Source organism: Corynebacterium drakensteinense (genome assembly GCF_041224285.1).
In the GTDB taxonomy this organism is placed as follows: domain Bacteria; phylum Actinomycetota; class Actinomycetes; order Mycobacteriales; family Mycobacteriaceae; genus Corynebacterium.
The window spans coordinates 57,672-115,342 of the sequence record NZ_JAXOFP010000005.1; the positions used below are offsets into that span (position 1 = coordinate 57,672).

Genomic DNA, 57,671 nt, shown 5'->3' on the forward strand with positions numbered 1-57,671 from the left:
CACTGATCGACAACCACATCCACCAAGGCAACGAACTGGGCATCGACCCTCGCCGGGTGAGCTGGCAGCGCTGCGAAGACGTCAACGACCGTTCTCTGCGCTCTGTGGTAACCGGGCTGGGCGGGCCAGGCAGCGGGGCACCGCGCGAAGCCGGGTTCACCATCACCGCAGCCTCAGAGATCATGGCGATCGTCGGCTTGTCGACGGATTTGGCTGACTTACGCAAGCGTCTCGGCGACATCACCGTTGGCTATAACTACGACAAACAGCCGGTGACCGCTCGTGAGCTTAATGCCGACGGCGCACTGACGGTACTTCTCAAAGATGCCCTGCAACCGAACCTGGTGCAGACACTCGGCGGTGTACCAGCGCTTGTGCACACTGGGCCATTCGGCAACATTGCGCATGGCTGCAACAGCGTGTTAGCGACCAAGGTTGCCTTAAACCAGGCCGATATTGTGCTGACGGAAGCCGGTTTCGGCTCTGATCTGGGCGCAGAAAAATTCTTTGATATCAAGGCCCGTCACGCTGAACTCAACGTTGATGCTGCGGTTGTGGTTGCTACCATTCGTTCGCTGAAGTTCAACGGTGGTCTCGCCAAAGAGGAGCTAGAAACTCCGAACGTCGAGGCATTGCGCGAAGGGATTGCAAACCTGGAACAGCACGTCAACAACGTGCGGCAATTCGGAGTGCGTCCGGTCGTTGCATTGAACATCTTCGGCTCGGACAGTGCAGAAGAAATCGCGTTCATGCACGAATGGGCAGAAAACTTCGACGTGGATTTGGCCGAATCGACGGTCTTCGCACACGGTGGCGCCGGCGCAGAGGATCTCGCCAACAAAGTGCTGGCAAATCTCAACGGCCAGAGCACGACTTTGTACGACCCAGCAGACGGTGTGGAAGCCTCAATTGAGGCGATTGCGAAGAACGTCTACGGCGCGGCAAACGTGGAATACTCTGTCAACGCCCGTAAAGATCTCACCTATCTGCGTGAGTGCGGCTGGGATCAGCTGCCGGTATGTATCTCGAAGACGCAGTATTCATTCAGCGATGATCCATCGCAGCTCGGTGCGCCGAAAGGGCACACCCTGCACGTGCGTAAACTGCTTCCACGCACCGGCGCAGGGTTCATCCTCGCACTGACCGGAGAGGTTATGACGATGCCGGGTCTGCCGAAGCGTCCGGCTGCTGAGCGCATCGATATCTCTGCCGACGGAGTCATCAGCGGATTGTCCTAGTCCTCGGTACCTGGCGCTCCCGCATGCGCGCCAGGTTGTGAGCCCCAACTAGTCCAGCGGCAGACTACGAAGTCTGGTCTGCCGCTGATCCTGGCCAGCCAGGGTATGGGGGAGGCGTTCCACCAAATTCGGGGCAGAGTTTTTGGTGCGGGCACCACCCGCACAATTTCGATGTTTTCGTGCGGAAATGGCCGCTGCGGCCATCGCGTTCGATTTTTGCCCACAACTCACCGAGATCCCGCTCGAAAAATTCGAGTTCTTCTTTCGACGGTGCCAGCACCATATCGTCGATGACTTTGATATACATGAGCCGCAATTGGTTGGGGATGACCTGCTGCAATCTCCAATAGACCAGGGCATAAAACAGCATCTGGAACCTGGCATTGTGCGAAAACCGGGGGATGGGCTTTTTGCCGGTCTTGTAGTCGACCACGCGGACTTCGCCAGTGGGTGCTTTATCCACCCGGTCAATGAATCCGCGCACCGGAACGCCATTGGGCAAGACGGTATCGACGTACATTTCGACGGATTCCGCGTCAAAGCCCTGGGGGTTTTCCATGTGGAAATAGCCTTTGACCAAGCTGCGACATTGCACTAAAAAGTCGTAGGTTTCGGCCTCGGGAACTAACTCGGCCAGCTCCTCGTCGGCCGCCCGCATTTTTTCCCAATTCGGTTTCAGCATCTTCACTGCAGCTGGGTAGGTTCGCTGTGCGGCGGGCAACTTATGCATTTCTTCGAGCACGGCGTGCACGAGAGTACCTTTGACCTGCGCAAGCGTTTTTGGTTCTGGCAAGCGATCAATAGCCCGGAGTCGATAAAGCAGCGGGCATTGTTGGTAATCGCCAGCTCGCGACGGTGATAAAGCGAGCGGTTTTGGGCGTCGCGAAGCTTTCTTGTGCGCGGTGGTGTTGCCGGTAGTGCTCATAATGCTATCCAGCTTAAACGGTGCTTCGCGGTTGGCACTAAGCTGGGGGAGACGAAAGCATATGCCAACCGAGACCCGAAGGTATGAATTGCGATGAATGAAATCAATAGATTTATGGAGTTTTTGGATTCTGCACCAAGTTCTTTCCATGCAGCGCATGCGGTCGCAGAGCAGTTGGTCGAGGCTGGATTTACTCGGCATGATGAGGCACAGCCGTGGGATGCAAGCCCCGGCGGTCATGTGATCGTTCGCGATGGTGCGGTGATGGCCTGGTTTGTTCCCGAGGATGCCAACGAGAAATCTGGTTTCCGCATCATCGGTTCGCATACGGACTCACCAGGTTTTAGCCTGAAGCCGCAGCCAGATAGCACTCAACACGGTTGGCACCAATTGGGAGTTGAAATTTACGGTGGCCCGATCATTCCGTCGTGGTTTGACCGCGAACTCACTTTGGCAGGCCAAGTGATTCTGACTGATGGTTCGGAAAGGCTGGTCAATACTGGCCCGATTCTGCGAATTCCGCACTTGGCTATTCACTTGGATAGCTCGAAGGAGTTCAGCATCGACAAGCAAAAACATGTGCACCCGATCATGGGGCTTGCCGAGGCCACAAGCGAAGCGATCACTGAACAGGTGTCGTCGGGAAGCATCGCGGATTTGATCGCGGGGCAGTTGGGGATCGACGAAGCGGATATTGCTTCCTGGAACCTGATTACCGCGCCTGCACAACCAGCGGGATTGTTCGGCGCGAATGCAGATTTTCTTGCCTCGTCGCGCATGGACAATCTTTCGAGTGTTTTCGCTAGTCTCACTGCGTTGTTGCGCGCGGTCGAGGCCGGCGATTCTGGTTCCGATATCGCTGTATTAGCGGCTTTTGACCACGAAGAAGTCGGATCGGCGTCGACGACGGGCGCGCAGGGCCCGATTTTGTCGGAAGTGTTGGAACGCACGGCTACTGCGATGGGGGTTGACCGCGAAGGTTATTTGCAGATGCTGCGCCGCTCGTCGTGTGTGTCGGCGGATGCCGCGCATTCAATTCACCCGAACTATGCCGAAAAACATGATCCACACAATCCGCCCATCATCGGCGGTGGGCCGGTAACCAAGATCAACTCGAAGCAACGCTATGCCTCGAATGCGCGCACGATCGCTTTGTGGGAAAACGCCTGCCGCGCTGCCATGGTGCCGATCCAGAATTACGTCAGCAAGAATTCTGTGCCCTGCGGCTCCACGATCGGGCCGGCAACGGCGACGGCTTTGGGCATCGATACCGTTGACGTCGGTGTGCCGATGCTGTCGATGCACTCTGCACGGGAAATGATTGGCGTCTCCGACCAATTATGGCTCTCGCAGGCGCTGGAGGCTTACCTCATTCATTAATTTCGCGGTTACTATCATCACCTATCGCTCGAGCTTCGCGCCAACCACAAGAAAGGCTGCTTAATGGCATATTCTGGTCCCTTCAAATACGGAGACCGTGTCCAACTCACCGACGCAAAGCGTCGGCACTTCACCTTGTACCTCAAAGAGGGCAATAAGTTTCACTCCCACCAAGGCATCGTGGAGCACGACGACATCGTCGGCATGGATGAAGGCTCAGTGATTACCTCGACCATGGGCGGGCAGTTCTTGATGTTTCGCCACTTGATGGTTGATCACGTGCTGTCGATGCCTCGCGGAGCGCAAGTGATTTATCCGAAGGACGCGGCGCAGATCCTCATTGAAGGTGATATTTTCCGTGGAGCGCGGGTGCTCGAAGCTGGTGCTGGTTCAGGTGCGCTATCCATGGCTTTGCTGCGTGCGGTCGGGCCAGAGGGACACGTGTACTCGTATGAACTTCGTGAAGACCATATCGGCTATGCCATCGACAACGTCAAAGAATATTTTTCTGAACAACCAGAGTGGTGGAGTCCGCGCTTAGGCGATTTCCAACAGCTCACCCCAGACGATGTTGATGGCCCGGTCGACCGTGTGGTGCTGGACATGCTCGAGCCCTGGGAAATGCTGAGCACAGTTAAAAACGTGTTGGTGCCAGGTGGCGTATTCATCACCTACGTTGCCACCGTCCCACAATTGATGAAGGTGATGGAAGGCATCCGCGAACAACAGTGCTTTACCGAGCCGCGCGCCTGGGAGTCGCTGGTGCGCGACTGGAAGGTGGAAGGCTTAGCGACGCGTCCGGAGCACCGCATGAACGCGCACACGGCCTTTTTGATCATGACTCGCAGGCTTGCCGACGGCGTCGTGCCGCCACGTCCGAAGCGCAAGGCGCGTCGCTAGCATGCCCGAATCACTAGCCTGGCCTAACGTAGCTATTCCTTGCCTAGTTTGTTAGGCTGTACGAAGAGAAATCGCAAGGTCACCCGCCTTTCGGTAACAAGGCTTTTCTTGTTCGGCACCGGCAACCCGGTGCTTGCATAGAAGCCTGCACCGCCCCGCACGAGCCACAACCACACAAGCAGAAGGGAGGTTCGGTAAATCCTATGACACAAACGACTCCGAACCCACAGCTACAGCTTCGGCGTGATGTGCGTGAACTACGCAAACGCAATGAACAACTAGCGACTCTGCTCAAAACTTCGCGGGATAAGCTGGCGCAGTTGACCTCCGAGCTCAATGCGCTGCAAGAGCCAGTATCGACCTACGGCGTGTTCCTCGGCTACGCTCCGAATAGCCGCGGAGAAGCCGACGTGTTTACCTCGACTCGTCGCTTGCGGGTGAGTGTTTCCCCACTTATCGACCATGAAATTCCTACTGGCGCGCAGGTGCGCATGGGCGATGGCAGCGTCATCGTGGAAGACTGCGGTTTCGCCACTGATGGCGTGTTGATGCGCGTCAGCGAGTTCGTGGAGGATTCCGCCGAAGGCGATGCGCGCGTGTTGGCCTCCACCCCGCAGGGCGATACGCACGTCGTGCACTTGGCTGCTCCGCTGGTCGGGCACGTGCGCGCCGGCGATAGCGTGCTGGCGGATGTGAAATCCGGATTTGCCTTTGAGCGCATCGCGCAAGCTGAGGTTACGCAATTAGCGCTGGAAGAAATCCCCGATGTCACTTACGACGATATTGGCGGGCTGGATGCGCAGATTGAGCAAGTGCGCGATGCGGTCGAAATGCCTTTTGACCACCCAGAACTGTACCGGGATTACCAGTTGCACCCGCCGAAGGGTGTTCTCTTGTACGGCCCGCCGGGCTGCGGTAAAACACTGATCGCCAAGGCTGTCGCGCACGCTCTGGCATCTCGGGTCGGCGATGGCTCCGCGTCGTACTTTCTGAATGTGAAGGGCCCGGAGCTGCTCAACAAATACGTCGGCGAGACCGAACGCGTGATTCGCTTGATCTTTGAGCGTGCCCGCGAACTCGCCTCTGATGGCGCTCCGGTGATCATTTTCTTTGACGAAATGGAATCGATCTTCCGCACGCGCGGCACCGGTGTGTCCTCGGATATCGAAACCACCGCGGTGCCGCAGCTGTTGACAGAAATTGACGGCGTGGAAGGTTTGGACAACGTCATCGTGGTGGGTGCCACCAACCGCGAAGAACTGATCGACCCGGCTTTGTTGCGCCCGGGCCGGCTCGACATCAAGATTCGCATCTCTCGCCCGAGCAAGCAGGAAGCTCCGGATATCGTCAGCCGCTACCTGCACGAAGGCGTGCCGCATGCAGATCCGCTCGATGTGCTTATCGACGGCGCGGTCGACGCCTTGTTTGCCCCGCGGCCGTTCGTGGAACTCACGTTGCGCGATGGCAGCACCGCCGTACTGCACTATGGTGACTTCGTCTCGGGCGCGCTCATCGCGAATGTGGTTGACCGCGCGAAAAAGCTCGCCATCAAAGACTATATTGCTTCCGGATCAACCGGGAAGCACGGTATTACCTTGCGCCATATTCAATCTGCAGTGCGCACCGAGCAAGATGAGAGCGAAGATCTTCCGAATACCGCGAACCCCGAAGAATGGAATCGCATCGTGAAACTTTCCCACTCTGTGGTCTCTGCGCGGAGCTTGGTTTAAGGACAGGATTACACGCACATGAGCAGTACGCAGCAGCAATTTCACCGCTTTATGGGCACAGAAACCGAATTTGGTATCGCGACCCCCACGCAGCCGAAATTAAGCCCGATCATTACCTCGACTCATGCGGTAGTAAGCTACGCCCTGCGTAATATCGGTGCTCGTTCGCGATGGGATTTCGCTGCCGAACATCCCACCCGAGATACACGCGGGGGAGACCGCCAGCGTTACCGCAGCACCCCGATGGTCGATCCAGAAGCGCTGGGTGTCGCCAACGCGGTCACCCATAACGGCGCACGTTTTTACGTCGATCATGCGCACCCAGAATATTCTTCTCCAGAATGTGCCGATGCATGGCAAGCGATGGTCTATGACCAAGCAGGCGACCGAATTGCGCTACAAGCCATTAAAGATGTTGCTGCTTTTTCTGAACGCGGGGAATCTGCGTTAAGCAAGCACCAACCATGCCCACCGCTGAAGATTTATAAGAATAACGTGGATGGCAAAGGCGCATCCTATGGTTCGCACGAAAACTATTTGTATCCGCGCAGCACCGATTTTGCTGCTATCGCCGATGGTCTGATCCCGTTTTTCGTCACTCGCATCATCATGATCGGTGCCGGTCGCGTCGGACGCGGCCAGCACGGCGAGCACCCGGGATTCCAAATCTCGCAACGGGCCGACTATATCGAGCAAGAGATTTCACTAGAGACCACGCTCAACCGGGGCTTGATTAATACCCGCGATGAGCCCCACACGGATGCACAGAGCTACGGTCGCTTGCACGTCATTACTGGCGACGCGAATATGTCGCAGACATCCACGTTGTTGAAGCTGGGTACCGCGGCCCTAGTGTTGGACGCTATTGATACCGGTGTGCGTTTTGATGATCTGCGCCCGGTAGATCCCGTCGCCGAAATCTCTGCTGTCAGTCACGATTTGAGCCTGCAGCACCAGATCGAGCTTGTCGACGGATCACGCGCCACGGCAATCGAGATTCAGCGCGAATATCTCAAGCGCACCCGAGAGGTGTGTGAGGATCCGACGAGCACGCAGGCACGAGTTTTTGAGCTGTGGGCACACGTGTTGGACTTGCTAGCAGAAGATCCGCTGTCGAGCGCGCATCTTTTGGACTGGACCGCAAAATATGCTCTGATCAAGGGCTATCTCGATCGGGGTGTGGATGTCACAGACCCCAAGATTGCGCTGATTGATCTGCAGTACACCGACATCGATCCTACGAAATCCCTGTACCACGCTCTCGTGCGCAAAGGGCGCATGCAAACCTTAGCGAGTGAAGACGAGATCTCTCTGGCGGTCGCGCATCCACCAGAGCAATCCCGAGCCTGGACTCGCGGTCGCATGGTTGAACGTTTCGCAGATGACCTGGTTGCTGCGAACTGGCAAGAACTGCATTTTGTGGATTCTTCCAGCCCGAAAGGCGAGATCTTTCTCGATCTGACTGCCGTGGATGGATTCACCAAAAAGCAAGCGGAAGAGATCATTGCTAGCTCGGATACCGCAGCGCAAGCCGTTCGCAGACTCACTGCTAGCTAGGTCCCCGCGGCAGCACAAGGTACAACGCAAGGTACACAGCGCAACAATTTCTGCATAACGACATCAAAAAACGACTTAACCACGAAGAACAACCACGAAGAACAACCACGAAGAATAGGTGAGTGATCAGCATGGCACAGAATTCACAGCATAATACCAGTGCCCAGGCATCGCAGCAGAGCGGCAACGGTGGCGATGCTAACGACGAGCTCGATGAGTTCGGTAGCGGGCAAGCGCAAATTTCGACTTCCGGCACCGATGATCTGCTGGACGAGATCGATGGACTGCTCGAATCGAACGCAGAAGAATTTGTTCGTTCCTACGTACAAAAGGGCGGCCAGTGAGTAACGTCTTCACCCGCCGCATCATGGGCGTGGAAACCGAATATGGCATTACCGCGACTGCAGCCAACGGCAACCACACACTAGGCGCCGCCGAAGTCGCACGGTATCTATTCGAGCCCATCGTCGAAGAATACGGCAGCTCAAATATTTTTAGTGCGAATGGTTCGCGCCTTTATCTCGACATGGGGGCGCACCCGGAAATCGCCACTGCTGAATGCGACAGCATCACCCAACTACTGAATTACGAACGCGCAGGTGATCGCATTCTCGACGATTTGGCACAGCAAGCCGAGAAAAAACTCGAGCGAGATGGCGTCGGCAAGCACGTCTATTTATTCAAAAACAACCTCGATTCCCACGGCAACTCATACGGGTGCCACGAGAATTATTTGATTTCTCGGTCGATGGTATTGCGCGCGATTGGCCGTGCGCTCGAGCCGCTTATGGTTACCCGCCAGCTCGTGTGCGGTGCAGGGTTGATTGAACGCAAAACGCCTGAGCATCCTGCACAATTCGTGCTCTCGCAACGAGCAGATCAAGTGTGGGAGGGCGTGTCTTCGGCAACAACGCGCGCACGGCCGATGATTAATTCCCGGGACGAAGCACATGCGGATTCCACTGTGTACCGCCGGCTGCACGTCATCGGTGGCGATACCAACCTCGCCGAGCCCACGTTTGCGTTGAAAGTCGGTTCGGCGCTTTTGGTGCTGGAAATGATCGAAGCAGGCATCGAACTTCCAGATTTCGAGTTGGAGGATCCGATTGCGCAGATCCGGCAAATTTCTCGTGACCTGTCTGGGAAAACCGAAATGCGGTTGAAAAACGGCGGCACGGTCACTGCTTTGGAAATTCAGCAAGCGCTGTGTCAGCAGGCCACCGACTGGCTCGAGGTTCGGGATAATTATCGCGAATCAGGCCAGCGCGCCTCAGGACAAACTGAGTCTGGGCAGGATACCGGAACCTCAACTACCGAAATGTACCGTGTGGTGGATCTTTGGCGCCGTGCGTTAGAGGCGATCGAGACGCAAGATTTTTCTCGTGTAAACCGCGAATTAGATTGGGTGATCAAAAAAGAATTGTTTGATCATTACCGCAGCCGTCTTGGCGACGATTGGGAGCACCCAAAGCTGTTGCAGGTTGATCTTGCGATGCATGATATTCGACGCGGCCGGGGAATTTTCCAGGTACTGCAAGACAAGGGCAGGGTAGAGCGGTGGACCACTGATGAATCGATTGCCCAAGCGATGAGCACTGCTCCAACGACTACGCGGGCGCACCAGCGGGGACAATTTTTGGCGCATGCACGAAATACCCGCACGCCTTTTGCGGTCGATTGGTCGCGGATGAAGATCACAGAACCAAAGAAAATGGAATATACTTTTAATGATCCATTCGCCACGGAAAGCCCGGAGCTCGAAGAATTGCTCTCGATAATGAAGCAGAGCAACAACGCAGAGTGATGCAGCTGGGTGCTGACACTCAGTACGGTGCCGGGCTATGCCGGGGCACACACGATCGCTAGCGATACGGAGTACCCACCATGTCAGCCGCAGCAGCACGGAATATAACCTCGCACGCCGCTGCCTCGCAATCGGCACCGCGTCAACCGGCCGCTCCTCGTTATGATGCTGCCGTCGAGCGGCTCACCAATCTCACTTTCGCCCTGCGTGGCGCTGCACAGTCTGCAGGTCGCCCAGACCGCAGCGCGGAGTGGATTCACGCCAACGTTGCCGGATATCACGACAACCCGCATAGCTTTCGGGTGCAATTGCAGCGTGATGTCGCCACTTTGGCGCGTGCCGGTGTGTATATCGAAAGCTTCGCAGGCGAGAATGGCACGAATTACCGCTTGAATCCGGAGACGTACCACCTTCCAGAAATCTCGTTTACCCCAGAAGAGGCAACCGTGCTGGGAATTGCGAGCGAGGTTGGCCCGAACAGTGGTCTCGGAGCTCTCAGCAACGCGGGCTGGATAAAACTTGCGGCATCTGGTGCGCACCGCGAGATCACCCCAGGGCCTGGGTTTGTAGCGGATAATGACATCACTCGCCTGGACCCAGAAATTCTCCGGGCGATTCTTACTGGTGTGGCGCATAAGCTGCGCATTTCTTTTAATTATCAACACCATTCCGGTGCCCAGGTGCAACGCCGCACCATGGATTTGTGGGGGATTGTTCCACACCGCAACCGACTCTACGTTGTCGGCTGGGATGTTGACCGGCAGGCAGAGCGCTCATTTCGCTCCACCCGTATCAGCGATATCCGCAGATCACGACAAGCAGCGACCCACACGCAACCGACTGGTTCATTGCGCGAAATCGTCGACAAGACTTTGGCAGCGCGTGATACAGCGTCGGCGAGGATACTTACCCGCCGTGGTGCCGCGCCGCCGTTGGAGCAGAACGGTCAAGTTCTTTCCGACGGCAACGAAAGTGGCGGCGCTGGCGACGAAATCGTAGTGGAAATCTCGGGCGTCGACAAGGACTGGCTGGTGCGCACGTGTGCCGCGTATGCCGCGGAAGCTGTGGTGGAATCTCCAGAATCGATTCGACACCGGGTGCAAGAATTGTTAGAGAAAGCGAGCGCAGTATGAGTGCTGATTCTCCGCAGAAACTCGCGGCGCTGGTGCAGTCATTGAACTTGGTTCCGTATTTCAAAGCCCACCCAGAGCGCAGCGTGTTTGAGGCCGCAAAAGACCTAAGCCTGAGCCCCGATGAGCTGGTCCGGGCATTGGGACGTTTGCACTGCAGCGGGATCAGCGCCGACACGCAAGATCTCATCGATCTCAGTTATGAACTGACCAAAGGTGTGGTCATTCACGATGACCAAGGGATGGATTCTTCGCTGCGCTTAACACCGACCGAGGCTGGGGCACTGTTACTGACCGTCGAAGTGCTCGAGACCATGCCCGGGCTGGTAGACCGGTCCGCGGTTGCCTCGGCCGCAGAAAAATTGCGCTCCATCATGGATGAGCGTTCCCAGGCGATTTACGACGCCATTGCCGACCATTCCTCTGCAACGCCAGACGACGAAGATGCGCAGTTGCGCATTAACGAGGCTTTGAGCGTGAAAAAGCGGGTGCGCTTCGACTACTGGTCTGCATCATCAAATGCCACCACCAGGCGTGTCGTTGATCCCGCGCGAATTTTTATCCGTGGTGACGCAGCCTATCTCACTGCCTTTGTCGAAGACTACGGCGAGCATCGAACCTTTCGTATCGACCGCATGCGCAGTGTCGAAGTCTTGAATGAGCGGGCTAAACCGCGTTCTGCGCAGCTCCGGTTTTCCAGCGACGATCCCTTCGGCTTTCGGGATAGCAGCTCCGCCGAGGTGGAGATCGCCCCGGATGCGTTGTGGATGCTCGATGAATACGACATGAGCAGAACTTCCGATGCAGCAGAGACCACTACGAGGTGGGTAAGCGCACGCATGCCGGTCGGCAGCGCGAATTGGTTTGCCCGGTTCGCACTCAGTCATGCGGATCATCTACGGGTGATCGGCCCTAGTGATCTTGTACAAGCCGTGCGTGAACAGGCCCAGGCGGGTCTTCAGCGTTATAGTATGGTGAAGACGAATAATTCTTAGAGACTCGCCCAGCTTACGTAACACGTCGTTACGATGGCTGTGACGTTGAGAAAGGCGCGATTCATGAGCATCAGCCCTACACAAATTCTTTTGATCCTGGTCATCATCTTGCTGCTGTTTGGCGCAAAGAAATTGCCAGATCTCGCACGATCTGTGGGTCGTTCTACGCGCATCCTGAAGTCTGAAATGCGTGAGATGGGTAACGACGAAAGCCAATTTCAAAACAACCAGAACAGCCAGAATAACCAGAACAGCTACGGCAGTTACAGCAGCCAGCAAGGCCAACAGGCCATTGGGCAGCAGAATACGCAGGCACAAAAGCAACAGCCAAACATGGACGCTGAAGATTTCTGGAACAAACCCGAAAATCAGCCACGGTCTCAAAACTAATTCTGCACCACCAATCTCGCATGAGCTCACACAGCAGTCGCGAATAGGCCACGTTGATGAATACACCTCACTCACAGCCGGCACACCCCGGCTCCACACGTCCGGACGGCACACCTCGCCCCGGGCGTTCTGGCCATGTCTCGCGTAGTGGCTCCAGTATCATGTCGCGGTTACGCCTAAAAGCGACGGGCTCGGCGCGAAAGAAAAAATCCCCCACGGGCGATATGCCTCTGGTAGAGCACCTGAAAGAACTGCGCCGACGAGTCATTATCTCGACGATCTCAGTCATTGTCGGGGCAATAGTGGGCTTTATCTGGTACCAGAACGCACCCGGTCCCATACCAGCACTCGGTGAGATCTTGCGCGGACCATACTGCGGAGTTGATCCGGAACTGCGAGCTGATTTCACTGCCAACGGCGAATGCCGCCTGCTGGCAACCAGCGCAATGGAAATGTTCATGTTGCGCTTAAAGATTGGCGCTCTCGCTGGCACAGTATTGGCCGCACCGGTGTGGTTGTACCAGATCTGGAAGTTCATCACTCCCGGGCTGCTGCACAACGAACGACGGTGGACGTTTAGCTTCGTTACCATCGCAGTTCTGCTGTTCTTAGCTGGTACCGTCCTTGCGTATTTCTCGCTGTCGCTCGGCTTGAATTACCTGCTGACGATCGGCTCGGATTTCCAAACCGCGGCACTGACAGGGCAGGAATATTTCAGCTTTGTCGTCGCCATCATGGTGATCTTCGGTGTGAGCTTCGAAATTCCGCTCGTGATCGTGATGCTCAACTTGATTGGGGTATTGCGCTACGAAGCCGTGCGCACCAAACGTCGCCACGCGATTGTGCTCATCTTCATTTTCTCGGCGCTCATCACTCCGGCACAAGACCCGTATTCGCTGACAATTCTTGCAGTTGCGATTTGTCTGTTGGTGGAGCTGTCCTTCCAGTTCTGCCGGATCAATGACAAACGACGCGCAAAAAATGAACCAGACTGGGCAGGTCTTGACGACGACGAAGCTGCGCCATTGGATTATCAGCCAGAGCCCACCGCGGTGCCAACCTCCGTCGGCCAGCACACCGCCTCGGCGCACACGCCCCGGGTATCACCCCCGTCGGTAGCGGAAAACCGGAAGCCCCAGGCCTCGGGCTTCGACGACATTTTGTAGCCTAGATAATTATGATCAGCACCCATTTAGAGACCTTTCGCAGCCAACTGACTTACGAACTCGATCCATTTCAAATCCAAGGGTGCACGGCCGTGGAAAACGGCCACGGGGTGTTGGTGTGCGCTCCGACTGGTGCCGGAAAAACGGTAGTCGGCGAATTCGCGGTTTCGCTTGCGCTGTCTCGTGGCACCAAATGTTTTTACACCACGCCAATCAAAGCCTTGAGCAACCAGAAATTCCATGACCTGGTTGCGGCTCATGGCGAAGACGCCGTGGGGCTGCTGACCGGCGACGTGTCTTTCCAACCTGATGCTGAGATTGTTGTCATGACCACCGAGGTGCTGCGCAACATGATTTATGCGCAATCACCGGCGCTGGATCGCCTCACCCACGTCGTGATGGACGAAATTCACTTTCTCGCCGATCAATCACGCGGTGCGGTGTGGGAAGAAGTCATCCTGAACCTGGAAGAACATGTCTCAATCATCGGTTTATCGGCGACAGTATCCAATTCGGAAGAATTCGGTCGCTGGTTATCCGCGGTGCGCGGTGATACCGAGGTCATTGTCTCGGAAGAGCGCCCGGTTCCACTAGAGCAATGGATGCTCATCGGGCAGAAGGTATTCCCGCTGTTTGCCCCCGGTAACGACACTGCCGCTAATGACACCGCTGAGAACAGACAAGTCAACGCCGAATTGCAGCGTCGCGTCGCGCGATTAGAAGCCGGAGATGTTGCTGATGGCCGGGCTGACTTCCGCCCGGGGCAAGGTTTTCGCTCGCGTTCTGGCTCCGGGGGCTCGCGTAGCGGGGCAGTGCGCCAGCAAGATCGCTACCGTCCGCTGGGGCGGCCAGAAGTCTTGCGACTTTTGCAGGGGCAGAACATGTTGCCTGCCATCATCTTTATTTTTTCTCGGGCCGGCTGTGATGGTGCGTTGCATCAATGCCTACGCTCGAAGATGGTGTTGACTGATCCGGATGAGCAGACCACCATTGCTGAAATCATCGATGCCGGTGTTGCTGGCATCCCGGAAGAAGACTTAGAGATTCTGCGGTTTTCGCAGTGGCGCAAGGCGCTGATCCGCGGTTTTGCTGCGCACCATGCCGGAATGCTGCCAGCGTTTCGCCATATCGTCGAAGAGCTGTTTGTTCGCGGGCTGGTGCGTGCGGTATTCGCCACCGAAACTCTCGCGCTCGGTATTAATATGCCTGCCCGCAGCGTGGTGTTGGAAAAACTTGTGAAGTTCAATGGCGAAGCCCACGTGGAACTCACCCCAGGCCAATATACGCAGTTGACCGGACGTGCTGGACGACGCGGCATCGACACCCTGGGCAATGCGGTGGTGCAATGGGCACCGGCGATGGATCCACAGCGCGTCGCAGGCCTCGCGTCGACGCGGACATACCCGCTCATTTCGACGTTCGAACCGGGCTACAACATGGCCATCAACTTGCTGAAAAATCTCGGCATGGATGATTCCTTGCGTCTGCTGGAGAAATCGTTTGCGCAGTACCAAGCTGATGGCTCAGTGGTCGAAGAAACCCGCGAGATTGAGCGCGCAACCCATCGCGTCGACAAGCTTCGCGAACAATTGAACGACGCCATCGCTGCATTCGCCCCGCCGATCACCGACGAACAAGATCCTGCACAACTGTTGTCTGAATACGTCGAACTGCGTAAACAGCTCAGTGCAGAAGAAAAATCCGTGAAATCGCAGGCGAAAAGTAACCGTGCCGACGAAACCCGTGCGGTGCTGGCGAAACTGCAAATTGGCGATGTCATCGCGTTGCCGAGCAAAAAGCGGCCGGTGCTAGCGGTGGTGAATACTCCCGCCAACCAAACTGCGGATCCGCGTCCGTGGATCACGACAGAGAAAGGTTGGTCGGCACGCATCGATGCCACTGGGTTTGAGAATCCACCAGCTCTAATCGGGCGAATGAAGCTGCCCGGCAAGGCATTGAAGAATCCGCGGCGCCATAGCCACGTCGTCGTCGACAAGTTTGCCAAAGAGAAATATCCGCGGCCACGCAAGATGAAGATGAAAGCGCGCGTGCGCGATACCGATCGCATCAAAACCCTCAGGTCCAAGATGAAAGAGCACCCAGCGCATGCCTGGCCAGCACTGGAGCGTGAACAGCTAACGCAACTGGCGCAAAAATACCTGCGCCGGAAAGGTGAGCTGGAGAAACTGCAGAACACCGTCGATAAGGCTACCGAGACTTTGGGCGATATGCTGCGCCGCATTGTGGATTTGTTGACCGAGTTGGACTACGTCGACATCATCGACGGCGAGCCTGTGGTCAGTGCGGAAGGCGAGAGGCTCGCGCAGGTGCACAATACCTCCGACTTGCTGGTGGCGCAGTGTTTGAAGCGCGGAATTTGGCAAGATCTAGACCCCGCTGAGCTTGCTGGCGTCGTCGCCATGTGCGCCTTCGAGAACCGACGAGCAACCGGCGGGCAACAGCTAGCAGGCATTAGCGATGCGATGACTTTGGCCATGGAGAACACGATGCGGCTGTGGCACGAACTCATCGCCGACGAACAGCGTCATAAATTGCCTACGACACGCGAGCCAGAACCAGGTTTCAGTATCGCAATCCACCAGTGGTGCGCGGGCGCGCCGTTGGGTTATTGTTTGGCGGCGGCTAATGAATCCGGAGCTGAGCTGACTCCTGGTGACTTCGTACGGTGGTGCCGGCAGGTGATTGATCTGCTACAGCAGGTCGCCAAGACGGGTTATAGCACGGACGTCAAGCGTATTGCTGGTCAGGCAATTGGCGCAATTAACCGCGGCGTGGTGGCTATTGGCAGCTAAAGACTTCTAGGTAGGGTAGTGGGCATGCCATTCGTGATCTTATTTTTCTATATGCTCGCCGAATTCCTGGCGTTTTGGGCGGTCGCTAGCCTGATTGGATTTGGGTGGGCGCTCGTCGCATTATTGGCCACGGTGTTCTTGGGCATTGTGATCACTCGCGTGGAGCTGCGTCGTATCGCAGCAAGCCAAGCCTCTTTGGTGCAGCGCTTGCAAAACCAGCGTGCCGGTGGGCTTGACGACGATGTATTCAACAGCGAAGATCTACAGAAAATGCATGCACAGCAAAACCGCAAGTCTGCCGGTGATATCGGTCTGACGTTGGCGGGCGCATTGTTGTTGAGCATTCCCGGATTCGTCACGGCCATCATCGGTCTGCTGTTAGTTTTTCCGCTGACACGGCCGATTATTCGCGGTTTCTTGTTGGGCCGCATGCTGCGCAGCATGGAAAAACTTGGGGTGCGTTTTTTCGAAGCCTCGTCCGCTGGACGGAAAACCGCCAGTTACGGCAGCTTTGGTTTTTCACCTGGTCAAGGCCCTACTGGACAGGGTAGTGCGGGCAGTCGGGGTTCTGTTATCGATAGTTCAGCCATCGATAATTCGGACATCGATAGGTCAGACACCGACAGCTCAGACAACAGCGATTCTGCTTTCGATAAAATCGATAAATTCGATGAAGAGGAGTTGCGCAAATGGGCGGAGTCGATGCGCCCCGAGGACTTCGCTTCCGAGAAGAATAATTCTGAGAAGAATAATTCCGACGAGCCAGATGCCAAGGATGACGATTCGCGCCACGATGGATCCCATTAATTGACTCAAAGTTTTGCACGTCAGCTGGGGCTTCGGCACAGATTGTGTCACCATGGTTCGGGCTTTTTACCGGTTAGATTTCAGTGATGCTTATTTTTTTAATCCGCCTGGTACTCGCGGTACTTTCCGGCGCCGCAGCATTTACCTCATATGAGCCTTTAGGCTGGTGGGCTGCCGGTATTCTAGCCGGTGGTTTATTGTATGCGGCCGTATTGCCGTGGCCCCGAGGACGCGCCCGCGCGAGGCCGACGAGCGTGCGCCCGACCATGGCGCAGGGTGCTGCCATCGGATTCGTGCACGGTATGTCTTGCTATCTGTTGTTATTGCCGTGGATCGGAGAATTCGTCGGCAACCCGCCGTATATAGCTTTGGCGATCGCGTGTTCTCTGTATGCGATTCTGACTGGTCTCGGCGGGGTGGCTCTGGCGCGCTCACGTTGGGGCTTCGTTGCCTTTCCACTGTGGTATCTCGCCATCGAATTTGCGCGGAGTTCCTTCCCGTTCGGTGGTTTTGGCTGGGTTCGTCTCGCGTGGGGGCAGATCGAAGGCCCGCTGGCTGGTCTCGCGCAATGGGGCGGGCCGGCATTGGTTACAGTCGCCGCGATGTATATTGGCGTCGGGTTGGCACAATTGCTCGCCAGCACACGCATTTTCCGCGGCAACGAACGCACCACGGCGACGAGCACCCACATGGTTTCCAGTCAGGCGCAGCGCAGCCTGCAGCGTGGTGTTAGCATCGCGATGATCATTATCCCGTTGCTCGGTGGTGCGGTCGCGACGTTGCAGCTCAACCGGCCAGGCAACACGTTTGATGAGATCACCGTTGCCGCGATTCAGGGCAATGTCCCACGCCTTGGCCTTGATTTTGCTGCGCAGCGCAGGGCAGTGCTGAATAATCACGTGCGAGAGACCAAGAAGCTTGCCGACGATGCCGCAGATATTGACGTCATCATCTGGCCAGAAAACTCTTCGGACGTGAATCCGTTTAGCGACCAAGAAGCCTATGACGCGATTGCTAGCGCGGTGGAAGCCGTCGATACGCCGATCGTGGTCGGCACAATCACGCACCGTGATGGGAACCCGTATAACACGATGCAGGTTTTCGCGCCTGATGCGACGGCGCCGCGTAGCAAGATGACCCCTGGCGAATTTCACGACAAAGTTTATTTACAGCCATTCGGCGAGACGCTACCGCTGCGCGGCTTGTTTGAAAAGCTTTCAGAATATGCTGAAATGGCGGGGAATTTCGTCCCCGGTGATGGCAACGGAGTGCTTGATGTGACAACGCACCGTGCGGCCACCACACGAGAACATGGCAACACAGATGCAACCGATGCAGCCGACGGCCACGTCGCAATTGGCGTCGCTACCTGCTATGAAGTGGCTTTCGACGAGGCTTTCCGTCGCTCCATCGACAATGGTGCGAGCATTCTCACCTCGCCGACGAATAACGCGACATTCGGTTTTACAGACATGACCTACCAACAATTGGCGATGTCGCGCATGCGCGCTATTGAGACCGACCGTACCGTGGTAGTTCCGGCGACCAGCGGTGTGTCCGCACTGGTAGATCCAGCGGGCAAGGTCTTGGCCGATACCGAAATTTTCGAAGCGAATCATCTCGTCGATACGCTGCCTTTGCGCTCAGGGATAACCCCGGCGGTTCGTTACGGGCAGATGCTTGAACTCGTGCTGGTTGTGGCAGGAGTATTATTGGGTAGTCTTGCTGTGTTCCGTCGTCGTGTGAAGGAGTAACCCACCATGACTGAGTCCGCCGCACCGTCTGCGAAGACTCTCGTTATCATTCCGACTTATAACGAGAAGGAAAATTTGCCACGCATTGTTGCTCGTCTGCGCAAGGCGGAGCCGCGCGTTGATGTTTTGGTCGTCGATGATAATTCCCCGGATGGCACCGGCGAGCTTGCCGACGATTTAGCAGCCGAAGATGCCGCGGTCAAAGTACTGCATCGCGCCGGCAAGGGCGGGCTGTGCGGTGCCTATGTCGCCGGTTTCCAGTGGGGTTTAGAGCGTGATTACCAAGTTCTGTGCGAGATGGACGCGGACGGTTCACATGCACCAGAACAGCTTCATTTGCTGCTCGATGCCATCGATGCTGGGGAAGATGCGGTGATCGGTTCGCGCTACGTACCGGGTGGGGAAGTCGTCAACTGGCCGAAAAACCGCGAGTGGCTCTCACGCGGCGGAAATCTCTATATATCGCTGGCTTTGGGAGCTGGGTTGTCGGATATGACAGCTGGCTACCGGGCTTATCGGCGCAGCGTGCTCGAAGCGCTGGATCTCGAAGATTTGTCGAATGCGGGCTATATTTTCCAGGTGGATCTGGCACGGCGTGCGATCAACGCTGGGTTTGTGATCGCCGAGGTTCCAATCACGTTCACCGAACGGGAATATGGCGAATCGAAGTTGGATGGATCCTTTGTGACGGATTCGCTTGCGGAGGTAACGCGGTGGGGAATTGCGCACCGGACGCAACAGGTACGCGATTTCGCCGCGAGCGCCGGAGAGCTCGGGAAACACGAGTTGCGGGATTCTTCGCTGGCGAAAGTGCCGTCGCGAGTGGCAGGTGCTGCGGGCATGGTATCTGCTGTGGTGCGTGATTTCGCCGCACAGATCAACAAGCAGCGTTCAACGGTTAAATAGCAAAAAGTGCCAGCTCCCGGTGAGTAATCGGTGGGAGACTGGCACTTCCCGCAGTTAATTCAGGCAGTGTTATTTGCCTTCTGCTTCCTGCTGTTCTTTTTGTTCCTTCAGCAATTTGGCTGCCGTACGGCGGCGCTTGCGCAGGTGCTCGATGCGCTCTTCGAGGAGTTTATCGAGTTCTTCGATGCTGCGACGTTCACACAGCATGTCCCAGTGGGTGCGTGGTGGCTTAACTGGCTTCGACTCGACGCCTTCGCCTTCCACGAGGGTTCCCCATTTGCCGTTTTTGCAGAGCCACTCTTCTGGGATTTCCGCATCGTCGGCGAATGGAACTTCGTAGACATCGCCGTCTTCGGTGCGATATTTCACCATTTGGCGTGGTGCCAGGTCATGGTCGCGATCAGTTTCGTAACTGACAGCACCCATGCGGCTGCCGCGCAACACGCGATCTGCCATAAGTGGGACACATCCTTAGTTTATTCCGGGGGCATTGACGAAGTTTCCGCCCCGAACAGGAGCAGAAAATTCGCCAGGATATCGATCTACCACTATAACGCACGAGAAGTAGATTTTGTTCCCAGAGACGATTTATTCGGTCTTTTCGTTCTTTTCGTCAATAGACTAAAATAACGAGGGTGTCTGCCTACCCATCAGCCAACCAAGAAACCCGCCCCAACCCATGCCAGTGGTGCGGTGCTGAGGTTGCCGTCCAGGGGCGCGGTCGGCCACGAAAATACTGCAGTACCTCATGCAAGCAACGAGCGTATGAGCAACGTCAAAATCTAGCGGGCACAGAAATCGCCCCCGATGCCGTAATATTAAGCAAAGCCAAAGCGGATATGCTGCACGATTCGTTGTTTCAGTTGCGGTGTGCGGCCGAAGATATCGCGTGGGCGGCAGCTGAAGAAGCGTCCACAGAAGAACTTGGGCAACTGTGTGCCGAGCTTATTGAATTAGCGCGTTCCATAGAGAAGTTGAGGTAATGATGAAGAAGGCTCCCATGAAACGTCGTAAATCAGTCATCGTGATTTTCGTCGTCCTCATTGTTATTTTGGCTCTAATCAGCCTGGTTCCGTTGCTGTACCGCGTGTTCACTGGGCCAGGTGTCAAGACTGAACCGCTGAGCGATTCGCGCGCACAAGCTGCATCAACGCCGCTGGATGGGCATTGGCATGTGGTAGAGGGTAAAAACCCGAATATCACCTCGGTGGGCTTTACCTTTTCGGAGATTTTGCCTGGTGACGAGCGTGTGACGTCTGGTTCGACAGGTTATGTCACCGGTGAAGCCGAAATTAGCGATTCCACGCTGGAGTTCGCCACGGTTGAGGTAGACATGAACGAATTGTCAACGGACCGCGATGTCCGTGACGTTAACATGAAAGACAAGCTGTTTGAGACCAGCAAGTTCCCGACGGCAACGTTTGCGCTCACAGAGCCGGTCGACGTCTCACAATTACCAGAAGATGGCACGGCCGGAGTCATTGATATTGCAGGCGAGCTGACGATCAAAGATCACAGGGAGCTTGTCGACGCGCAGTTCCAGGCATTGCGCGACGGCGAGATGTTGATCGTTTCTGGCGAGGTCGAGATCAACCGTGAAGACTTCGGTGTGCATTCGCCAGATTTGATCGCAGCCAAGATTGCAGAGACGGGCACGGTCGATATTCGTTTGAGCTTTGCCAAAAAGAACGGTTAAAGCGGCGAATTTGCGTCTAACCGGTGCCGTTATCACCCCTCCTTAATTGTCCGATAATTGACATTATGTCACTTTAAAGATTGTCCGTTCACTCCTCTGTCCTGATTAATATTTGCGCACCATTCCGGTCCGGGCCGCAAGTACGCCGGTATGCTGGTGGGTATGGCTGAACGAAAGATCGATGCAGTTTTCCTGACTGAAGCAACCAATTACGAGGATTATCTCGCCAAGGCCCAGCAACGCGGTTTTGATTTCGACTTGCAAAAATCTGGTGTAAAAGACGAGATGCTCCGTCGCGGTTGGTCGGTCGTGGCGCCCTATTTCTTGCGTCCCAATATCGCTCCGGATGGCCCCTTGCCGGCGATGCCGAAGATCGAGCGTGACGATGAAGGCAACATCGTCAAAGCAACAGCCAATCCCCAACTGGCGCAGTTTTTGTCGAAAGCATGGAACATTAACAGTCGAAAAGATTTGTTGACTTCTGCACAAAAAGCCTCGCAGCACACTCACGACAAGGCCTACGAAGCAGGACGAGCAACGCTGCAAGAGATTCGCCAGCTTCCACTCGAAAAACGCGCAAGTCAGACCAGCGTGTTGGTCAACGCATTATCGGCGGCTCTTCCAGAGGCACCTTTTGCGACCTTGGAATCCGAAGCCAACCGTTTAATGCGTCCGCTGCTTAATCCGGATGCTGACGTTTTGATTCCAGCCGACCTTCCGCGTAGCTTGGCTGGCTTCTATTTTGCCGCTGCGGTACGGCAACTCAACCTCGGCGCAGGTGCCGGCTTGATCAAGCCCAGTGAGGTACGTCCGATTATCGTCAAGTGTATTCTCGGCATTGCGCGAGCTTATGACACCTGGGACGAATATGTCGCGGCGCTGATTTACGGAGAAGCAATGCTGGCCAGCAAAATTGGTGAGCATTTCCGATTTATTTTTCATAACGCTGCGGCGCTGCTCACAGCACCTGGTTCGCCGTGGGTCGAACTGCCCTTGCACACCGAGACCTTCCCTCCTATCAAATCCAACAGCTACGAAGAGATCTTCTCGTCGATGCGCAAAAACGCCCAGGAACTTCCGGTCGCGGCAATGGGCACGCTTGACGACGAAACCCGGCTCGGCTGGTCGCTGCAAGCACCATATTTAGTGGGTAGCAAGATCCCGCTGGATGCACCAGCAAGCTATGACGAAGAACGCAGGAAAGAAATCTGGAAGCACCTGGAAAACCAACACCAGGTTTCCGATGCCGCAAGCTTACGCACTGCTATCGCACGTTACCTGGATGAACCGGATCACGAGGCTTATCGCCTGATCCGCGCTGATCTACAAGAAATCCGCGGCTGGGACCTGGAAAAACGCCAAACGCAGGCTTTGGAGAAGATCGCCAACAGCCTACGCGCAAAATACGCACCTGCTATCGACGAGCACGCGGATGCCCAGCTGGTCGACAAAGAAATCTCGGAAGCGGCACGCCAGCTCACACGATTATTGTCGCTGGAAGATATCGATTTGTTCCTGCCCACTACCCTTCCCAGCTCGCTGGCGGGTTGGCGCATTGCGCAAGGCGTGCGACTTGCTGCAATGGGCTTTGCCACCGAGCTCTTTAGCGAAGACGAGGCGAACGAATTCGCGCTTGTCGGTGCACAACGAGCGAAAAACAATCACACCGATTGGCGCGATTACGGTGACGGGTTCTTGGTCGGTCGCCTGTGCGAAAACGGCCAGGCAGATGGCCTCCAGCAGCGCATGATGGCTTCCACGGCAGGCGCGTTAGCCTCCAAGCAATCGCCATGGCACGACCTGGCGCTGCACTCTGGTCGCTAGACTGCTCGAGACTGCTCGCTATTTTAAGCCTGGACCGGCATGTGCTACCTCTTAGTTTTGCGCTAGCGCCGCCCGCGGCGGTGCCGGTGCGTTGCTGTAAATTGCACCGCGTCCAGCATGCCTAAATCCAGTAGGGTTTCGCGCAGTGCGAACTGAAACACCCAGAGTCGCCGGTAGACAGAATCAAAGCCACTGGCGGCAGCCTCGCGCAGATGCCCTTCGAAGAAACTACGCTGCAATTGCAGCGATTTGCGGTAATGCGAACCGAAATGGGTCTGTTTAATAATCCGCAAGCCCGATTTTTGATCAAACAACTTGTGGTGCGCGGTGACATCCTGATAATCCAGGCCGGGCCAGACATAAGCGCGTAATGCTAACAGCGCATTGCGTGCAGAGGCTGTCATTCCATCGGTAGCGACCAACGTCTGTAGTCCTAGCTTGCCACCAGGTGCCAGGAGTCGACCGACATGCCGCAAGAAATACACGCGGTCGCGCGGCGCCAAGTGCTCAAACGATTCCATGCACACGATTGCGTCGTAACGGCCCTGCCAATCGCTAGGTGTTGGCAGCGGGTTCGAAATATGCTGGGTGTGCACATTATCATCCACGCCCGCGAGTACGAGGTCATCGCGTATAGCGGCGAGATGCTCGGCGTCGCTGCTGAGCGCATCGACGACTGCACGACGCTTGCCAGCTACCTCGGCAAGAACTGCGCCGTTGGCCGGAAATTCCAGCACATGGCTTGACGCTATCACCCCGAGATCATCCAGTAGGTAGTGCGCCGCGCGAGCCTGCGCATCGGCAAAATCATCACGCTCGACATCTTGTGGCTCCGAAATCTCGGTGACATCAACAAAATGTTGTTTCGGTTCGTGGCTGCCATGTTGGGCCGGGACATAGCTGTTGACTGAATTACGCACGGTCGTCGCTACACCCGTCGAAAAGATGCCGGCAAAGCCGCTGGATTTTTCTGCTGAATACAACCGCACCAAATCCACCGGAATCTGGCCACCGTCGTAAGGCTCGACGGGAACTTTTTGTTTGCCGCGTGGCGCGTAGCCGGTGGCAAGCAACCGGGTCAAGACCTTCACCAATGATGCGGAATCCGGGGTGCGCCACTCTCCTGCCATGTACGACTCCACCAATCCCAGCCAGCCTGCTTGGGCGATGCGGTGAAAGAAAAACTCGTGGTCAATGATCAAATCCGGTTGTGCCTGCGGATCTAGTTCAAGGTCGGCATTGGCGCAGGCTTTAGCGAATTGCGCTTCGGCAAGCCGGGCACGCAACGGTAACAAAGCCCCGTTCGGCACGGTTGCAATCGACGGCCACGCCTGCGCATCAATGGAGGAAAGGTGGGCCAAATGTTGCTCGTGCACAAATTCTCCTTGCAAACACTCGGCGACAGGCGGGGCGAATAGTCCCAATGATTTTAGCAAAGGGTTGCTGGCAACTAGACTGTATAGGCGTATATTTAACTGTGTACTTATTCAAATACACTGCAACTACACTGCACAATTTCTACGAAGAGGTATCTATGTCTCAAGCTCACCGTCCTGCAGGTGATCGTCACCATGTCGTCGTCATCGGCTCTGGCTTTGGTGGCCTGAACACAGTCCAAGGTTTGGCTAGCTCTGATGTCGACATCACGCTGATCGACCGCACCAACAGCCACCTGTTCCAGCCAATGCTCTACCAGGTGGCAACCGGCCTGGTATCAGCCGGCGAAATCGCGCCGTCGACGCGTCAGTTACTGCGCAAGCAGAACAACGTTGACGTCGTACGCGGTGAAGTCACCGGTATCGATGTCGAAAAGCAGACCGTCACCGCATCCCAAGGCGATATCAGCAAAGATTTTGCCTATGACTCCTTGGTCATCGCTGCTGGTTCCAACCAGGGATACTTCGGCAACAACCACTTCGCACAGTACGCGCCAGGCATGAAGAACATCGACGATGCACTCGAGATCCGTTCTCGTCTACTGGGTGCATTCGAGCGCGCCGAGCTGACTGATGATCCAGAAGAGCGCGCCCGCCTGCTGACTTTCGTCATCATCGGTGCCGGCCCTACCGGCGTCGAGCTTGCTGGCCAGTTGGCTGAGCTTGCCAAGCGTGGTCTGAAGGATACCTTTAAGAACATCTCTCCAGAATCTGCGAAGATCATCCTGCTCGATGGTGCGCCACAGGTACTGCCTCCATTCGGCAAGAAGTTGGGCAAGAAGGCCCAGCGCACCCTGGAAAAGCAAGGCATCGAAGTACGCCTGAACGCTATGGTCTCGGATGTGGATGAAGACAAGGTCGTGTACAAGAACATGACTGATGATTCTGTCCACACCATCGAATCTCCAACCAAGATCTGGTCCGCCGGTGTGGAGGCTTCCCCGCTGGGCAAATTGGTTGCTGAGCAGGCTGACGTGGAATTCGACCGTGCTGGTCGCGTCAGCGTCAACGAAGACATGACTGTCGGCGATCTCGACAACGTCTACATCATCGGCGACATGATGTCGCTGAACCGTCTGCCTGGTGTTGCTCAGGTTGCGATCCAGAGCGGCAAGCACGTCGCCAAGCTTATCGACGCGAAGACGAGCGAGGATTCCGAGCAGAATCCGAAGGAAGCGTTCGACTACTTCGACAAGGGATCGATGGCGATCATCAACCGCGGAAACGCCGTGGTCAAGATGGAAAACAGCGAGATCACCGGCTTTGTTGGCTGGCTGATGTGGCTGGTTGTCCACGCGCAGTTCCTCACCGGTGTGCGCAACCGTTTGTTCACGGTTCTGAACTGGACCAGCAACGTGGTCTCCCGTAACCGCGGAAACCTGGAGATCACCGAGCAACAGCGCCACGGCCGTAACGCCCTGATGAAGCTGGGCAAAGCCACTACTGACGACGCGGAACAACCAGTTGAAGTCAAGGACTGCCGCCGCTTCCAAGGCTAAGCTCATACAGGAAAACTAGGGCTAGCATTTCCTTTAAAATTCGCTAACCTGGTGGGCATGAAGACGAATGCTCGTATCTTGTCCATCGCCGGCACCGACCCCTCAGGCGGTGCCGGCATTCAAGCTGATTTGAAATCAATTGCCGCCGCCGGTGGTTTCGGCATGTCCGTGGTCACCGCTCTGGTAGCACAAAACACCCAGGGTGTGCGCAGTATCCACACCCCACCGACGGATTTTCTCCGCGAGCAACTCGCCAGCGTCGCTGATGACGTCGAGCTCGATGCCATCAAGATCGGCATGCTGGGCGATAGCGAAACCGTCGATGTCGTATCTGCGTGGTTGTCGGAACAGAAAAAGACTCAGAAAACAGCGACGGTGGTCCTCGACCCGGTGATGGTTGCCAGCTCTGGAGACCGGTTGTTGCAGGCCGACGCCGAAGCCAAGGTGCGTGAGCTGTGCACGCACGTCGACGTGATCACACCAAATTTGAAAGAGCTCGCGGTCCTCGTCGAAGACGACGAAGCGACCGAATTTGCGGTTGCGGTAGACCAAGCGAAACGATTCGCCAAGGCCCATGATGTCACCGTGATCGTCAAAGGCGGCCATCTCGACGGAAGCGCAGCTGATAACGCGGTTGTCAGCCCGGACGGCGCGGTCCACCGGGTGCCAGCCACCAGGGTCGATACCAAAAACACGCATGGCACCGGATGCTCTCTGTCCTCGGCATTGGCGACGCGCCTCGGTGGCGGCGAGAGCCTGAACGACAGCCTGGAGTGGGCAACGAATTGGTTGCACGAAGCCATCGCGAATGCAGATGCACTTAACGTCGGCACCGGTCACGGCCCCGTGGATCACTTCCACCAGCTGCGTCGTTATGCGCGCAATGCTGATACCACGCCCTGGACTTTCCCCCTCAACGATGCAGCACCGACTCCAGCGATCGCCGCACAAGGACCACACACCGAAAAGTTGTGGGAGCAGACCGGAACGCTGTGGCGCGAGATCATGGAGCTGCCGTTTATCACGGCGTTGACCAGCGGCGAGCTCTCCGAAAAAGACTTCCTGTTTTATCTTGCACAAGACGCGCTATACCTCGAGTTGTATTCCCGCGCCTTGGCTCGCTTGTCGACGAATGCGCCGACAGCCGAAGAACAAATCTGGTGGGCGAAAGCCGCGCAGGAATGCTTGACTGTCGAAGCGGAATTGCACCGCTCCTTCAACGTTCCAGAGGTTGATCCCTCGCCTGTGACCACAGCGTATACCGATTTTCTGGTGGCACGTACCTTTACCGATGATTACGCCGTCGGGGTTGCCGCTGTGTTGCCGTGCTTCTGGCTGTATGCCGAAATTGGTGAGGCATTGGCCAAGCACATCAGCGCTGAGCACCCGTACCACTCGTGGTTGGAAACCTACGGCGACCCCGATTTCGCCGAAGATGCACGCAAGGCAATCCGCGTGGTGGAAAATGCTTTTGCGAATGCCAGTGACGCCACCCGAAAGCGCGCTAGCCGGGCATATCTCCAGGCGTGTGCGCATGAACGCGAGTTTTTCGATCAAGCCGCGCGGGTGCAGCGCTAGCAAGCGGCATGCCCGTGAGGGGCTGGCAAGAGCGCCACTGCGTAGGCGATTGCCTCTGTGCCCTGCTAATGCTTTACCCCTACCGGGCCTGCTGGCCCCGCTACCCTTGCTGTTCACGCAGTTCAGCGATCGTTGGCCCGACCACCATGGTGCGCAGCGTGGTGCGGGCGACGAGTACGTCGTTGTTATACATTTCCACGTTCCACAATTGCGTGCGCTTACCCGTCTGAATCGGACGCGCGATGGCTTCGATTCGTCCACTGCTGACACCACGAATGAAATCTGTGCTGTTATTCACCCCGACACAAGGGCGCTGCGCGCTAATCATGGAGGCAACGGAAGCCACGGACTCTGCGATCGAGCAAAACACCCCGCCGTTAACGCTTCCGGCGTACTGCAGGTGGGTTGAGTTCACCTCGAGATACGCACGTACCTCGCGTGGTTCCGCGTGCGAATAAACCACCCCGAGCAAACTATCCAAGCCCAGCTCAGCACTGTTGAGTTCGTCTAGTTCGTCTTGGTGCAATGCTCGTGAGGCGGCTGTTGTCACTGCGTCCAAATATCCCATGAGACAACTCTAGCGCACCACCCAGAATCCCGGTGTTAACTCGAACACACCCGCGTCAGCTCATGCAGATTTCCGGCCAGACGCCTGCCAGACGCAGGCCGGACTCCGGCTAGCGTCTGTGCACCGCGCTGCGCACAGCAGAATGTAGAATTAACTGCCATGAACAAGCAGCAATCTTCGCAGCAGCTAGCAGATATCGCCGTCGTCGGCGTCGGCGTGATGGGTTCGAACCTAGCCCGCAATTTTGCGCGCAACGGTTACCGCGTCGCGCTCTATGACCGCAAAGCAGACAACGTCAGCAACTTGATCGCTAATCACAGCGACGAAGGAGAATTCGTTGCCTGCCATGACCTAGATGAACTCGCTGCAAATTTGACGACACCGCGCCGGGCGTTGCTGATGGTTCCTGCGGGAACCACCACGGATACTGCGATTGATGATCTCGTCCAGGCCTTCGACGAAGGCGATATTCTTATCGACGGCGGCAACTCGCTATATACCGACACTGTGCGCCGTGAGCGCGCCGTCGCCACCACCGGCCGTTTGTTCGTTGGCGCCGGTATTTCCGGAGGCGAAGAAGGCGCGTTGCATGGGCCTTCGATCATGCCGGGTGGCCCGCAAGAATCCTGGGAATTCATCCGCCCGCTGTTGGAATCGATCGCCGCGCGTGTCGACGGCACCCCATGTGTGCGCTACATCGGCCCCAACGGTGCTGGTCACTTCGTGAAAATGGTGCACAACGGCATCGAATACGCCGATATGCAGTTAATCGGCGAGGCTTATCACCTGCTGCGTCACGGTGCCGGGCTGGAGCCGTCACGAATCGCAGAGATTTTCCGTGAATGGAACGACGGTGACCTTGATTCTTACCTGATTGGGATCACCGCGGACATCCTGGAGACCACCGATCCGCACACCGGTGCCCCGATGATCGACGTCATCCAGGACGCTGCCGGCCAAAAAGGTACTGGTCGTTGGACGGCGAAAGAGGCGCTGGATTTGGGCATTCCCGCCACCGCAATTGGTGAGGCAGTCTTTGCCCGCGCGCTGTCGTCGTCGAGCGAACTACGAGCCGAAGCAGTCGAGAACTTCCCCACCGGAAACTTGGCAGATTTCGCTGCGCTCGGCATCAGTGTCGAAGAATTCATTGAGCACGTCCGCCGTGCTTTGTATGCCTCCAAGTTAGTGGCATACGCCCAAGGATTCGACCTCATCGCGGCTGGCTCTGCGGAATACGAATGGAATATCAACCCGCGCGATCTCGCAGCGGTATGGCGGGGCGGCTGCATCATCCAAGCAGCGTTCTTGGATCGCATCGATAACGCTTATGAGCAGCTGCCAGAACTGCCGTCGTTGTTGCTGGATTCGTATTTCACCGGGGAATTGTCTGGATTGCTGGATTCCTGGCGCACTGTGGCAGCATCTGCAATCCGCTTGGGCCTGGCGGCTCCTGTATTCAGTTCTTCACTCTCCTACTACGATTCGCTGTGCTCGAAGCGCCTGCCGGCGGCGATGGTGCAAGCGCAACGCGATTATTTCGGTGCCCACACCTATCGCCGGGTCGATGCCGAAGGCAGCTTCCACTTGGATTGGACCGGAGACAAAACCGAGCAGCAACGCTAAGCGCCACTGCTCGTCCGTCGCCGCTGCAAATCGGACACTGCAACTAGAACGCTGCTAGCAACCAATCGCTAGCAGCGCAGCCAGCCAGGCGAGATTAAACCAGCCCCATCCACTTCCAGTAGGTAGCAGAAAACAGCAGCACCAGCAGGTATGCGACGATCGTGAGCGGAATACCCGTCTTCAGGAATTCCCCGCGGGTGAACGCGCCCGTTCCATAGGCGAGCATGTTTTGCGGTGCAGAGACCGGCAGCAAGAATCCGAAACAGATCACGAATTGCTGGATGACCACAAATCCGATGGAAACGTCGGCAGCCGCAACCGTCGTCGACAAGGCAATAAAGACCGGGATCAACGCCGATGCCAACGAGGTTGCCGAAGCAAAGCCCAGGTGAATCAGGATATTAAACAGCGAGACCAGCGCGATCGTTGCGAGCAACGGCATCGATTCCAAACCAAGGGCACCGAAGGTCTGTTCTGATAACCAGCTTGCTGCACCCGTGTTCAGCAAGAACGTTCCCAGAGAAATGCCGACTGCGAAGACGATCAACGTACCCCAGGAGACCAAATCCTGGGCGGTCTTCCAGTCAAAGACACCAATTTTCGGCAACAGCATGTAGCTCACTGCAACCACAGTGGCGACGGGAGCCGATACCGGGTGCAAAATATCGCCGGTGGCCCAGACGAACAGAAGCAAGACCGCGACCGCAACCAGGCGCTTTTCCCGGCTGGACATGGGTCCAAGTTCTGCGAGCTTCTGTTCGATGAGCTCACGACCACCGGAAATCGAGTCAGCTTCTGGTTTGATGGTCGCGCGCATGATGAAAAACAGCGCGATCGACATCAGCACGGACCACGGCGCTGCCCAGATAAACCACTGGCCCCAAGAAATGGTTTCACCGAATTCTTCCTGGATGAAGTTCAGCGCGACGAAGTTTTGTGCAGCCGCGGTCTGGATACCGACGTTCCAGATCGACACAGCCTGCACTGCGGTGATGACCAGCAACGATGCCAGCTTGGAGTTCGTCGACAAGCCAAAGGCCGCGACCATGCCCAACAAAATCGGCACGACGGCACCGGCACGGGCAGTCGCCGAAGGCACGAAAAACGCCAACAACGTCGCGATCGCGATCGCACCAATCAGAATATTCGAGGTTTTATCGCCGGCGAGCTTCATCACCAATAGCGCGAGGCGTTCGTGCAGCCCCGTCGATTGCATCGCACCAGCCAACAGCAACGCGGCCGCGACCAGCGCCAACGCCGACGTGGAAAAGCCTTGCAGGGCTGTGCCCAGTGCGGACGAAGTACCAACGATCTCGCCGGTTTCGGGGTCCGGCGACAAGCCCAAAATCAGCGCGATCAAACTGATGATCAAAAACGCACTGACGGGATAAGACACCGCTTCGGTCACCCACATGATGACAGCGAAGGCCAAAATCGCGAGCGCGACCTGCCCCTCCCACGCCAACGAATCGATAGGCAACAGCAGAACACCGACGAGAGCCGCCACCGCGAGCAGAAACCACACCGGCTGCAATACGAAGCGGACATCACGCTTTTTCTGGGATTGTTCCGGGGTGGCGACGTCAGGAATCATATCGCCTTCCGGGGTCTGAACCTTTACTCTGGGGAGAAAGTGCTCGGCCACAGTAGTTTTCCTTTACTCATCAACTGGCGGGCATGCCTACACTTTCACGCTACAACGCTTTGCCTATCGTCTGAATAGGTTTTGACTGTAAGGTATGGCACAGAGCTGCAGTTCACACCTGGTTTTGCTGCGCGGTTTGCAACCTTGCCCGGGATCACCCACGCTGCGTGTTCGTCTGCTGCACAGACCGCGATAGACTAAGCCCTGATGACAACTCACTCTGGCGCCAACCACTCTGGCCCCCAATCTTCTTCTGCCCCTGCGACGTCCAACCCAGCAACGTCCACCCCTGTGACGTCTGCAGCTGCCGGCAACACCGCCGCTGAAACCTCCTTTGCTGAGCTTGGCCTCGCCCGGCCCATCGTGCACTTCCTCCGCCGCGAAGGCATCACCACCGCCTTCCCCATCCAGGCGCTGACGATCCCCGACGTTTTGTCCGGCCGCGACGTGCTGGGCAAAGGCCCTACTGGCTCCGGCAAGACCTTCAGCTTCGGGCTGCCCATCCTGCACCGCTTGGCGACGTCCGGGGTATCGCGCCCCGGCCACCCGCGGGCAGTAATCCTCGCGCCCACCCGCGAGCTGGCGATGCAAATCTCGGTACGGCTGGAAGATCCTGCTGCCTCGCTGGGTCTGCGCGTGTTCAGCGTCGTCGGTGGCGTCAACATCAATCCCCAAATCCGCCGCCTCGCAGCGCCCGTCGACCTGCTGGTTGCTACCCCAGGCCGACTGCAAGATCTGCTGAACCAGAAAAAAATCCACCTAGATCAGGTTGCCATCGCCACGCTCGATGAGGCCGACCAGATGGCCGACATGGGATTTTTGCCGCAGGTAACCAAGCTCTGGAACAAGTTGCCCAGCGACTGCCAACACCTACTGTTTTCAGCAACTTTGGATAACCAGGTCCAGGCCGTCGTCGACAAGTTTTTACACGATCCACGCACTCATGAAACCGCCCCGGCACACAGCGCGGTGGAGACCATGGAACACGTCATCGCGCACGTGGGATCACGCGAAAACCGTAACGAGCTCGTCGAAAAGATCGCTGCGCGCCAGGGAAAAACGATCATGTTTATGCGCACCAAGCACGGCGTCGACCGGCAGGTGAAAAAACTCCGCCGCATTGGCGTCAATGCTCTGGGCTTGCACGGGGACAAATCGCAAGGTGCGCGCACCCAAGCAATCGACGGCTTTAGCGACGGCAGCATTCCGGTGTTGGTGGCGACAGACATCGCCGCCCGCGGTATCGATATCAGTGATGTCAGCCTCGTGGTACACATCGACCCCCCAGCAGAACATAAAGCATATCTGCACCGCGCCGGGCGCACTGCCCGCGCCGGGGCGCGCGGAACCGTCGTCACGCTCGTACTTGCAGATCAAGAAAAGACCGTAAAAGCCCTGGTCAAAAAAGCAGGTGTGGACGCGCGCACCATTAATGCGCCAGGCCCAGACATGCCGCAGGAATTGTGCGAGCTCACCGGGGCCCGCGAGCCATCCGGGACCGCGCTGCCACCAAAACCCACAGCCGGTGGGCGCTCCTCTGGTTCGCGTGGCGGCAATGGCTCCCGGAAAGGCTCTCAAGGAGGCGGCTCCCGCGAAGGCAGCGGCACACGCACACCACGCAGGAACAACAATTCCCGGCAACGCGGCAAGAAAAACTCCGCCGGTGCAGGAAGTGCGCAGAAATCACGCGGCAAGAAAAACAGTCCGTGGGGTTCCAAGCCCAACGTGCGCAAGCGCAGTCGTTAAACTGAATGCGCCATGATTTATACCGAACAAGAATGGACCGAGCGATCCCAGGCGCACCTGCAGCGTGCCGAGCAACGCCTTGAGCGCTACCGTAACCCGGGAACAAAACACCCGATTTATGATTTCTTGTTCGAGTATTACCCGGTACGGCCAACGCACCTAAAAAGCTGGCACCCCGGTTTCGGCACGGCCTTAGCAGGCGATCCACCGCATGCGCAGTGGCGCGACTATCACCGCACTGCTCGCGGCGTGGAATTGGACCTCGCCGCTTTCTGGCAACGCCGAGGATCTGCCATCGACTATATCGGCAACTTGCTTTCCCGCACCGCCGCGCGGCCAGCCCGCTTCGATTGTTTCGGCTTGCATGAGTGGGCGATGGTCTACCGCACAGACAACCCGCGCCACGATCTCCCCCTGCGCTTGGGGCAGGCTCGCACCAATGAGGTCGTCGAAAAGCATAATCTGCGGTGCAGTCACTACGACGCCTACCGCTTTTTCACTCCCCCGGCTCGGCCGCTGAATCTCACGGTGTTGCGTCGGGAAGATCAGCCCGAGTGCGACCAAGGCGGCTGTGTGCACGTCACGATGGATTTGTATAAGTGGGCGTGGAAATTGGGCCCGCTGGTGCCCGGGGAGTTGCTGCACGAGTGCTTCGATCTGGCCATTGCCGCTCGAGAGCTCGACATGGAGGCGTCACCGTATGATTGTCGTGATTGGGGGCTCGGTGTGGTTGCCATCGAAACTACCGCAGGAAAAAACGACTATGTCCGTCGCCAGCGCGCGCTCGCTGAGCGTGCAGAGCCGATCCGACACAGGCTGATAAATATTGTCGACGACGTGCAGCGGGCTAGACTAGATGGCTATGGGGCGTCACTACACACCTGAGCAAAAGACACAGTTTTCCGGCGGGTTCATCGCCACGGTCATCGCGATTATCGTAGCGATCATTGCCCTGATCGCATGGTTGGTGCTGGGAAGCGGATCTGCTGATTCTGATTCTTCCGCCGACGGCACCGATGAACACAGCTGCATCGAAGGCGATCTGCAGCTGCCGGTTGCCAGCGGCGATCCGACGTTGACGCAGTCACTGCTGGCATCCTGGAACGCTGGTTCGCCGGTGGTGCGAGATCATTGTGTGCAGGCCACGGTCGTTGACGATATCGCGCAGGCAGCGGTGTATATCGATGCCGATACGCCGCTGCTGGAACACATCATCGACGCTGCTGATCGCTCCCCTGCCGCAGCAGGTTCGGAATACCCACGGGTGGCTGGACAGGCAGCTGGTATTTATGATCCGAACGCTGCCACCGACGCCGAGGTCAGCACCGATCTGCCCGCTGATGCCGTAGCTTATCCGGGAGATTCTCCAGCATCTGCTGTGGTCGCCACCGCGCTTGCCGACGATGCCACCGCCGGAGCTGATTTGCTGCTGCGTGATGAGAACACGGCACTCGCAGATGCCGCAGGCCCGACGGCCGCTGTGCAAGCCATGAGCTCGCAAGGCGAAGGCTCGTTCCGTTCCCTAGAGGGTGCCTATGTGGAATACGCCGCGGTGGTGCTGAACCAGACCGGCGAGATTGACGAAGAACAAACCCGCGCGGCGCACACCTTCGTGGAAGATCTGGCCGAGCAATATCACGGTTTTGAATCCGATCCGCAGGCTCAAGGCCAGGTGGAGTCCGAAGAGATGAACCAGCGCTTGGATGCTGGTGCGGTCTGGGAATCATACCTTACGCGTACTACGAAGGATTTCGGCACCCTGACTGCCGCGGGAACCGACGGAGCTGATCGAACAGAAAACACAGGCGAGCAGGCAGCTGGCCTGCACGCCACCGATACCCTGTTCTTGCTGGATACCTCAGAAAACATGGGCTCTGGTTTTGCCGAGGACCAAGCAGGTCCGACTCGTTTCCAGGCAGCTGCCGATGCTATTGCAGCAGCTGCTCCAGCGTTGAGCGAGGCTGGTCATTCCGCAGCATTATGGAATTATTCTTCCCCGCTCAACCCCGGTGTGCAGCAGGGATGGCGTCGTAATATTTGGTTCAGTGATGGCGCCGAGACTGCACGTTCGGTGCAGCTATTAGGCACCGGTGGTGTGCCGCAAACCAACGAAGCCTTGTTAGCGGCCGCTCACGCGATCAGTGACTATGCTGCTACACAACCAGCTGCAACAGAACCTGGTGCTTCTACCCCAGCGCGCATCGTGCTTATTACCTCTGGAACTGCCGATGCTTATGCAGATTTTTCCGACCAATTCCGGGCTGCCTTGGGCGAAAATGCGCAGTTGGCCGTAATCCATGTCGGTGCAGGTGAGCCAGATGCCGCGCTGCGTGAGGTCGCGACCGACGTGCAGGTAGCAAATAACGCCGCAGAGTTGGATCAGTCACTGCGGCGCGCTGTCGGCATCTAGACCAGAACCTAGATCAACAGCTTTTCCGGGAGCGTGGTCTTCCGGGGCGTAGTCTGGGGCTGTTACGCAGAGTGCGTTTTACGTTGCCGCAAAGCTGCCAGCTCGTCGAGGCCGGTGTTGGTCTCGGTATCGTCGGCAAGATCCGGGTCCACACGTTCTGCGGGGAACGAGCTGATCGTCCCACTGAGTTCTTTCATGATTCCTGGGATAGCCACACCGAACACGCCTTGCCCACCGGAAAGCAGGTCGATGACCTGCTCATTGTTGTGGCATTCGTACACCGAAGTGCCATCAGAGACCAGGGTGATCTCGGCGATGTCGTTAACTCCGCGCTCGCGCAGCGATTCCACCGCCAGGCGGATGTTTTGCAGGGAAATTCCAGTATCCAGCAGGCGCTTGACGATTTTCAGCACCAGCACGTCTTTGAAAGAGTAGAGGCGCTGCGAACCGGACCCACGGGCGTTACGAATAGACGGCTTGACCAAGTTGGTGCGCGCCCAGTAATCGAGCTGGCGGTAGGTGATTCCCGCGACTTGGCACGCGATGGGAACGCGATAGCCAAGCTGCTCGTCTGGACCGAGGTCAAACAGGGACTCCTGGACGTACGGTGCGTCCGCGTCATAGGAACGGTTTGAGTTGATAGTCACGTAATTACTCCGATGGAAGTTTGGAATCCTTAAAGTTATTTAAGGTCAATCCTATTGCCCCGTCAAGACGTATCGGTGCGACACGCCCTAAAGTCTCACTTAAAACTTTAGGGTTTTCCTGTCACATGAACCTCACGGCGCCACACGCACCATCTAGACTGGACCACAAGTACCATCGGCCCACAAGAAAACCGACACCGCAGTGATCACGGTGCCGGTTGGGGCTATGCAGTGCACACTAGCCGAATACTAGGACCCAAATACTAGGATCCAAAATCTAGGATTCGAATTCCTCCCGCAAGGTGTTTTTCAGCAAGCTTGTGTGCAACGAAACCACCAAAGCAGAAATTTGCTGCGATAGTTCTTCAGCTTGCTGCTGCGCATTATCGGATTTCCCGTGCGCGAGCGGCCCCGCGACTTGGTTCACCAGATCTGCTTGACGGCGCGCGCCGTTGCGCAGGGACTTCAGCAATCGAATGTCAAAGCCTAATTGCTGTAGCGACCACGCTGTTGTCACGATGCTGATGTCATCGGCCGCAAAAAAGCCTGCCGCATCCGGACGAATCAGCCCAGCACCAACCAATTCAGTAACGAATTCGATCTCCACGCCAGCTTGGCTGGCAACATCGGTGTCAGTGAAGCTACGCGGCCCACTGGCACGAAAAGAATCGGCAGAAACGATCTGTTGGGTGGTGTTGGTCCCCAATAACGCCGTGACCTGCCCGGAATCCATGGCCTCAAGCTGCTCACGGATCACTTTCAACGGCAAATAGTGATCGCGTTGGGTGACCAAGATATAGCGCAGGCGCGCGATATCTTCGTCGGTAAAGCGCCGGTAACCAGATTTCGTACGCTGTGGAGAGATCAAGCCTTCAGATTCCAAGAATCTGATCTTTGAGACTGTGATATCCGGGAATTCGGCACGCAAAGATTCCAAGACCACACCAATGGACTTCGCCTTACGTGTCTTGTGCGCACTACCTGGCCGCGGCGCAGGCTGCGATGCTGCTTGAGATGCTGGGCTCACAACTACCTTTATTTCCTGGTGTCAGCTATTTCTTCTGGTCAGCTAAAAAGACCAAGCGGAACTTACCAATTTGAATCTCATCACCAACCGAAAGCACCTGCGAATTGCGTGGCTCACGGTTAACATAAGTGCCGTTTAACGATCCGACGTCGACTACTTCGAATTCACCGTTGTTCAAACGGAATTCTGCATGGCGACGTGACACTGTGACATCATCCAAGAAAATGTCCGCTTCTGGGTGGCGACCAGCAGTCGTGGTTTCTTGATCAAGCAAGAACCGTGCACCCGCATTTGGGCCACGCTTAACCACCAGCAACGCCACGCCTTCGGCGAGATTGTCAGTGTTTTCTGCTACGGAAGCGGAACCGGCATTGGATTCCATCTCTTTAATTAAATCCGCACGGAAGACTGAGGTCGTCTCCGCTTGTTGCTCCGGAGTACCGGTGTTTTCGCTCATGATCTTTCCTCCGCATCCTCGGAAATATTGTCGTTATTAATCCATCATAGCGCCTAACGCGGAGCGACGAGAGTCGATGCGTGAATCTGTGCTTCGAAAAACAAGCAAAATGCCATGAATGTGATTATGCGATTTAACGGAATAAATTGCCAATGCCTGATAGTGCGGAATTACCAGATCCCGCCAACGGGTTATCAGAGACCATGTATGTCCACGTCGCCGACGGTCGAGCCAGGCCATCGTCGGCAAGATGGGCCCCCTCACTATCGATGGTGACCTCACAGAAACTCGTGCGTGCAGCTTCGACTCCCCGACGCACGATTTCTTTGAACTCCCGCACGGCAATTCGGTGATATTCATCAACCGGTGTCTCTCGGGCAATCGCACGCAAATGGATTGATTCACGAACATCGTCCATGTGCTCGAGGTGATCCGCCCATGCTAAATCCAGGTGATAGAGCATGATTTCTTTGCTGGCAGCGACTAAAACCTCATGGTCAATACCTGCCTGTCGTAGCTGCTCAGCGCGCTCTGGCTCATACTCTGCTAGTTCTTCCCAGGCTCTGGCCGTATCCAACAATGTGGTGCGGCGTTCGTCGATGATCTCGCGTTGATCCGCCAACAATTTGTTGTACTTCCAAGTCTGGCTATGGATCTCCAGCAGCTGAGCTTCAGTCACCCGCTGGCAGTGAGCGATGAAATCCACGATCCGTGGCGAATCAATCCGACCATGCTCATCCGGCTGGGCTTCAACCGATTCGCCTGCCCCGCCAGTAACCACCACATCATCTTCCAAAGACACGAAAAACAGGCTCAAGCCGGGATCCCCCTGTCGACCTGCACGTCCACGCAGCTGGTTATCCAGCCGCGAGCTGCGATGCCGGGTGGTTCCCAATACGGCTAAGCCACCTGCTTGCTTCACCTCGTCGTAATACTCGCCATCAGTACCACCCAGTTTGATATCGGTACCGCGACCAGCCATTTGCGTCGATACAGTCACGCGACCTGGCATACCAGCTTCGGCGACGATGGCTGCTTCCTCGGCGTCATTTTTCGCGTTCAACACTCGCGCGTGGATCCCTCGCTGCGCTAATGCTTCTTCCAGGCTCTCCGATTCCGCCACGTCTTGCGTGCCGATCAGCACCGGCTGGTTCTGCGCGTGCAACAATGCAATTTCTTCAACCAACGCCTGATTTTTCTCCGCGATCGTGGCATAGATGTGGTCGGCCTCGTCGAAACGCTGCACCGGCTTATTGGGTGCGATCTCTGAAACATACAGCCCATAGAACTCACGCAGCTGGTCGGTGGCTTCTACCGCGGTGCCAGTCATCCCACACAGTTGCGGGTAGCGACGCATCAGCTCCTGGATGGTCAGAGTGTCTAGGATGCGGCCACCCTCGGTAACCTTCAAGCCTTCTTTTTCTTCCACCGCTGCCTGCAGCCCGTCGGGCCAACGTTGCAGGTCTGCGATGCGGCCTTTCGAAGTGTCAATCAGCTTAATCTCACCATCGTGTACCAGATAGTGAATGTCGCGAATCAACAGCGCTTTCGCGTGCAGCGCAAGGTTAACCCGCACGAGCGTGGTGCCAATGTGTTCGTCGCTATACAACGACTCGATGCCGAGGTATCGCTCTACCCGCGCTGCACCCTCATCAGTGAGGAAGACGTTCCGCCCATCCGCATCGATGGTGTAATCGCGTTCGGCCTGCAGTTGCGCGACCACCGAGGTCACACGAGGATCGGTGGCTTGATCCGGACGCGTGCCGGCAAGCACGAGCGGCACGAGCGCTTCGTCGACAAGCACGGAATCGGCCTCGTCAACCAAAGCGACCTCTGCCTGTTGGAATACAGCCTGATCACGAGAGCTAATTTGGTTATCTCGCAGCACATCAAAGCCAAGCTCTTTGACCGGGGCATAAACCACATCAGCGCCATATGCTTGTCGACGCTGCTCAGCCGTCATAGATTCTGTCACCGCGGCAACAACCAACCCGAAGCTTTCTACTAGCGGACGCATCCACTCGGCATCGCGGCGTGCCAAATAATCATTCACCGTCACGACGTGCACACGCTTACCGCTGAGTGCTAACCCCGTCGCGGCCATTGCGCCGACCAAGGTCTTGCCTTCACCAGTAGCCATGTGGATGACATCGCCGGTGAGCAAGCGCAAGACCGCTTGAGATTGCACATCGAACGGACGCAGTCCCAAATGCCGTGAACTTGCAGTCGCCAATACTGCTAAAAACGTCGACTTATCAGCAATTTCACCTTTGGCATCTATGGTGGCACGAGCTCGCTCAGCAAGTTCAGCATCGCTCAAGGCCTCCAAATCAGCTGCCTGCTGCTGGGCCTGGTCAACGATTTTTCGGGACTGCTTTTCGTGTTTCGCCGATTTTGCGCCCAGCGCGTTCCAGAACCAGTCAAATTTTGCCACGCTCGTCCAACACCCTTTCGGTCGTGAAATAATAAATACCCAGTCTACTGACTGTCTGCTCTACAAGATCTACTGCTCTACAAGATCTACTGTGCTGAATATGCACCAACCCCAGCGATTACGGTTTCTAGGATCCGGGACGGCCCGGGATGCGGAAGAAGTCCAAAATTTTATCGGTCGCGAAATTCTCTGGCATCGCATCCGTGCGGTTTCCGCTATAGCCAGGCCAGATATGTCGGCCGCCGTCGATCCGGATATGGTCCACAGGCGCCGCGCACTCGCGGTAGGTGGTGCGCTCTGCATCGCCGATCAATTGCTGGCGTTCCACGCCGCCCCGACAGTGATTACGTTGGGCTGCCACGTCCAAAATTTCTGGCACCGACAGGAACTTCGTGTCATGCCGGGTGCCACCGTTATAGCTGACCACTTGATCATCCGTGCCATGAATATCGAGATGTCCGACGGTGCCAGGATCGCACCCTTCAACGACCTTGGAGTAATAAGCCGCCGACACGGTAGCGATAGCCGTGAACTGCGCAGGGCGCTGGCAGGCGAGATATTGCGCGAAGCCACCACCATTCGAAAACCCAACGGCATACAGCTGGCTATCATCGATCGCCCAGGTGCGCCGCGCAGAATTCACGATTTCGTCGACAAACTGCAGGTCTTCTTCCCCACTCGCAGTCGCATACGGCGCAGGCGCCCAGGACTTTTTATCTGCATTCGGCGGCCGACTCGGCGCACCGTCAGGGTAGATAGAGATCGCCTGTGCGGCATCAAAATGCGTGGAGGTTGCCATGGCCTGCCCGTTTTGCCCCCACCCATGGAAAGTCAGAATCAGCGGCCACGACTGGTTGGGGTCGTAATTTTCCGGCAGGTGCACCAAATAGCTACGCCCGCTCGGCAGGTTGATGCGCGTGGTCTCCCCCGGCAGCGCACCAGCAACCGGCGCACCCGTCGGGTGCGGGAACGCCGACATCTCGCGGCCCAAGGCATGTGCGTGCTCGTGCCCGGCGGCTGCCGACTGCTCCGTGGATTCGCCAAAGCCCACCAGGCTGCAGCCGCTCATACAGACCGCAAGCGCACCTAACGCTCCAACGATGCGTATGCGTGCGCGCCGGGGTTTAGCTGCCATCCCTATCGCTCTTCCTGTCTTGCCTTGCAATTCTTACCCTGCAATACCAACCAAATACACTTTGACATAAAAACCAAAGTGTGGCTTAACGACCAGCGCTCCACGCTTGCCACAGCTCAGTATAGCGACCACCGGCAGCAACCAACTCGTCATGCGCACCTTGTTCAATCACTGTGCCGCCATCCATCACGACGACGCGATCAGCCTGCGCGGCCTGGTCCAACCGATGCGCCACGATAATCGCCGTGCGCCCCGCGGTCACCGCAGCAGCACCAGCTTCAAGCTCTCCCGCACCGACCGAACCGGCCTCGGCTGTAGCCTCATCCATGATCACCAACGACGGGTCCGCCAACAACACCCGCGCCAACGCCAGCTGCTGAGCCTCTACCGGACCCAACTGCTGCCCACGAGCGCCGACCTCGGTATCCAAACCGTCGGCAAGCTCGTCAAACCACCCGGCTTCAACCGTTTCCAGAGCCGCAAGCAGCTCGGCATCCGAGGCATCTGGACGCGCCAAGGTGAGATCATCGCGCAACGTACCAGAAAAGACGTAGACGTCCTGCGAGACCATCGCCAAACGCCCCACGCGCTCACGGTCAGACAGCTCAGCAACCTCGGTGCCGTCGACAAGCACCGCACCCGAATCCGGTACCCGCAAGCCAGCCACCAGCGCCGCCAACGTGGTTTTCCCGGCACCAGAAGCACCGACCACAGCAACCGTCGCACCAGCAGGGATATCGAGGCTCACCTGGTCGACTGCCAACTGCGCAGGCTCTGCGTTGCCCGTGGAATAGCCGCCCGTGGAATAACCGAAAGACACATTCTTGACGACGACCTCACCGCGCGCAGGCCCAGCGCCTGCATCCGGCACCGGCCGCGGCGGACGAGCAATCACTCCCGCGATGCGGCTCAACGACGCATACCCGGCTTGTACCGTGTCCAGCACCCGCATCAACGCCATGATCGGGCCACGCAAGCGAATCAACATCAACAACGCAGCGGTCACCGCACCCACGGTCAACACCCCACGGTCGACGACAAAAAAGCCCACCAGCAGGCCGCCGAACAGCAGTAAAAACTCAGCCAGCCACACCCACAGGCTCAGCGTCATCATCGTCCGCCGCGCAGAATACCCATAGGTCACAGCATCGGTAGAACTCTCATGCACGCGCTGGTGCATCGCCTCTTCCCAGCCATAAGCGCGCACCGTCGGTCCACCATGAATAGCCTCCAACACGCGCCGGGCACGTTGCGCCATCGATTCTCGTTGCGCGACATACCTGGCCGGAGCTACCTGCAAATAACGCCGCACCGACAGCCAATAGATCGGCGTAACCACCACGATGACCGCGATAAACTGCCAGTCGATCGCCAATAAAGCGATCGCGGTCGCAATCACCATGAACACCGATTTCGACAACACCGGCACGGTCTCACTCACCGCAGCCGACAGCTCTGCGACATCGTCAGTCGCCCGCGAGACCAAATCCCCGGAACCGGCAGCTTCCACCTCATGGGCAGGCAAACGCAGCGCAGTACCCACCATGGTTTCACGAAGATTCGAAATCACGCGCTCGATCAATTTACCGATGACGTAGAGCCCGCCCGCAGAAAGCACCGCCGAGGCCAGCGCCAAAACCACCAGCCACACCGCGATCATCGTGATGCTGCCATCATCAGCAACGACCTCATCGACGATGCGCCCCAACTGCTGCGGCACCAACACATTGGCAAACGCACCGGTGGTGAGCAAAAACATCGCGAGCCAAAACTCACGACGCGCTCCGGGGATACGGCGAATCTGCGTGGCGACGATGCGGCGCACGGTAGAAAACGACGCCGTCGGAAACCGAGCTGGATTCGCCGCAGCCGTGTCCGCTGCGCCCCTGTCCGGTGCGCTGTCTCGTGGTTGCGAACTCATCATGCCTCCTCACCTGTGCTGTCACTGGTGACGACATGATCAGCAACATCGCGCCACGCCGGCGAGGAGCTATACACCACCGTCGTCAACCCGCGCCGGGCTTGCGCCACGCGTTGGGCGATGGTGTGCTCGGTGACTGAATCGACCGCCGTGGTGGGGTTATCCAGAATCAACACCTCGGCCTCACGCGCAATCGCTCGCGCCAAAGCAACGCGCTGGCGTTGTCCACCAGATAGATCGCCGTCCTCGTCGCCGACTCGTCGTTGCGTGCCACCAGGAATATCGTCGGCTGCAGCAACCTCCAGGGCTTTGGCGACGCGTTGGCTGCGCGAATCCGCATTGGGTTCCACAATATTATCCGCGATCGAACCACTAAACAGCTGCGCATCGTGGGGTGCAACCAGCACTTTTCCGCGCGGCAGTAGTTCAAGACCTTCTGGAACAGAAGCTTCAATCACATTCAAGGCTGCCTGGCGCGGGCGCGCAGTGTCCGGGAACAGCTCCCAGTTAATTACCGCGTGCGATTCCGGCCGGGCATAGGGAGCAGCAAGCACCGAGCAGATCCTGCTGGCGGAGCCTTGCGCAGTCGCCCACTTTGAGGCGATGTTTTTGCCCAGCATCGTCATCGGCGTGATGATAAATTGCGTCAGCCCGATCACGGTGATCAATTCACCGACGCTGATGACGTCGTCAAGCGCCAACCAACCAGCGGCGATACCGATGACGATGATGTAGACCGAGCCAATGGTTTCAGTGATCGCATCCAAAACCGAACGCGCCCCGTGAGCACGCACGGTGGCGGCGTAGGCGTCGTCAGAAACTTTCTGATAGCGGATATAGACCGTATCGACAGCACCAATGCCTTTGAGCACCCGCAGCCCGTGCACCACATCGGTCGCGGTGGCTGCAGCCTGGGCAAGCCAATGCTGCCGGTTACCGGAACGGCGCCGCAACGGCCCAGAGGCAGAAACCGAAATCCACACCATGATCGGCCCACCAACCAACACCGCGATACCCAACGGCACGTTGATCACCGTGACCATCACCCCGACATAAATGATCGAGGCGAACTCCGCGAACGGGAACACGGCCATCAGCACAGCATCGGCGATGCGCTGGGTGTCACTCGAGGCGATGGATAATAATTCGCCCGCGGTACGACGCTGCCCGCCCAGCCCACGGGGATGCGCGATGCGATCGGTAACCGCCATACGCAGCGAGTGCCCTGTGCGCAACATCGCCAAAGCCAAGTATTTGCGCCCAAACCAACCACACATCGCGTGCACCACGAAGGTCGCGGCCAGAACCGCCAACCACCACAGCAGCGCAGGTAACTCGCCGCTGGCGACTGCATCATCAATCGCGCGGCCCACGATCACCGGAGTAAGACCGGTGCACAGAAACATGATCACCGTGGCAACCGCAGCCGGGATGGTCAACCGATGGTACAAAAAGATAGTTTTGAGCAGCCAAAACCGCTCGCTCGGTGCCGGTATTGGTGGTTCCTCATTGCCGGGAAGCTGCGCGGCCGGGGTTACGTCCAACTCCGCGCTGTGCTGCGATTGTGCATCGCGTGTATTAGTTTGTGTACCGATGACTTCTCCTGTGTTTTTCAAGGCATCTGCGAAAACGAACCCCACCTTCGCTAACGCAGATTTACGCCGCGCCGCCGGTGGGGCTTTTTCTGCTGCCTCATACGACGCGATTCGCCCCGGCTACCCCGCAGCAGTGGCACGCCTAGCCACGCCCGATGGAACCCCCGGCACCGTCGTCGACGGCGGCGCAGGAACTGGTCAATTGAGCAGGGCTCTCGTTGGGCTCGGACACCAAGTCTACGCTTTCGATCCTTCCGCGGACATGTGCCGATTCCTCGCAGACAGCACAGACTTATCGACGTGGCAAGCGAGCGCCGAGGCAACCGGGCTGGCAGACCATGCGGTTGATTGTTTGAGCTACGCCCAGGCCTGGCACTGGTTTGATATACCGGCTGCCAGCCGCGAAGCAGATCGTGTGGTGCGTCCGGGTGGGCGGTTGCTGCTGGTGTGGAATACCTTGGATGTTTCCCGTCCCGAGATTTTGCGGCTGGCACGCATCATGCATTCCGGTGATATCCAGCCCGCCGGATTCTTCCCGACGGTCGCCGCACCGTGGAAGCTCGCAGATACCCTGCGCACCACGATGCACCAAGAACTCACTGTCGCCGGAGTGCACGAGTTGATGCATTCGCGCAGCTATTGGCAGCGCGCGAACCAGCGCATCCGCAACCGGATGACGGGCAACCTGGACTGGTACCTGCTGGATTTCTGGGAGAAATCGCGCGCCGATACCATCACGCTTCCCTATCGCACCGAGGCTTTTGTCTACGAGCGCGACGCAAGTGAGCGCGACTAAGCTGTTGTCGCCAGAATTGCGCTCACTGTTAGTGCAGCTGTGCTGCTCCACCCGGGCGTGCAGCCACTGCCGCGTTATTTCCGCTTGGTTTTGCGCTCGCGCACACGAACGGCAATACGCACTGGCGTGCCGTGGAAGCCGAAACGCTCGCGGAATTTGCGCTCCAGGTAACGGCGGTACCCGGCATCCAAGAAACCGGTGGTAAACAGCACGATCGTGGGCGGCTGGGTGCCTGCTTGGGTGGCGAACAGCACCTTCGGCAGGCGGTTGTTTTTCATCGGCGGTGGGTTGGCGGCGATCGCCTCGCGGATCCAGTTGTTGAGCTGGCCCGTCGTCACGCGCTTGTCCCAGCTTTCCAGGGCAGCGATCATGGCTGGCTCCAGTTTGTTGAGCGCGCGGCCGGTTTTCGCCGAAATATTTACCCGGGTTGCCCACGGGATGTGGCGCAGCTGCTCGTCCATTTCGCGTTCCAGCAAAAAGCGGCGCTCTTCTTCCATCAAGTCCCACTTGTTCAGCGCCAGCACCAAGGCTTTGCCAGATTCCAGGACCATTGCCAAAACGCGTTGATCTTGTTCACTAATTGGCTCGGAGGCATCCACCAGCAGCACGCAGACCTCGGCAGCATCGATCACCCCGCGGGTGCGCAGGGAGGCATAATACTCATGGCCCTGCGCGTTTTTCACTTTCTTGCGCAGTCCGGCGGTGTCGATAAACCGCCACATCTGCTCATCCAGCTGCACCAGCGAGTCGACGGGATCGACAGTGGTACCAGCGACGTTATCGACCACCGAGCGTTCTTCATTGGCGAATTTATTCAGCAGCGAGGACTTGCCGACGTTCGGCTTGCCCACAAGGGCTACTTTGCGTGGGCCGGAGGTAATCGAGGTCTGGCGCGGGGTTTCTGGGAACACCCGCAGCATCTCGTCGAGCACGTCGGCAGCACCGTTGCCGTGCAGCGCCGAGACCGGCCATGGATCACCCAAGCCGAGGCTGTAGAACATCGCCAGGTCAGCGTATTGCTGCGGTGAGTCGAATTTATTCGCCACCAACAGCACCGGCACGTTCGAGCGCTGCAGTTTCCGGGCCATCACCACATCGGTCTCGGTCGCACCAACGCGGGTATCCACGACGAAGATGATCACATCAGCGGTATCCATGGCGACTTCAGCCTGCCGCGCGATGTGCGCGTTCAGGCCTTTGACGTTGGAATCCCAGCCGCCGGTGTCTTGCACCCAGAAACGTTGGTTTGCCCATTCCGCAAGATACGAGTTGCGGTCGCGGGTAACGCCCGGAACATCTTCGACGACGGCTTCGCGGCGCCCCAAGAAACGGTTCGTCAGCGAGGACTTGCCGACGTTCGGGCGGCCGACGATCGCTACCGTGCACAGAGCTTCTTCTACCTGGGTGCCACCCAGGGTAGACAGGAATTCTTCTTCCAGTGCATCCCAGTCTGGTTCGCCAGCGCCGGTGCCTGCATCATCGGCGCCGGAAAACGCGGCGGAAAATTCTGCATCATCGAAATCGTCGCCGGTGTAATCGCGGTATTCCGTTGCCAAATCATCCGGATTACCCGAATCGGTCAAGTCCACACCCTGGATAATATCGATGATGCGTTGCTGAACCTGCTCAAGCGAGAGTTCAGAGGTATCCACGATGATCGCATCCGCGGCCGGACGCAGCGGCGAGGCAGCACGCGCAGAATCAGCTGCGTCACGACGTTGAACGTCGGCAAGCACAGCGTCGAAATCTGATTCACGACCAGCGGCCTCGTTTTGCGTGTGCCGACGCTGCGCACGTACTTCCGCAGAGGCCGTCAAAAACACCTTGGTCGGGGCGTCGCCAAGCACCACGGTGCCGATATCGCGGCCTTCCACAATCACGCGGTGCGCTGCGAATGCAAGTTCACGCTGCAACTGGACGAGGTTTTCCCGAACTTCCGGGATCGCCGAAACCGAAGACACGTGTCGCGTCACGGCTTGCCCGCGAATCGGCTCGGAGACATCCTCGCCGTCCAACAAAACGGCGGTCGAATTGGGATCATCGCTGATCTCAATCGGTAGGTCGCGAGTCGCTTCAATAACCGCATAACTATCAAGCGGATCAACCTGCGCGCGCAGCACGGCTAAGGTGGCTACGCGATACATCGCACCGGTATCTAAGTACTTCGCGTCGAGGCGTTTCGCCAGGGCACGGCAGGTGGAAGATTTACCGGTGCCAGACGGACCATCGACGGCGACGATTAAGCCATCGTCGGGCATATTAGTGATCATATTTTCGTTGCTATCTGTTCTATTTTGGGTCACGATTATCGCAAGCTTTCCTACATACCCACGGCTTTGTACAGCGAAGTCAGCTCAGACGAGTTCAACGCCCGCAGCACACCTGGTTTTTGTTCGCCCAACTGCACCGTGTGCACCTTGGTGCGCACCAGACGCTGGACTGGGTAACCGGCTTCTTTCAGCATACGGCGCACGATGTGTTTGCGGCCTTCGTGCAGTTCGATCTGGATCAGCGAATAACCCTGGTTGCGGTCGATGACGCGCACAAAATCAGCTTTCGCGGGACCATCTTCCAGCTCCACGCCTTCCTGCAGCGTCGAAACCAGCTTCTTGCCTGCTTCGCCGAGCACCTCTGCTAGATAGGTCTTCGAAACCTCATACTTCGGGTGCATCAGTCGGTTCGCCAATTCGCCATCATTGGTCAGCAGCAGCAAACCTTCGGTATCGGCATCCAGACGGCCGACGTGGAACAGGCGTTCACCGGCGTCGAACTTGCCGATGACCAGATCGCCGACGCAGCGCCGCCCCATGTCATCGGACATCGTTGATTGCACGCCGCGTGGCTTGTTCAGAAGGTAATAGACTTTGTCTTCGTCGACATTAATCCGTGCGCCATCGACATGAATGGTGTCGGTCGACGGGTCAACCTTCACGCCTTGCTTGGTGATGGTCTTACCGTTGACCTGCACGCGGCCGTCGCGAATCAGAATTTCAGAGTGCCGCCGCGATGCCACTCCGGCTTGCGCCAGCACCTTTTGCAAGCGCACGCTTTCGCGGGTGTTTCCTGCCGGGTTGGCAGCCTCCTGCGAATCTTGCACACCCTGCGCGCCCGCAGCATGCTCAGTATCTGTCGGTTCATCAGCGAAGATCCAGTCTGCACCCAATTGCTTGGCGACGGATTCGGCGCTGGCTTTTCGTTCATTACGCGGTGTGTCCGCTGAGTTTTGCGTCATGATGATCACTGTCCTTGTCTGCTTGTCTGCTTGGCTAAAATTCGTCGTCGATGCTGTCGAGTTCTGGCAGCAACGGTGCAAGATCAGGCAGTGCAGCAAGACTATCGATGCCCAATTGTTCCAAAAACAACTCGGTTGTTACATAGAAACGGGCTGTGCTTGAGGTCTCTTCCGCAAGTTCGGGGTGCTGACTTGCCTCAACCTCGCGAATCATACCGCGAATCGCTAGCGTGCGCATAACGCCATCGACGTTGACGCCACGCACTGCCGATACTTGTGCCCGCGTTACCGGCTGTCGATAGGCAATCACGGCGAGCGTTTCCAGCGCGGCACGAGAGAGTTTAGTTTGGCTACCGTCCAGCAAGAACTGTTCAACAGGACCAGCATTGGCGGTGCGGGTATACAACCGCCAACCCTCTGCAGTCTCGCGTAGCTGCATGCCGGCCCCACGGCTATCGAATTCGTCACGAATTTCTTCTAGCAGCGCAATAACCTCAGCTTTATCTGTTTCCAATGCGCGCGCCAGATGCGCGGCAGTAGCTGGGGTATCGATGACCAACAGAATCGATTCCAGCTGGCTCCGCAGCTGCGAAATCAACGGCAGATCTGCCGGGCGAGCAGCACCATCTTCCATGCTGATTACTCTCCTTTGCGAACGTTTTCCTGTGCTGCCGAACCGACTATTCCCAGTTTGCAGCACCGACCACCGCAGGGTCGACATCCAGACCAGTCCAGGACACCGAGAGTTTTTCGAGCGCTTCTGCTTGTTCCGTATCCACGGCACGAGCCTTGTATAGCTCCAGCAGTGCGAGAAACCGGCCGACAATATGCATGGTATCCGGGCAATCACGGGTTAAGGCAGCAAACGTTGTCCACTCACTAGCTCCGAGCAGTTTCAATGAATTAAGCATCACACCTGCTTGTTCGGGGACGGATACGGCCACGCGGTGCACGTGATCCGTGCCGACCTCTTCAGGTGGTTTCGGGCGGAACACCCCCGCAGCGAGTTCCGCGAACGACTCCGGAGTATGGCCCAGGTTGAGCGGCGGTAGCAGCTCGGCGAAGCGCTGCTCGATAGCAACCGCCCGTGGGTAGCGCTGTTGCGCGTTGCGTTGCCACTCAGCAAATAATTCCGCGACCTGTTTATACGCCCGGTATTGCAACAAACGCGCGAACAGCAGGTCTCGCGATTCGAGTAGCGCGAGGTCGTCTTCGTCATCAACTTCCCCGCGGGGCAAGAGGCGTGCTGCTTTCAGGTCGAGCAAAGTCGCAGCGACCACTAAAAATTCTGTGCGCTCATCAAGGTCTGCTTCGGGGTCCAAAAACCGCGTGTAGGCCAGGAATTCGTCGGTCACCTCATGCAGTGCAATATCCGTGATGTCCATCTTTTTGGAATGGATCAGTTGCAACAGCAGGTCAAACGGACCTTCGAAGTTGGCGAGGGCAAGGCGAAAGCCGGTGATCTCTGGTTGTTCTGGGTTTGCCGGTTTGCCCTGTTCGTGCTGTGCGGTGCGAGTCTGTGTAGCGTGAATATGCGTCATGCCTGCGCGTTCGCGGTGCGCTCCATGACCTCGAGCGCCAATGTGCGGTATTGCTGGGTTGCCTGCGAGCTTGGGGCCCAGCTCGTGATCGGCTCACCGGCCACCGACGTTTCTGGGAAGCGCACGGTACGGGTAATGACGGTGTCGAAGACTTTATCGTCGAAGACTTCCACCACGCGATCCATGACTTCTCGAGCGTGTTTGGTGCGCCTGTCGAACATCGTGACCAAAATGCCCAGCACTTCCAGGTCAAAGTTAATGCGCTCAGAGACCTTTTCCACGGTATCGGTCAGCAGCGCCAATCCGCGCAGGGAGAAAAATTCGCATTCCATCGGGATAATCACGCCGTGCGAGCACGCCAGAGCATTGACCGTCAGCAAGCCTAGTGAGGGCTGACAATCGATGATGATGAAATCATAATCGCGCATCACTGGACGCAGGGCGCGCGCCAGGGTGTGCTCGCGGCCTACCTCATTAACCATCTGGATTTCTGCTGCCGAAAGGTCGATATTCGCCGGAACCACATCAAGGTTGTCGGTGTCGGTCTGCAGAATTGCGGAGTGGATGCTGGTGTGATTGTCCAGCATGACGTCATAGATGGTGTCTTCTAGGCGGTCATGGGAAATTCCCAGGCCGGCCGACAATGCGCCTTGCGGGTCCAAGTCAACCAACAGGACTTTACGCCCATGCTCTGCGATGCAGGCACCCAAGTTAATAGTCGTGGTGGTCTTGCCGACGCCACCCTTCTGATTACACATCGAGATGATCGTGGCTGGACCGTGTTTGTCTAGTGGTTTCGGTTGCGAGAATTCACGTTTTGCACGGCCGGTGAGGCCGGTTGTTTCCGCCTCAAAGAGCCCGTCGTCACTCATGTCCTCGCCTTCCTGCATCAAGACTAAATCCAGAGCCGCTCTTCTTTACCGACCGGCCCCGGCCAGCAGCATGTCTCTGTGTTGATAGACCAAACTTACAACGCTGTTATTAAAAAAGTCCACCTGCTTGACAAGCGAACACAATAGACAAGGCTGTGGCCTTGAGCTAATAACTGCTCAACCCGGCTACGACTTGGCTCAAAATTCTACATACCGAAGGGTTCCCCGTTCCACATAGCCTCGATGAAATTCAGCATAAACTCTTTGTCCAAGTATCTTACGGCGACGTGGATATTAAGCATCGATTCTAGACTCGGTGAACAGAGCAAAGAGTCGACCACAACACGATGGTCTTTTTCCAAATGAGAACCGAAATACCAGAAGGCATCACTGTGGGCTCGGAAACCACCCGCAGCGATATAGAGAAAAAGATCATGCTCAGAAATTCCAGCATCGCGCACCAGTAATAGATTTGCACGCGAATAGAAATTCTCTTCGGAAAAACCCTCCACAGGTGGCGTGCGTTTCCACTCGTCTTCCAGTGTAAATGCGCGTTCGGTAATGGTTTTCTGGCTATACTGCAGCGCTTCCTGTAACGGGCTAGTCTGTGTTAGCTCTTCTCGCAAGGTCATTGCTCCATCAGAAACCATATGCCATTATCCTTTTCGTAGTTGTACAAACAATAGACTTTCCTGTGGTACCACCCTTGGTCGTTGTATTAATTAGCCTTTGTATTACATTCATTCTCAGAGTGATACGAATGCAGAATTGTTTTGTAAGGCTCGCCCCCGGAATGTGGACACGTCGGGGGGTTAACTATGCGACTTTAGCCAGTGTAGCTGAAGTCTCGGCTTCAAAAACATCAGGAGCCACAAGATTGCACCAGGAATGCCGCCTGCGCGTGTTGTAGCGCATGCACCACCGGAAGACTTCCTGACACCCTCCGAACCAAAGCCTACTTCTTTAAGACTACGGGCAAAATAACATCTCGTGTCCTTAGAGCACCTATTGCGGGGTACTCAGTCGATGTGCCCACTTATGCGCACCTAGTCACCCTGCGGGTCATGGGCCAATTGCACGGGGTAGACATTCACGATGTCCGCGTCATCAGACGGCCACGGGTGTGGGCTCTGGACGTCGGGGGTCATCGGCTTCACCTCCTCCCAACTCAGTCGTGGTAGTGGAGGTACCACCCCACACACTCGGCCCGATCAGCGTCAAGATCGACGGCAGCAGCAGTGGACGGACGATCAGCGCGTCCATCGCGACGGCCATGGCCAAGCCCAGACCGACCTCGCGCACAATGCTGATTTCCGCGACCATGAACGAGAGGAATACTCCGATCATGATGATCGCCGCAAAGATCACCAACCGTGACGTCTTGGCGATTCCCAACGCAATGGCACGACTGTGGCCCGCACCGTTAACGAATTCTTCTTTCATGCGGGAGGCCATGAGGACCATGTAGTCCATCGACAGGCCAAAGACGATGGCGAAGATAACGATCGGGGTGACCGAGTTGATGGAATCACCCGTCACAGCTTTCCATATAAAGGACAACAATCCCATCGCCGCAGAGACCACCAGTCCGTTGAGGGCAACCGCGAGGACGGGCAGGCGCCACGAGTGGAATGCCCAGCCCAGCAGGGCCAACGAGATGAGCACCACGGCTGCGATGATCCAGGGAATGGAGCTTTCGACCAAGCGGTCAAAATCATCCCCCTGGGCGGTGGCTCCCGAGACGTAGACATCAGCCTGGTCGCCAGTGAGATCTTTAATGTCTCGGATCATCTCGTGGGCGTCATCAGAATCCGGCAGTCCCGTCGAGGTGACGAGCACGCGAGAGTAATTCACTGACTGTTGCGATCCCGATAGTGGGTAGGGGGAGAACTTTTCCTCTGGCGTCCCTGGGACAAGCACCTGATCGACGTTGCTGACGCCACCAAGTTGGTCGGCGAATGCTGTGGCTTTCGCCTGCACGTCTTCAGCTGATTCGCCCGGTGCCCCTTCGAAGGTCACGCTCGTGGGGAACAAGGCGCGGGCATCGAGTTCGGACTGGATCGCTTCGATGCCCTCACGGGAATCTTTGCCCTCTGGGAGGATCGACGCGCTGGCGACTGGGACCTGCAGCTTAATTCCCGCCAACGGTGCGGCACATACGAGCAGTGGCACGACGACCGCGAGAGCCATGATGGCTGGTTTGGCCAGTGCAGTGCGGAGCATCGGTGAATCTTTTTCCTCCTCGATGACCAGCGCGTCGTGGAAGCCCGGCAGTTTGCCGAAGAAGAGTCGGTCACCGAGCACGGTGATGATGGCCGGCACCAGGGTGGACAGAGCAAGCAGCGCAATCGTCGTCACAATGATCCCTGCCAACGCAATAGAAGAAAAGACCATATTCCGAGCGATAAACAGGGCGCACAAGGCGGCGATGACGCTTAGGCCACCAAAGCGGATGGCATGCCCCGCAGTATGCGTCGCCAGGCGCAATGCCTCCGGTTTGTCAACCCCAGCGTGGATGTTCTCTTTGTAACGAGCAATGAGGAAGAGACAATAGTCCACGCTCACGGCCAAGCCGATCAATGATGCACCCGTGACGTACATGTTCGACACATCCATGAACTGTGCCAAGACCGTCCCGGCACCTTGTGTTCCCGCCAGGCAGATGCCCGCCGTGATCAGCGTGACCGCGGTCGGACCGACGGCTCGGTAAATGAACAGCAGCACGAGGATGAGCAGCGGGAAGGCGATCATTTCCGCGTGCAGGGCATCTTGCTGGGACTGAATATTCAGGTCATAGTCCAGTGCCGCAGCGCCCGTAACATGACTGTCTACCGCGGTGCCGTCGACAGCCTCGGCGACTTTGTCACGGAGTGTGGGCACCATGTTCTGCGTCGTCGTGTTGTCGGCGTCGAAGCCGACTTGGACGATCTGCGTCTGCCCGGAGTCAGAGCCGAGCTGCGCGACTTGTCGTCCATCCGTCACATGCTCGACGTGTGGCAGCTCGTGGATGGCAGTTTCCACGGCGTCCAGTGTTGAAGAATCGACGGTCTCGTCGGAGGTAAGCACGACGGAGAGTTCATTGTCGGCGTCGCCGAAGGCCTCGCGGTTGATGTCTTGGCCGGCGAACGATTGACCGTGTTGGTCATTAAAGCCGCCGGCTTTGACGGCGTCGTTAAGATGCCATGCGCCGACCGCGCTGAGGACAAACACTACTGCCCACAGGAGAATCACGAGCTTGGCGTGACGCTGAACAAACGTAAGAATCATGAGTTACGGCCTCCCGTGTGCTGCGTCGGTGAGCTGGGCTACGGCACCAGAGATCTTCTCTTTGCGCGCGACTCCTCGGGAATCACCAGCATCAATGTTGTGTAGCGCGTGTTCGTAGGCGTCGACGGCGCCGGAGGTGTCACCGGCGGCAATATCCGCGACGATGTCTTCAATGGGAGCCAGGTGGGTTTCTGCATCGAGGCGAGCGGTGGTCGTGGTGTCGTTGGTCTGCGGAATGTCGGTCAGCATGCGGGTCATGGTGAGATCCTTTCGAGAAATACCCGTGACACAACATCGATGTTGTGTCATTGATATTTATACTGCAGGCCGCAAATGCACTCCACACGAACGATAAAGTACCCGACATTGGGGGTATTTTGTTACATAATTCCAGCGTACGAAGTAACCACTCCCTTTTTATTGGGTGATTACCTATCATTCATGCCATGTCATTAAAAACTCAGAATTCCGCGGTTATTATTCTTGAGCATGATCCGTCTATGATTAGAAAAATCCTGCTCGACATCAGCAATCTCTCCACATGGAACCCTGCCTTCAGCAATATCGGACCGGAAGATTCCGACGGTGCGCATCCCGTGACCGTCCGTAGCCTCCTGAAAGGAAAATTAACCTACACGCAACCCTCCCCTGACGTCATCACGTTTCATATCGAGATCCCGGGCCTCACCGAAGAATCCACCTTCACCCTCATCCCAGATACTCGCGGCACGACGGTCGCCCACACCATCAACCAGCACGGTGTCCTCACCGCTATCATCGGTAACCACGAAGCCTCGCTCGTCCCCCACAAGCGCCTGACCCGCCTCGCCCAGATCCTCAACAACTCCTCCCCACACGACATCCCCTCATGAACAAGACCATTGCCGACCGCCCTGAAGAGTTCCGCTACCTGATCCTCGCCCTCCAACGGCAAGGAAACCGACAACTCAACAAGCTCTTTGCACAGCTGGACCTGACCAATTCCCAAGCCGAAGCCATCGAAGTCATCGGCGCCTACGGCCCGATGAGCACCCGAGAAGTCGGCGATTATCTCGTCTGCGAATCCGGCAGCCCCAGTCGCCTGCTCACCACTCTCGCATCCAAAGGGCTGACGATGACCTCCCAGTCCACCACAGATAAACGGGCAACGCTCCATGCTCTCACGCCGGCAGGTCGTGAAATGGTTGCCTCGATCACCAATCTCAAGAAGAACTTCGACGACAGTATCGGTGATGCCCTCACCCATGCGCTCAGCGCTCACCCGGACGACATCCTCACCCAACTGACCTGTCTGCTGACTGACCCCTCCCTAAGCGCAGCCATGAAGAAGCGCTACCCACACCTGTTCGACAAGCTCTAGGTTCCAGTTCCATCGCGACGACATCAGGTCAAATCCGGTGGAGTGGTGTATTGAAGCGTCCTGGGTTTAGTTCCTACCTCAGATAAGGAAGGATTAGGCACTATGCCCAGAAAAGTATTCCGTCGAGTTTAAGGAAAAGGCGGTCCATCAGATCATTGAAATGGTCCGCTTGGAGTCCTGCTCACTACAGCGCCTACGAACAGGTCGGCGAGCTCCTCGGCGTATCACGCCACACATTGCGGGCGTGGTACCACGACAGCGCCTCAGCACAAGATGGCCGCACAACGCCGGATAGCGAAACAATGAAAGAAGAGCTTGGGGCGTCTGCGTCGAGACAACCGTGAACTGAAACGAGCAAACGGGTTTCTCAAAACTGCCTCGGCTTTTTCCGCAGCGGAACGCGACTACCCCACGACCACATGATCTCCTATATCGACGCGTATAAAGATCAGTGTGGGGCCCGGGGCCATCTGCCGCGTCCTTCGAAAGCAGATCGTGGATTTATCACCTCACGCGGCTACTGGAAAGCCTCTCAACGTATCCCAAGTGCGAGAGCGTTAAGCGATAGCCTGCTCATTCCAGAGATTCGGCGTGTACACGCGGAGAATTTTTCGGTCTACGGTATTCGAAAAATGTGGCACGCTATGAACCGCGAAGGCTTTCATATCGGACGCGATAAGACTGCCCGGTTGATGAAACTAGCAGGTGTTTCCGGGCGCAGACGTGGACGACACCCGGTAACAACGGTAAGCCCAAAGACACCGGATCATCCCCCGGACCTGGTGCAGCGTAACTCTCGTACACACGCACCGGGCAGGCTTTGGGTTGCCGACATTACCTATGTTCGCACTCTGTCGGGATTCGCCTACACCGCATTTGTAGTTGATGTCTTCAGTCGGAAAATTGTTGGTGTTGCCACGCGCTCTACGATGCGTACTGATGCGCTGCCGATGGAGGATTTAGAGCACGCTTTAACCACTGTCGGAAGAATCCATGGCAACCAGTTGATTCACCATCGTGATCGGGGCAGTCAGTACGTGTCGTTGAAATATTCAATGGCTTTAGCTGAGTCTGGAATTCGCCCGAGTGTGGGAACAGTCGGCGACTCCTACGACAACGCATTGGCAGAGACAGTCAATGGACTCTACAAAGCTGAACTCATCTACCCCCAAGGCCCGTGGACGTCAGTGGGAGAAGTTGAGTTGGCGACCTTGCGGTGGGTGCACTGGTGGAACACCAAGCGCCTTCACGAAGCATTGGACTACGCCACCCCGCAGGAAGTAGAAATCTAGTACCACCTCACCCAGCCCGTCAATGCGGGGTAGTAAAAGAAGCGGAACTAAACCCAGGACGCTTCATACGTTGGATATTATTTGTCGGAACGTTAAGTCGGGAATTACCCCTAAGCATCTTTAATACATCCCAAGGGCGCATTCCACTAATCTCTAACCGTTCCTCAGGAGTCAAGGCTGGTGTTACCAGTTTTTCTCGCTCTAACGATTCAATTAGACGTTTGTTGATATCAATTTACGCATTAACTAGACGCTCTCCAAACTTCTTAAAGGTAAGCATAACCTAGTTTCAAAAATAGTCAAGAGTAGTCCTTGCCTCATAAACTGTACGGAACGGGTAATTTCCTTCCAGTCGCCGGATCTTCCAGCAACAAACAGTTAACCGCGAAAACTTCTTGTACCAGTTCTTTAGTCAATACATCTGCAGTATTTCCGGCACGTACCACTATCCCCTCTTTCATCGCGATAACATGATTCGCATATCGTGCAGCTTGGGTGATGTCGTGCAGGACCATCACTACAGTATGCCCATCAAGGTGCAACTTCTTGACCAAATCAAGCGTCGATAGTTGGAA

At 56.9% G+C, this 57,671-nt stretch carries 47 protein-coding genes and 1 pseudogene (2 of these 48 cut by a window edge); 27 read left to right on the top strand and 21 right to left on the bottom strand.

Annotated elements, in window-relative coordinates; translation table 11 throughout:
* Window positions 1–1,238: the 3' portion of a formate--tetrahydrofolate ligase gene (locus U1140_RS04400; RefSeq protein ID WP_369846319.1), read on the top strand. The gene continues 427 nt to the left of window position 1, outside the view; the window shows 1,238 of its 1,665 coding nt (coding positions 428–1,665); its start codon lies beyond the left edge, outside the window; the stop codon is at window positions 1,236–1,238.
* A 64-nt stretch (window positions 1,239–1,302) separates the two neighbouring features.
* Here the strand turns inward: U1140_RS04400 and U1140_RS04405 are convergent, their stop codons facing one another.
* On the bottom strand, window positions 1,303–2,163 hold the full coding sequence (locus U1140_RS04405; RefSeq protein ID WP_369846320.1) for a RecB family exonuclease: 861 nt from the start codon (window positions 2,161–2,163) through the stop codon (window positions 1,303–1,305).
* A 93-nt stretch (window positions 2,164–2,256) separates the two neighbouring features.
* On the opposite strand from U1140_RS04405, the gene U1140_RS04410 reads away from it, so the two are divergent.
* The 14 genes from U1140_RS04410 to U1140_RS04475 all read left to right on the top strand — a co-directional run bounded on the left by U1140_RS04410 (window position 2,257) and on the right by U1140_RS04475 (window position 19,495).
* Window positions 2,257–3,543, top strand: a complete 1,287-nt coding sequence (locus U1140_RS04410) for a M18 family aminopeptidase (RefSeq protein WP_369846321.1) — start codon at window positions 2,257–2,259, stop codon at window positions 3,541–3,543.
* Between the two features lie 63 nt (window positions 3,544–3,606).
* On the top strand, window positions 3,607–4,443 hold the full coding sequence (locus U1140_RS04415) for a tRNA (adenine-N1)-methyltransferase (protein ID WP_369846322.1): 837 nt from the start codon (window positions 3,607–3,609) through the stop codon (window positions 4,441–4,443).
* 203 nt (window positions 4,444–4,646) lie between these two features.
* Window positions 4,647–6,173, top strand: coding sequence for a proteasome ATPase (gene arc / locus U1140_RS04420; RefSeq protein ID WP_369846323.1), 1,527 nt, complete (start codon window positions 4,647–4,649; stop codon window positions 6,171–6,173).
* 18 nt (window positions 6,174–6,191) lie between these two features.
* Entirely contained in the window at window positions 6,192–7,730 is a 1,539-nt protein-coding gene (gene dop, locus U1140_RS04425) for a depupylase/deamidase Dop (protein WP_369846324.1), read from the top strand.
* A gap of 131 nt (window positions 7,731–7,861) precedes the next feature.
* Window positions 7,862–8,074, top strand: coding sequence for a ubiquitin-like protein Pup (locus U1140_RS04430; protein ID WP_369846325.1), 213 nt, complete (start codon window positions 7,862–7,864; stop codon window positions 8,072–8,074).
* On the top strand, window positions 8,071–9,534 hold the full coding sequence (gene pafA / locus U1140_RS04435; protein ID WP_369846326.1) for a Pup--protein ligase: 1,464 nt from the start codon (window positions 8,071–8,073) through the stop codon (window positions 9,532–9,534). The genes U1140_RS04430 and pafA overlap by 4 nt, the downstream gene beginning before the upstream one ends.
* A gap of 80 nt (window positions 9,535–9,614) precedes the next feature.
* Window positions 9,615–10,667: a helix-turn-helix transcriptional regulator gene (locus U1140_RS04440; protein WP_369846327.1), complete on the top strand. Its 1,053-nt coding sequence runs from the start codon at window positions 9,615–9,617 to the stop codon at window positions 10,665–10,667.
* On the top strand, window positions 10,664–11,659 hold the full coding sequence (locus tag U1140_RS04445) for a helix-turn-helix transcriptional regulator (protein WP_369846328.1): 996 nt from the start codon (window positions 10,664–10,666) through the stop codon (window positions 11,657–11,659). The genes U1140_RS04440 and U1140_RS04445 overlap by 4 nt, the downstream gene beginning before the upstream one ends.
* 63 nt (window positions 11,660–11,722) lie before the next feature.
* Window positions 11,723–12,049 (top strand): Sec-independent protein translocase subunit TatA, encoded by a 327-nt coding sequence (gene tatA / locus U1140_RS04450; RefSeq protein ID WP_369846329.1) that lies wholly within the window; start codon window positions 11,723–11,725, stop codon window positions 12,047–12,049.
* Between the two features lie 224 nt (window positions 12,050–12,273).
* Entirely contained in the window at window positions 12,274–13,215 is a 942-nt protein-coding gene (gene tatC / locus U1140_RS04455) for a twin-arginine translocase subunit TatC (protein ID WP_369846387.1), read from the top strand.
* 11 nt (window positions 13,216–13,226) lie between these two features.
* Window positions 13,227–16,028 (top strand): DEAD/DEAH box helicase, encoded by a 2,802-nt coding sequence (locus U1140_RS04460; protein ID WP_369846330.1) that lies wholly within the window; start codon window positions 13,227–13,229, stop codon window positions 16,026–16,028.
* Window positions 16,029–16,052: 24 nt separating this feature from the next.
* Window positions 16,053–16,835: an FxsA family protein gene (locus tag U1140_RS04465; protein WP_369846331.1), complete on the top strand. Its 783-nt coding sequence runs from the start codon at window positions 16,053–16,055 to the stop codon at window positions 16,833–16,835.
* An 86-nt stretch (window positions 16,836–16,921) separates the two neighbouring features.
* Window positions 16,922–18,589 (top strand): apolipoprotein N-acyltransferase, encoded by a 1,668-nt coding sequence (gene lnt / locus U1140_RS04470; RefSeq protein WP_369846332.1) that lies wholly within the window; start codon window positions 16,922–16,924, stop codon window positions 18,587–18,589.
* 6 nt (window positions 18,590–18,595) lie between these two features.
* The gene (locus U1140_RS04475; RefSeq protein ID WP_369846333.1) at window positions 18,596–19,495 is read left to right on the top strand and encodes a polyprenol monophosphomannose synthase; all 900 of its coding nucleotides are present in this window, start codon (window positions 18,596–18,598) and stop codon (window positions 19,493–19,495) included.
* A gap of 69 nt (window positions 19,496–19,564) precedes the next feature.
* On the opposite strand, the gene U1140_RS04480 is transcribed toward U1140_RS04475, so the two are convergent.
* Window positions 19,565–19,951, bottom strand: a complete 387-nt coding sequence (locus tag U1140_RS04480; protein WP_369846334.1) for an RNA polymerase-binding protein RbpA — start codon at window positions 19,949–19,951, stop codon at window positions 19,565–19,567.
* 544 nt (window positions 19,952–20,495) lie between these two features.
* On the opposite strand from U1140_RS04480, the gene U1140_RS04485 reads away from it, so the two are divergent.
* Together U1140_RS04485 and U1140_RS04490 are read left to right on the top strand one after the other, a co-directional pair.
* Window positions 20,496–21,191 carry a YceI family protein gene (locus tag U1140_RS04485; protein ID WP_369846335.1) on the top strand — a complete coding sequence of 232 codons (696 nt, stop codon included), beginning with the start codon at window positions 20,496–20,498 and terminating at the stop codon, window positions 21,189–21,191.
* A gap of 162 nt (window positions 21,192–21,353) precedes the next feature.
* The gene (locus U1140_RS04490) at window positions 21,354–23,015 is read left to right on the top strand and encodes a DUF1266 domain-containing protein (RefSeq protein ID WP_369846337.1); all 1,662 of its coding nucleotides are present in this window, start codon (window positions 21,354–21,356) and stop codon (window positions 23,013–23,015) included.
* Window positions 23,016–23,077: 62 nt separating this feature from the next.
* Here U1140_RS04490 and U1140_RS04495 read toward each other — a convergent pair whose 3' ends face one another.
* On the bottom strand, window positions 23,078–24,391 hold the full coding sequence (locus U1140_RS04495; RefSeq protein WP_369846338.1) for a cyclopropane-fatty-acyl-phospholipid synthase family protein: 1,314 nt from the start codon (window positions 24,389–24,391) through the stop codon (window positions 23,078–23,080).
* A gap of 158 nt (window positions 24,392–24,549) precedes the next feature.
* On the opposite strand from U1140_RS04495, the gene U1140_RS04500 reads away from it, so the two are divergent.
* Entirely contained in the window at window positions 24,550–25,950 is a 1,401-nt protein-coding gene (locus U1140_RS04500) for an NAD(P)/FAD-dependent oxidoreductase (RefSeq protein ID WP_369846339.1), read from the top strand.
* 57 nt (window positions 25,951–26,007) lie between these two features.
* Window positions 26,008–27,528 carry a bifunctional hydroxymethylpyrimidine kinase/phosphomethylpyrimidine kinase gene (locus U1140_RS04505; protein ID WP_369846340.1) on the top strand — a complete coding sequence of 507 codons (1,521 nt, stop codon included), beginning with the start codon at window positions 26,008–26,010 and terminating at the stop codon, window positions 27,526–27,528.
* Window positions 27,529–27,628: 100 nt separating this feature from the next.
* Here U1140_RS04505 and U1140_RS04510 read toward each other — a convergent pair whose 3' ends face one another.
* Window positions 27,629–28,096, bottom strand: coding sequence for a PaaI family thioesterase (locus U1140_RS04510; protein WP_369846341.1), 468 nt, complete (start codon window positions 28,094–28,096; stop codon window positions 27,629–27,631).
* A gap of 159 nt (window positions 28,097–28,255) precedes the next feature.
* Here U1140_RS04510 and gndA point away from each other — a divergent pair, with 159 nt between their 5' ends.
* The gene (gene gndA / locus U1140_RS04515; protein ID WP_369846342.1) at window positions 28,256–29,719 is read left to right on the top strand and encodes an NADP-dependent phosphogluconate dehydrogenase; all 1,464 of its coding nucleotides are present in this window, start codon (window positions 28,256–28,258) and stop codon (window positions 29,717–29,719) included.
* A gap of 94 nt (window positions 29,720–29,813) precedes the next feature.
* On the opposite strand, the gene U1140_RS04520 is transcribed toward gndA, so the two are convergent.
* Window positions 29,814–31,313, bottom strand: a complete 1,500-nt coding sequence (locus U1140_RS04520) for an SLC13 family permease (RefSeq protein WP_369846343.1) — start codon at window positions 31,311–31,313, stop codon at window positions 29,814–29,816.
* A gap of 258 nt (window positions 31,314–31,571) precedes the next feature.
* Here U1140_RS04520 and U1140_RS04525 point away from each other — a divergent pair, with 258 nt between their 5' ends.
* From U1140_RS04525 to U1140_RS04535, 3 genes are read left to right on the top strand one after another with little or no spacing between them, the layout of a single operon-like run.
* Window positions 31,572–33,110, top strand: a complete 1,539-nt coding sequence (locus tag U1140_RS04525; RefSeq protein WP_369846344.1) for a DEAD/DEAH box helicase — start codon at window positions 31,572–31,574, stop codon at window positions 33,108–33,110.
* A 12-nt stretch (window positions 33,111–33,122) separates the two neighbouring features.
* The gene (locus U1140_RS04530) at window positions 33,123–33,995 is read left to right on the top strand and encodes a hypothetical protein (protein WP_369846345.1); all 873 of its coding nucleotides are present in this window, start codon (window positions 33,123–33,125) and stop codon (window positions 33,993–33,995) included.
* Window positions 33,973–35,520 (top strand): vWA domain-containing protein, encoded by a 1,548-nt coding sequence (locus tag U1140_RS04535; RefSeq protein ID WP_369846346.1) that lies wholly within the window; start codon window positions 33,973–33,975, stop codon window positions 35,518–35,520. The genes U1140_RS04530 and U1140_RS04535 overlap by 23 nt, the downstream gene beginning before the upstream one ends.
* Before the next feature lie 62 nt (window positions 35,521–35,582).
* Here U1140_RS04535 and U1140_RS04540 read toward each other — a convergent pair whose 3' ends face one another.
* The 7 genes from U1140_RS04540 to U1140_RS04570 form a co-directional block, all read right to left on the bottom strand.
* A complete protein-coding gene (locus tag U1140_RS04540) occupies window positions 35,583–36,167 on the bottom strand; it encodes a MerR family transcriptional regulator (protein WP_306515889.1) in 585 nt (194 codons plus the stop codon).
* Between the two features lie 277 nt (window positions 36,168–36,444).
* A complete protein-coding gene (ftsR, locus tag U1140_RS04545) occupies window positions 36,445–37,194 on the bottom strand; it encodes a transcriptional regulator FtsR (RefSeq protein WP_369846347.1) in 750 nt (249 codons plus the stop codon).
* Between the two features lie 25 nt (window positions 37,195–37,219).
* Window positions 37,220–37,651 carry an oxoglutarate dehydrogenase inhibitor Odhl gene (odhI, locus tag U1140_RS04550; protein ID WP_369846348.1) on the bottom strand — a complete coding sequence of 144 codons (432 nt, stop codon included), beginning with the start codon at window positions 37,649–37,651 and terminating at the stop codon, window positions 37,220–37,222.
* Between the two features lie 133 nt (window positions 37,652–37,784).
* Complete coding sequence (secA2, locus tag U1140_RS04555; RefSeq protein ID WP_369846349.1) at window positions 37,785–40,085, bottom strand: accessory Sec system translocase SecA2; 2,301 nt, start codon at window positions 40,083–40,085, stop codon at window positions 37,785–37,787.
* Between the two features lie 127 nt (window positions 40,086–40,212).
* Window positions 40,213–41,154 (bottom strand): CE1 family esterase, encoded by a 942-nt coding sequence (locus U1140_RS04560; protein ID WP_369846350.1) that lies wholly within the window; start codon window positions 41,152–41,154, stop codon window positions 40,213–40,215.
* A gap of 151 nt (window positions 41,155–41,305) precedes the next feature.
* Window positions 41,306–43,144, bottom strand: a complete 1,839-nt coding sequence (locus tag U1140_RS04565) for an ABC transporter ATP-binding protein (protein WP_369846351.1) — start codon at window positions 43,142–43,144, stop codon at window positions 41,306–41,308.
* Window positions 43,141–44,757, bottom strand: coding sequence for an ABC transporter transmembrane domain-containing protein (locus U1140_RS04570; protein ID WP_369846352.1), 1,617 nt, complete (start codon window positions 44,755–44,757; stop codon window positions 43,141–43,143). The genes U1140_RS04565 and U1140_RS04570 overlap by 4 nt, the downstream gene beginning before the upstream one ends.
* Here U1140_RS04570 and U1140_RS04575 point away from each other — a divergent pair.
* Window positions 44,735–45,532, top strand: coding sequence for a class I SAM-dependent methyltransferase (locus U1140_RS04575; RefSeq protein WP_369846353.1), 798 nt, complete (start codon window positions 44,735–44,737; stop codon window positions 45,530–45,532). The two genes, U1140_RS04570 and U1140_RS04575, sit on opposite strands and share 23 nt — an antisense overlap.
* 74 nt (window positions 45,533–45,606) lie before the next feature.
* Here the strand turns inward: U1140_RS04575 and der are convergent, their stop codons facing one another.
* The 8 genes from der to U1140_RS04615 form a co-directional block, all read right to left on the bottom strand.
* Window positions 45,607–47,802 carry a bifunctional cytidylate kinase/GTPase Der gene (gene der, locus U1140_RS04580; protein ID WP_369846354.1) on the bottom strand — a complete coding sequence of 732 codons (2,196 nt, stop codon included), beginning with the start codon at window positions 47,800–47,802 and terminating at the stop codon, window positions 45,607–45,609.
* A 50-nt stretch (window positions 47,803–47,852) separates the two neighbouring features.
* Window positions 47,853–48,764 (bottom strand): pseudouridine synthase, encoded by a 912-nt coding sequence (locus tag U1140_RS04585; protein WP_369846356.1) that lies wholly within the window; start codon window positions 48,762–48,764, stop codon window positions 47,853–47,855.
* Between the two features lie 34 nt (window positions 48,765–48,798).
* A complete protein-coding gene (scpB, locus tag U1140_RS04590) occupies window positions 48,799–49,398 on the bottom strand; it encodes an SMC-Scp complex subunit ScpB (protein WP_369846357.1) in 600 nt (199 codons plus the stop codon).
* A 46-nt stretch (window positions 49,399–49,444) separates the two neighbouring features.
* Window positions 49,445–50,305, bottom strand: coding sequence for a segregation and condensation protein A (locus U1140_RS04595; protein ID WP_369846358.1), 861 nt, complete (start codon window positions 50,303–50,305; stop codon window positions 49,445–49,447).
* Complete coding sequence (locus U1140_RS04600; RefSeq protein ID WP_369846359.1) at window positions 50,302–51,177, bottom strand: ParA family protein; 876 nt, start codon at window positions 51,175–51,177, stop codon at window positions 50,302–50,304. The genes U1140_RS04595 and U1140_RS04600 overlap by 4 nt, the downstream gene beginning before the upstream one ends.
* 206 nt (window positions 51,178–51,383) lie before the next feature.
* Entirely contained in the window at window positions 51,384–51,827 is a 444-nt protein-coding gene (locus U1140_RS04605; protein ID WP_369846360.1) for a hypothetical protein, read from the bottom strand.
* A gap of 457 nt (window positions 51,828–52,284) precedes the next feature.
* Window positions 52,285–54,444, bottom strand: coding sequence for an MMPL family transporter (locus U1140_RS04610; protein WP_369846361.1), 2,160 nt, complete (start codon window positions 54,442–54,444; stop codon window positions 52,285–52,287).
* A gap of 3 nt (window positions 54,445–54,447) precedes the next feature.
* The gene (locus tag U1140_RS04615) at window positions 54,448–54,702 is read right to left on the bottom strand and encodes a hypothetical protein (RefSeq protein WP_369846362.1); all 255 of its coding nucleotides are present in this window, start codon (window positions 54,700–54,702) and stop codon (window positions 54,448–54,450) included.
* A 188-nt stretch (window positions 54,703–54,890) separates the two neighbouring features.
* On the opposite strand from U1140_RS04615, the gene U1140_RS04620 reads away from it, so the two are divergent.
* The 3 genes and pseudogenes from U1140_RS04620 (at window position 54,891) to U1140_RS04630 (ending at window position 57,096) form a co-directional block, all read left to right on the top strand.
* Window positions 54,891–55,316: an SRPBCC family protein gene (locus tag U1140_RS04620; protein WP_147579314.1), complete on the top strand. Its 426-nt coding sequence runs from the start codon at window positions 54,891–54,893 to the stop codon at window positions 55,314–55,316.
* Window positions 55,313–55,804 carry a MarR family winged helix-turn-helix transcriptional regulator gene (locus U1140_RS04625; protein WP_369846363.1) on the top strand — a complete coding sequence of 164 codons (492 nt, stop codon included), beginning with the start codon at window positions 55,313–55,315 and terminating at the stop codon, window positions 55,802–55,804. The genes U1140_RS04620 and U1140_RS04625 overlap by 4 nt, the downstream gene beginning before the upstream one ends.
* Before the next feature lie 160 nt (window positions 55,805–55,964).
* Window positions 55,965–57,096, top strand: a pseudogene (locus tag U1140_RS04630) (IS3 family transposase).
* A gap of 317 nt (window positions 57,097–57,413) precedes the next feature.
* Here the strand turns inward: U1140_RS04630 and U1140_RS04635 are convergent.
* Window positions 57,414–57,671: the 3' end of an ABC transporter ATP-binding protein gene (locus U1140_RS04635; RefSeq protein WP_147579312.1), read on the bottom strand. It continues 534 nt past the right edge of the window; only the last 258 of its 792 coding nucleotides appear in the window; its start codon lies beyond the right edge, outside the window — the gene reads right to left on this strand; it ends in the stop codon at window positions 57,414–57,416.

Bases quoted from the DNA above. Each gene is read 5' to 3' on its own strand.
- U1140_RS04405 (WP_369846320.1), bottom strand. From the start codon at position 2,163: ATGAGCACTACCGGCAACACCACCGCGCACAAGAAAGCTTCGCGACGC.
- U1140_RS04410 (WP_369846321.1), top strand. From the start codon at position 2,257: ATGAATGAAATCAATAGATTTATGGAGTTTTTGGATTCTGCACCAAGT.
- U1140_RS04415 (WP_369846322.1), top strand. From the start codon at position 3,607: ATGGCATATTCTGGTCCCTTCAAATACGGAGACCGTGTCCAACTCACC.
- arc (WP_369846323.1), top strand. From the start codon at position 4,647: ATGACACAAACGACTCCGAACCCACAGCTACAGCTTCGGCGTGATGTG.
- dop (WP_369846324.1), top strand. From the start codon at position 6,192: ATGAGCAGTACGCAGCAGCAATTTCACCGCTTTATGGGCACAGAAACC.
- U1140_RS04430 (WP_369846325.1), top strand. From the start codon at position 7,862: ATGGCACAGAATTCACAGCATAATACCAGTGCCCAGGCATCGCAGCAG.
- U1140_RS04440 (WP_369846327.1), top strand. From the start codon at position 9,615: ATGTCAGCCGCAGCAGCACGGAATATAACCTCGCACGCCGCTGCCTCG.
- U1140_RS04445 (WP_369846328.1), top strand. From the start codon at position 10,664: ATGAGTGCTGATTCTCCGCAGAAACTCGCGGCGCTGGTGCAGTCATTG.
- tatA (WP_369846329.1), top strand. From the start codon at position 11,723: ATGAGCATCAGCCCTACACAAATTCTTTTGATCCTGGTCATCATCTTG.
- tatC (WP_369846387.1), top strand. From the start codon at position 12,274: ATGCCTCTGGTAGAGCACCTGAAAGAACTGCGCCGACGAGTCATTATC.
- U1140_RS04460 (WP_369846330.1), top strand. From the start codon at position 13,227: ATGATCAGCACCCATTTAGAGACCTTTCGCAGCCAACTGACTTACGAA.
- U1140_RS04465 (WP_369846331.1), top strand. From the start codon at position 16,053: ATGCCATTCGTGATCTTATTTTTCTATATGCTCGCCGAATTCCTGGCG.
- lnt (WP_369846332.1), top strand. From the start codon at position 16,922: ATGCTTATTTTTTTAATCCGCCTGGTACTCGCGGTACTTTCCGGCGCC.
- U1140_RS04475 (WP_369846333.1), top strand. From the start codon at position 18,596: ATGACTGAGTCCGCCGCACCGTCTGCGAAGACTCTCGTTATCATTCCG.
- U1140_RS04480 (WP_369846334.1), bottom strand. From the start codon at position 19,951: ATGGCAGATCGCGTGTTGCGCGGCAGCCGCATGGGTGCTGTCAGTTAC.
- U1140_RS04485 (WP_369846335.1), top strand. From the start codon at position 20,496: ATGAAACGTCGTAAATCAGTCATCGTGATTTTCGTCGTCCTCATTGTT.
- U1140_RS04490 (WP_369846337.1), top strand. From the start codon at position 21,354: ATGGCTGAACGAAAGATCGATGCAGTTTTCCTGACTGAAGCAACCAAT.
- U1140_RS04500 (WP_369846339.1), top strand. From the start codon at position 24,550: ATGTCTCAAGCTCACCGTCCTGCAGGTGATCGTCACCATGTCGTCGTC.
- U1140_RS04505 (WP_369846340.1), top strand. From the start codon at position 26,008: ATGAAGACGAATGCTCGTATCTTGTCCATCGCCGGCACCGACCCCTCA.
- U1140_RS04510 (WP_369846341.1), bottom strand. From the start codon at position 28,096: ATGGGATATTTGGACGCAGTGACAACAGCCGCCTCACGAGCATTGCAC.
- gndA (WP_369846342.1), top strand. From the start codon at position 28,256: ATGAACAAGCAGCAATCTTCGCAGCAGCTAGCAGATATCGCCGTCGTC.
- U1140_RS04520 (WP_369846343.1), bottom strand. From the start codon at position 31,313: ATGATTCCTGACGTCGCCACCCCGGAACAATCCCAGAAAAAGCGTGAT.
- U1140_RS04525 (WP_369846344.1), top strand. From the start codon at position 31,572: ATGACAACTCACTCTGGCGCCAACCACTCTGGCCCCCAATCTTCTTCT.
- U1140_RS04530 (WP_369846345.1), top strand. From the start codon at position 33,123: ATGATTTATACCGAACAAGAATGGACCGAGCGATCCCAGGCGCACCTG.
- U1140_RS04535 (WP_369846346.1), top strand. From the start codon at position 33,973: ATGGGGCGTCACTACACACCTGAGCAAAAGACACAGTTTTCCGGCGGG.
- odhI (WP_369846348.1), bottom strand. From the start codon at position 37,651: ATGAGCGAAAACACCGGTACTCCGGAGCAACAAGCGGAGACGACCTCA.
- U1140_RS04560 (WP_369846350.1), bottom strand. From the start codon at position 41,154: ATGAGCGGCTGCAGCCTGGTGGGCTTTGGCGAATCCACGGAGCAGTCG.
- U1140_RS04565 (WP_369846351.1), bottom strand. From the start codon at position 43,144: ATGATGAGTTCGCAACCACGAGACAGCGCACCGGACAGGGGCGCAGCG.
- U1140_RS04575 (WP_369846353.1), top strand. From the start codon at position 44,735: ATGACTTCTCCTGTGTTTTTCAAGGCATCTGCGAAAACGAACCCCACC.
- der (WP_369846354.1), bottom strand. From the start codon at position 47,802: ATGATCACTAATATGCCCGACGATGGCTTAATCGTCGCCGTCGATGGT.
- U1140_RS04585 (WP_369846356.1), bottom strand. From the start codon at position 48,764: ATGACGCAAAACTCAGCGGACACACCGCGTAATGAACGAAAAGCCAGC.
- scpB (WP_369846357.1), bottom strand. From the start codon at position 49,398: ATGGAAGATGGTGCTGCTCGCCCGGCAGATCTGCCGTTGATTTCGCAG.
- U1140_RS04595 (WP_369846358.1), bottom strand. From the start codon at position 50,305: ATGACGCATATTCACGCTACACAGACTCGCACCGCACAGCACGAACAG.
- U1140_RS04600 (WP_369846359.1), bottom strand. From the start codon at position 51,177: ATGAGTGACGACGGGCTCTTTGAGGCGGAAACAACCGGCCTCACCGGC.
- U1140_RS04605 (WP_369846360.1), bottom strand. From the start codon at position 51,827: ATGGTTTCTGATGGAGCAATGACCTTGCGAGAAGAGCTAACACAGACT.
- U1140_RS04610 (WP_369846361.1), bottom strand. From the start codon at position 54,444: ATGATTCTTACGTTTGTTCAGCGTCACGCCAAGCTCGTGATTCTCCTG.
- U1140_RS04615 (WP_369846362.1), bottom strand. From the start codon at position 54,702: ATGACCCGCATGCTGACCGACATTCCGCAGACCAACGACACCACGACC.
- U1140_RS04620 (WP_147579314.1), top strand. From the start codon at position 54,891: ATGTCATTAAAAACTCAGAATTCCGCGGTTATTATTCTTGAGCATGAT.
- U1140_RS04625 (WP_369846363.1), top strand. From the start codon at position 55,313: ATGAACAAGACCATTGCCGACCGCCCTGAAGAGTTCCGCTACCTGATC.